Origin of the sequence: Streptomyces sp. 351MFTsu5.1 (assembly GCF_000383655.1) — a bacterium.
Lineage (GTDB): Bacteria > Actinomycetota > Actinomycetes > Streptomycetales > Streptomycetaceae > Streptomyces > Streptomyces griseorubiginosus.
Map to the genome: position 1 here is coordinate 1 of NZ_KB911806.1, position 57,244 is coordinate 57,244.

General features: G+C 67.2%; 51 protein-coding genes, 1 tRNA gene and 2 pseudogenes (1 of these 54 cut by a window edge). 33 read left to right on the forward strand and 21 right to left on the reverse strand.

Features of this window, described 5'->3' with window-relative positions; genetic code table 11:
• The first annotated feature begins 14 nt into the window (after positions 1 to 14).
• The 3 genes and pseudogenes from H295_RS46370 to H295_RS48305 all read left to right on the forward strand — a co-directional run.
• Positions 15 to 950, forward strand: a complete 936-nt coding sequence (locus tag H295_RS46370) for a type II secretion system F family protein (protein WP_078616911.1) — start codon at positions 15 to 17, stop codon at positions 948 to 950.
• Positions 947 to 1,726 (forward strand): type II secretion system F family protein, encoded by a 780-nt coding sequence (locus tag H295_RS0141480; RefSeq protein WP_028810225.1) that lies wholly within the window; start codon positions 947 to 949, stop codon positions 1,724 to 1,726. Before H295_RS46370 ends, H295_RS0141480 begins: the two co-directional genes overlap by 4 nt.
• Positions 1,727 to 1,801: 75 nt before the next feature.
• Positions 1,802 to 1,909: pseudogene (locus H295_RS48305) on the forward strand (DUF4244 domain-containing protein); the annotation flags it as partial.
• Between the two features lie 224 nt (positions 1,910 to 2,133).
• Here the strand turns inward: H295_RS48305 and H295_RS0141485 are convergent.
• The 5 genes from H295_RS0141485 to H295_RS0141505 all read right to left on the reverse strand — a co-directional run bounded on the left by H295_RS0141485 (position 2,134) and on the right by H295_RS0141505 (position 6,319).
• Positions 2,134 to 2,895 carry a hypothetical protein gene (locus tag H295_RS0141485; RefSeq protein WP_020141267.1) on the reverse strand — a complete coding sequence of 254 codons (762 nt, stop codon included), beginning with the start codon at positions 2,893 to 2,895 and terminating at the stop codon, positions 2,134 to 2,136.
• A gap of 1 nt (position 2,896) precedes the next feature.
• The gene (locus tag H295_RS0141490; RefSeq protein ID WP_020141268.1) at positions 2,897 to 3,985 is read right to left on the reverse strand and encodes a ComEC/Rec2 family competence protein; all 1,089 of its coding nucleotides are present in this window, start codon (positions 3,983 to 3,985) and stop codon (positions 2,897 to 2,899) included.
• Between the two features lie 189 nt (positions 3,986 to 4,174).
• Positions 4,175 to 4,384 carry a hypothetical protein gene (locus tag H295_RS0141495; RefSeq protein WP_020141269.1) on the reverse strand — a complete coding sequence of 70 codons (210 nt, stop codon included), beginning with the start codon at positions 4,382 to 4,384 and terminating at the stop codon, positions 4,175 to 4,177.
• 52 nt (positions 4,385 to 4,436) lie between these two features.
• Positions 4,437 to 5,150 carry a 5-formyltetrahydrofolate cyclo-ligase gene (locus tag H295_RS0141500; protein ID WP_020141270.1) on the reverse strand — a complete coding sequence of 238 codons (714 nt, stop codon included), beginning with the start codon at positions 5,148 to 5,150 and terminating at the stop codon, positions 4,437 to 4,439.
• An 11-nt stretch (positions 5,151 to 5,161) separates the two neighbouring features.
• Entirely contained in the window at positions 5,162 to 6,319 is a 1,158-nt protein-coding gene (locus H295_RS0141505) for a helix-turn-helix transcriptional regulator (RefSeq protein ID WP_028810226.1), read from the reverse strand.
• Between the two features lie 240 nt (positions 6,320 to 6,559).
• Here H295_RS0141505 and H295_RS0141510 point away from each other — a divergent pair, with 240 nt between their 5' ends.
• The 5 genes from H295_RS0141510 (at position 6,560) to H295_RS0141530 (ending at position 12,509) form a co-directional block, all read left to right on the forward strand.
• Entirely contained in the window at positions 6,560 to 6,883 is a 324-nt protein-coding gene (locus tag H295_RS0141510) for a hypothetical protein (protein WP_234021789.1), read from the forward strand.
• The gene (locus H295_RS44480) at positions 6,880 to 7,473 is read left to right on the forward strand and encodes an ATP-binding protein (protein WP_051135706.1); all 594 of its coding nucleotides are present in this window, start codon (positions 6,880 to 6,882) and stop codon (positions 7,471 to 7,473) included. Before H295_RS0141510 ends, H295_RS44480 begins: the two co-directional genes overlap by 4 nt.
• A 245-nt stretch (positions 7,474 to 7,718) precedes the next feature.
• Entirely contained in the window at positions 7,719 to 9,680 is a 1,962-nt protein-coding gene (locus tag H295_RS46375; RefSeq protein WP_199788688.1) for an ATP-dependent nuclease, read from the forward strand.
• A complete protein-coding gene (locus H295_RS46380) occupies positions 9,677 to 11,443 on the forward strand; it encodes a UvrD-helicase domain-containing protein (protein ID WP_078616904.1) in 1,767 nt (588 codons plus the stop codon). Before H295_RS46375 ends, H295_RS46380 begins: the two co-directional genes overlap by 4 nt.
• A 55-nt stretch (positions 11,444 to 11,498) precedes the next feature.
• Positions 11,499 to 12,509 (forward strand): hypothetical protein, encoded by a 1,011-nt coding sequence (locus tag H295_RS0141530; protein WP_028810227.1) that lies wholly within the window; start codon positions 11,499 to 11,501, stop codon positions 12,507 to 12,509.
• Between the two features lie 79 nt (positions 12,510 to 12,588).
• Here H295_RS0141530 and H295_RS47410 read toward each other — a convergent pair whose 3' ends face one another.
• Both H295_RS47410 and H295_RS47415 read right to left on the reverse strand, forming a co-directional pair.
• Complete coding sequence (locus H295_RS47410) at positions 12,589 to 13,566, reverse strand: hypothetical protein (protein WP_158691133.1); 978 nt, start codon at positions 13,564 to 13,566, stop codon at positions 12,589 to 12,591.
• A gap of 95 nt (positions 13,567 to 13,661) precedes the next feature.
• A complete protein-coding gene (locus H295_RS47415) occupies positions 13,662 to 13,928 on the reverse strand; it encodes a hypothetical protein (RefSeq protein WP_158691134.1) in 267 nt (88 codons plus the stop codon).
• Positions 13,929 to 14,202: 274 nt separating this feature from the next.
• Between H295_RS47415 and H295_RS47420 the strand changes: the two genes are divergently transcribed.
• The 7 genes from H295_RS47420 to H295_RS46395 all read left to right on the forward strand — a co-directional run bounded on the left by H295_RS47420 (position 14,203) and on the right by H295_RS46395 (position 20,192).
• On the forward strand, positions 14,203 to 14,565 hold the full coding sequence (locus H295_RS47420; protein ID WP_158691135.1) for a hypothetical protein: 363 nt from the start codon (positions 14,203 to 14,205) through the stop codon (positions 14,563 to 14,565).
• A 131-nt stretch (positions 14,566 to 14,696) separates the two neighbouring features.
• The gene (locus H295_RS47425) at positions 14,697 to 14,861 is read left to right on the forward strand and encodes a hypothetical protein (RefSeq protein ID WP_020141278.1); all 165 of its coding nucleotides are present in this window, start codon (positions 14,697 to 14,699) and stop codon (positions 14,859 to 14,861) included.
• 39 nt (positions 14,862 to 14,900) lie between these two features.
• On the forward strand, positions 14,901 to 17,156 hold the full coding sequence (locus H295_RS0141545; protein ID WP_106961077.1) for a type IV secretion system DNA-binding domain-containing protein: 2,256 nt from the start codon (positions 14,901 to 14,903) through the stop codon (positions 17,154 to 17,156).
• Positions 17,153 to 17,422 carry a hypothetical protein gene (locus tag H295_RS0141550; protein ID WP_020141280.1) on the forward strand — a complete coding sequence of 90 codons (270 nt, stop codon included), beginning with the start codon at positions 17,153 to 17,155 and terminating at the stop codon, positions 17,420 to 17,422. Before H295_RS0141545 ends, H295_RS0141550 begins: the two co-directional genes overlap by 4 nt.
• Positions 17,423 to 17,670: 248 nt before the next feature.
• Positions 17,671 to 18,135: a DUF2690 domain-containing protein gene (locus H295_RS46385; RefSeq protein ID WP_158691136.1), complete on the forward strand. Its 465-nt coding sequence runs from the start codon at positions 17,671 to 17,673 to the stop codon at positions 18,133 to 18,135.
• A gap of 441 nt (positions 18,136 to 18,576) precedes the next feature.
• Positions 18,577 to 18,738, forward strand: a complete 162-nt coding sequence (locus tag H295_RS48310; protein WP_267974107.1) for a helix-turn-helix domain-containing protein — start codon at positions 18,577 to 18,579, stop codon at positions 18,736 to 18,738.
• Complete coding sequence (locus H295_RS46395; RefSeq protein ID WP_078616907.1) at positions 18,738 to 20,192, forward strand: tyrosine-type recombinase/integrase; 1,455 nt, start codon at positions 18,738 to 18,740, stop codon at positions 20,190 to 20,192. Before H295_RS48310 ends, H295_RS46395 begins: the two co-directional genes overlap by 1 nt.
• On the opposite strand, the gene H295_RS46400 is transcribed toward H295_RS46395, so the two are convergent.
• The 5 genes from H295_RS46400 to H295_RS0141565 all read right to left on the reverse strand — a co-directional run bounded on the left by H295_RS46400 (position 20,143) and on the right by H295_RS0141565 (position 24,373).
• Positions 20,143 to 20,868 (reverse strand): TIGR02391 family protein, encoded by a 726-nt coding sequence (locus H295_RS46400; protein WP_234021791.1) that lies wholly within the window; start codon positions 20,866 to 20,868, stop codon positions 20,143 to 20,145. The two genes, H295_RS46395 and H295_RS46400, sit on opposite strands and share 50 nt — an antisense overlap.
• A gap of 42 nt (positions 20,869 to 20,910) precedes the next feature.
• On the reverse strand, positions 20,911 to 21,258 hold the full coding sequence (locus tag H295_RS47430) for a hypothetical protein (RefSeq protein ID WP_158691137.1): 348 nt from the start codon (positions 21,256 to 21,258) through the stop codon (positions 20,911 to 20,913).
• 70 nt (positions 21,259 to 21,328) lie between these two features.
• A complete protein-coding gene (locus H295_RS46405; RefSeq protein ID WP_078616909.1) occupies positions 21,329 to 22,012 on the reverse strand; it encodes a replication-relaxation family protein in 684 nt (227 codons plus the stop codon).
• A gap of 195 nt (positions 22,013 to 22,207) precedes the next feature.
• A complete protein-coding gene (locus tag H295_RS0141560) occupies positions 22,208 to 22,540 on the reverse strand; it encodes a hypothetical protein (protein ID WP_020141282.1) in 333 nt (110 codons plus the stop codon).
• 180 nt (positions 22,541 to 22,720) lie between these two features.
• Positions 22,721 to 24,373, reverse strand: a complete 1,653-nt coding sequence (locus tag H295_RS0141565) for a recombinase family protein (RefSeq protein ID WP_020141283.1) — start codon at positions 24,371 to 24,373, stop codon at positions 22,721 to 22,723.
• A gap of 30 nt (positions 24,374 to 24,403) precedes the next feature.
• On the opposite strand from H295_RS0141565, the gene H295_RS46410 reads away from it, so the two are divergent.
• From H295_RS46410 to H295_RS0141580, 3 genes are all read left to right on the forward strand, one after another.
• On the forward strand, positions 24,404 to 24,550 hold the full coding sequence (locus H295_RS46410) for a DUF4244 domain-containing protein (RefSeq protein ID WP_020141284.1): 147 nt from the start codon (positions 24,404 to 24,406) through the stop codon (positions 24,548 to 24,550).
• Positions 24,537 to 24,908: a TadE family type IV pilus minor pilin gene (locus H295_RS0141575; protein WP_020141285.1), complete on the forward strand. Its 372-nt coding sequence runs from the start codon at positions 24,537 to 24,539 to the stop codon at positions 24,906 to 24,908. Before H295_RS46410 ends, H295_RS0141575 begins: the two co-directional genes overlap by 14 nt.
• A 107-nt stretch (positions 24,909 to 25,015) precedes the next feature.
• A complete protein-coding gene (locus H295_RS0141580; RefSeq protein ID WP_234021794.1) occupies positions 25,016 to 25,450 on the forward strand; it encodes an Rv3654c family TadE-like protein in 435 nt (144 codons plus the stop codon).
• Here the strand turns inward: H295_RS0141580 and H295_RS0141585 are convergent.
• A complete protein-coding gene (locus H295_RS0141585; protein WP_078616910.1) occupies positions 25,338 to 27,869 on the reverse strand; it encodes a DEAD/DEAH box helicase in 2,532 nt (843 codons plus the stop codon). The genes H295_RS0141580 and H295_RS0141585 overlap by 113 nt on opposite strands.
• 80 nt (positions 27,870 to 27,949) lie before the next feature.
• On the opposite strand from H295_RS0141585, the gene bldG reads away from it, so the two are divergent.
• From bldG to H295_RS0141640, 11 genes are all read left to right on the forward strand, one after another.
• A complete protein-coding gene (bldG, locus tag H295_RS0141590) occupies positions 27,950 to 28,291 on the forward strand; it encodes an anti-sigma factor antagonist BldG (RefSeq protein WP_006132569.1) in 342 nt (113 codons plus the stop codon).
• Positions 28,292 to 28,411: 120 nt separating this feature from the next.
• The gene (locus H295_RS0141595) at positions 28,412 to 28,849 is read left to right on the forward strand and encodes an ATP-binding protein (RefSeq protein WP_020141287.1); all 438 of its coding nucleotides are present in this window, start codon (positions 28,412 to 28,414) and stop codon (positions 28,847 to 28,849) included.
• Positions 28,850 to 29,115: 266 nt separating this feature from the next.
• Positions 29,116 to 31,524 (forward strand): sodium-translocating pyrophosphatase, encoded by a 2,409-nt coding sequence (locus H295_RS0141600; protein WP_028810232.1) that lies wholly within the window; start codon positions 29,116 to 29,118, stop codon positions 31,522 to 31,524.
• A gap of 197 nt (positions 31,525 to 31,721) precedes the next feature.
• Entirely contained in the window at positions 31,722 to 32,342 is a 621-nt protein-coding gene (locus H295_RS0141605; protein ID WP_020141289.1) for a hypothetical protein, read from the forward strand.
• A gap of 79 nt (positions 32,343 to 32,421) precedes the next feature.
• Entirely contained in the window at positions 32,422 to 33,960 is a 1,539-nt protein-coding gene (locus tag H295_RS0141610) for a DUF7059 domain-containing protein (protein ID WP_020141290.1), read from the forward strand.
• Positions 33,961 to 34,291: 331 nt separating this feature from the next.
• On the forward strand, positions 34,292 to 34,489 hold the full coding sequence (locus H295_RS0141615; protein WP_020141291.1) for a hypothetical protein: 198 nt from the start codon (positions 34,292 to 34,294) through the stop codon (positions 34,487 to 34,489).
• Positions 34,490 to 34,736: 247 nt separating this feature from the next.
• On the forward strand, positions 34,737 to 37,556 hold the full coding sequence (gene topA, locus H295_RS0141620) for a type I DNA topoisomerase (protein WP_020141292.1): 2,820 nt from the start codon (positions 34,737 to 34,739) through the stop codon (positions 37,554 to 37,556).
• Between the two features lie 186 nt (positions 37,557 to 37,742).
• The gene (gene tmk, locus H295_RS0141625) at positions 37,743 to 40,934 is read left to right on the forward strand and encodes a dTMP kinase (protein WP_020141293.1); all 3,192 of its coding nucleotides are present in this window, start codon (positions 37,743 to 37,745) and stop codon (positions 40,932 to 40,934) included.
• 194 nt (positions 40,935 to 41,128) lie between these two features.
• Positions 41,129 to 42,334 (forward strand): DNA polymerase III subunit delta', encoded by a 1,206-nt coding sequence (locus tag H295_RS0141630; protein ID WP_020141294.1) that lies wholly within the window; start codon positions 41,129 to 41,131, stop codon positions 42,332 to 42,334.
• A gap of 106 nt (positions 42,335 to 42,440) precedes the next feature.
• Positions 42,441 to 44,024: an alpha/beta hydrolase gene (locus H295_RS0141635; RefSeq protein WP_020141295.1), complete on the forward strand. Its 1,584-nt coding sequence runs from the start codon at positions 42,441 to 42,443 to the stop codon at positions 44,022 to 44,024.
• Between the two features lie 106 nt (positions 44,025 to 44,130).
• Positions 44,131 to 44,204: transfer RNA gene (locus H295_RS0141640), tRNA-Thr, on the forward strand.
• Between the two features lie 413 nt (positions 44,205 to 44,617).
• On the opposite strand, the gene H295_RS46415 is transcribed toward H295_RS0141640, so the two are convergent.
• The 5 genes and pseudogenes from H295_RS46415 to H295_RS0141660 form a co-directional block, all read right to left on the reverse strand.
• Positions 44,618 to 44,962 carry an alpha/beta fold hydrolase gene (locus tag H295_RS46415; protein WP_158691138.1) on the reverse strand — a complete coding sequence of 115 codons (345 nt, stop codon included), beginning with the start codon at positions 44,960 to 44,962 and terminating at the stop codon, positions 44,618 to 44,620.
• Positions 44,895 to 45,413 carry an alpha/beta fold hydrolase gene (locus tag H295_RS44490; RefSeq protein WP_051135707.1) on the reverse strand — a complete coding sequence of 173 codons (519 nt, stop codon included), beginning with the start codon at positions 45,411 to 45,413 and terminating at the stop codon, positions 44,895 to 44,897. Before H295_RS44490 ends, H295_RS46415 begins: the two co-directional genes overlap by 68 nt.
• Positions 45,414 to 45,461: 48 nt before the next feature.
• A pseudogene (locus H295_RS44495) lies at positions 45,462 to 45,716 on the reverse strand (MerR family transcriptional regulator); the annotation flags it as partial.
• Between the two features lie 129 nt (positions 45,717 to 45,845).
• Positions 45,846 to 47,090, reverse strand: coding sequence for an MFS transporter (locus tag H295_RS0141655; RefSeq protein ID WP_020141298.1), 1,245 nt, complete (start codon positions 47,088 to 47,090; stop codon positions 45,846 to 45,848).
• A 71-nt stretch (positions 47,091 to 47,161) separates the two neighbouring features.
• Positions 47,162 to 47,704, reverse strand: coding sequence for an SDR family oxidoreductase (locus H295_RS0141660; protein ID WP_028810233.1), 543 nt, complete (start codon positions 47,702 to 47,704; stop codon positions 47,162 to 47,164).
• A 190-nt stretch (positions 47,705 to 47,894) separates the two neighbouring features.
• On the opposite strand from H295_RS0141660, the gene H295_RS0141665 reads away from it, so the two are divergent.
• Entirely contained in the window at positions 47,895 to 51,149 is a 3,255-nt protein-coding gene (locus H295_RS0141665; RefSeq protein ID WP_028810234.1) for a BTAD domain-containing putative transcriptional regulator, read from the forward strand.
• A gap of 30 nt (positions 51,150 to 51,179) precedes the next feature.
• Here H295_RS0141665 and H295_RS48315 read toward each other — a convergent pair whose 3' ends face one another.
• From H295_RS48315 to H295_RS0141680, 3 genes are all read right to left on the reverse strand, one after another.
• Positions 51,180 to 51,506 (reverse strand): hypothetical protein, encoded by a 327-nt coding sequence (locus H295_RS48315; protein ID WP_020141301.1) that lies wholly within the window; start codon positions 51,504 to 51,506, stop codon positions 51,180 to 51,182.
• Between the two features lie 295 nt (positions 51,507 to 51,801).
• On the reverse strand, positions 51,802 to 52,896 hold the full coding sequence (locus H295_RS0141675; protein ID WP_043218876.1) for a Gfo/Idh/MocA family protein: 1,095 nt from the start codon (positions 52,894 to 52,896) through the stop codon (positions 51,802 to 51,804).
• Between the two features lie 70 nt (positions 52,897 to 52,966).
• Positions 52,967 to 54,454: an MFS transporter gene (locus tag H295_RS0141680; protein WP_020141303.1), complete on the reverse strand. Its 1,488-nt coding sequence runs from the start codon at positions 54,452 to 54,454 to the stop codon at positions 52,967 to 52,969.
• Positions 54,455 to 54,826: 372 nt separating this feature from the next.
• Between H295_RS0141680 and H295_RS0141685 the strand changes: the two genes are divergently transcribed.
• The 3 genes from H295_RS0141685 to H295_RS0141700 all read left to right on the forward strand — a co-directional run.
• The gene (locus tag H295_RS0141685) at positions 54,827 to 55,471 is read left to right on the forward strand and encodes a ScbR family autoregulator-binding transcription factor (protein ID WP_020141304.1); all 645 of its coding nucleotides are present in this window, start codon (positions 54,827 to 54,829) and stop codon (positions 55,469 to 55,471) included.
• A gap of 583 nt (positions 55,472 to 56,054) precedes the next feature.
• Positions 56,055 to 56,525 (forward strand): hypothetical protein, encoded by a 471-nt coding sequence (locus H295_RS44505; RefSeq protein WP_051135708.1) that lies wholly within the window; start codon positions 56,055 to 56,057, stop codon positions 56,523 to 56,525.
• Positions 56,526 to 56,629: 104 nt separating this feature from the next.
• Positions 56,630 to 57,244, forward strand: partial view of a glycosyltransferase family 2 protein gene (locus tag H295_RS0141700; RefSeq protein ID WP_020141307.1) — the 5' portion only. The gene runs 279 nt beyond the window's last position; 615 of the gene's 894 nt are visible here — the first part of the coding sequence; it begins with the start codon at positions 56,630 to 56,632; the stop codon falls past the right edge of the window.

Genomic DNA, 57,244 nt, shown 5'->3' on the forward strand with positions numbered 1-57,244 from the left:
GGCGGGCTCAGGCGTTGTTCGCGGGCGGCGGGGTGGTGGGGGTGGGGCCGCCGGTCTGGGGACAACACCTGGCCGGGGAGCTGCGGCGGGTTCGCGAGCGGCTGGGGTTCGAGTGGTTGTCGGCGGTCGTGGGGCTGGTGCTGGCGGTGCTGGGTGCTTCGGTGCTGCCGGTGATCGCCGGGGCGGTCGGGGTGCCGTTGCTGCGGCGGGTGCGGCTGGCTCGGGAGGCGCGTCGGGTGCGGGAGCGGCGGGCGGACGCGGTGATCGCGCTGTGCGGGGCGGTCGCGGGGGAGGTACGGGCGGGACGGCAGCCGGGGGAGGCGTTGGTGCTGGCGGTGCGGGACTTCGAGGGGGCCGGGGGTGAAGGGACCCGCGCCGGGACGGCCTGGGGTGGGGTGACGACCGGCTCGGGTGGGCTAGGAGCCGGGAGAGCCGGGGGAGTGGGGCTCGGTGGGCCGGGGGTCGGCGGGCTCGGGTTCGGGTTCGGGGGTGTGGGGTCCGGAGCGCCCGGTGGCGGTGGGCTCGGGGAGGCGCAGGCTGTGGTGTTGGCGGCGGCTCGGTTCGGTGGGGATGTGCCGGGGGCGCTGGCCGCGGCGGCTCGGCGGCCGGGGGCCGAAGGGCTGCTGGGGCTCGCCGCCTGCTGGCGGGTGGCCGTCGACCAGGGGGCGGGGCTGGCCGCCGGGCTCGATCGGCTGGAGGGGGCGCTGCGGGCCGAGCGGGATCAACGCGCCGATCTGCGTGCCCAGTTGGCGGGGGCGCGGTCCACCGCGTGGATGCTCGCCGCGCTGCCGGTCCTGGGCCTCGGCCTCGGGGCCGCCCTCGGTGCCGATCCCCTGCGGGTGCTGCTGCACTCGGGGGCCGGGCTGGGCTGTCTGGTGGTCGGTGGAGTGCTGGAGGGGGTCGGGACGTGGTGGGCGATGCGGATCGTGCGGGGAGCTGAGGCGGCGTGAGTGCGGAAGTTGTCCACAGGCTGGGGGTGGTCCTGGGCGTGGCGGTGGTCGGTGCCTGGCTCGTCCGGTGGGGTGCCGCGGCCCGGCAGGAGCGGAGACTGCGGCGACGGTTGGGCGAGTTGCTGGCCGCCGAGGCCACAGCGGACCGTTCCCGGTTCCGGGGGCGGGAGTTCGGGCGGCGGTGGCTTCCAGTGGCCGGCGCCGGGTGCGTCGGGTGGGTGCTGGTCGGTGGGGTCCCCGGTGTGGCCGTCGGGCTGGCCGTCGCGGTGGGGCTGTGGCGGTGGCGGCTCCGGGAGGCGTCCGGTGCCGGGGAGGCGGACGCCCACGAGGCGGCGCGGCAACTCCCGCTCGCCGCCGATCTGCTGGCCGCCTGTATCGCGGCCGGCGCCGGTCCGGTGATCGCGGCACAGGCCGTCGGTGAGGCTCTGGGCGGGCCCGTCGGGGAGGGCCTGGCGCGCGGGGCGGCGGAGGTGCGGCTCGGCGGTGCTCCGGGCGAGGCGTGGCGGAGGCTCGCCTCGACGCCGGGGGCCGGACCGCTGGCGCGGCTGCTGGAACGCGCCGATGTGACCGGGTTGCCCGCCGCCGCCCCGGTCGCCGGGCTCGCGGCGGACGCCCGCGCCGACTGGGGGCGTGCCGCGACGGCACGGGCGCGAAGAGCCGCCGTGCTGGTCACCGCGCCGGTGGGGCTGTGCTTCCTGCCCGCGTTCATCGCGGTCGGTGTCCTGCCGATCGTGATCGGGCTCGCGGGCGGAGTGCTGGGAGGAGGTGGGCGATGACGGACGACAGCCGGTGATCCGGCGGACGAGCAGCAGACGGACAGACGAACAGGACCGAACCTCACGGGGGTCGAGATGTACAAGGCGGTACGGGCACGGATGCGTGCTCTGATGTGCGGTGTGGTGTGCCGGGCGCGGTCGATGGGATCGGCGCGTCGGGACGCGGGGATGGTCACGTCCGAGTAGTCAAATGTCTGGCTATGCACCCATCCTGGCAGAGGCCAGTCTACCGGCTGAGTGGCCCCTGAGCGAGCCTCCGAGCCGGGCAAAAGTGCAGGTCAGATGCCCTGTAGCGCCCTCGGTCGGGCGTCGGTGTCGGTCGTCCAGGGCGCACCGGAGCTGATCGCCAGACGGCAGCAAAAAACGCCCGACCTACGGCGAGTGGTCGGGCGTTTTAAAGGTCGAGCCTAGGCCTGCTGTTGATCCGCTCCAGCGGCAGCAGTCTTCTCGGCAGCAAGAACGACGGCCGCTTGCAGCAGCTCGTACGCGTACCTTTCGGCCGCGCTCTTCATACGCACCTGCGACGGAAGGACGCACCAGATAGCGAGGCAGGCCACGGTCGCGGTGAGAGCGAGGACGTTGACGAGGGTGAGCGCGTGCTGGTGCTCGACGTTCGCGAGCCACAGCATGTACGTGATGACACCAAGCACCACCAGGAGCGCGGTAGTTCGGCCGGTCCAGCGGATGCCGTAGAGGTTCCGATGAAACCCGTACCCTCGGTTCTCGGCACGGACGAGGGGGAACTTCGTCTCGTCTCGCGTGAGGTTCCGGACCTGCCCCACGGCAACCTCGATCGCCTCGTCAGCCTTGATCGGGTTCGCCCGCTCACTGCGGGCCGAAGCCAGCTCGGTCCCGGTTACTGAGGAGACGGCCTTCCGCCAGGTCTCCCGTTGCAGCGAGTTCTGCCCCTCCTGCCGGAGTCGGAGCTTCTGGATGGTCGGCGAGCCGCCCCATGAAGCCCAGAGCACCTCTTGAACCTTCCGACCTTGGTGACGCACGAGTTCCGCGAGAACGACGGGGCCACCGGCTAGAGACAGCGCGGTGAGAACCGATACGACCACGGGTGCCTTGCTGAGGCCGAGAACCGCCAGCGCAACGCTGACGGGCAGCAGCGCGAGGAGGCCGGGCGCAAGTCGCGCCCGGCGCTCGTAGTCGTCCAGCCAGAGCACCCTACGAGCCCCCGTTGTCTTCGACTGAAGTGTGAAGCGGCTCGGGGGTCGAGGTGATGTAACCGTCCCGATCAGGAGCGTCGTGACAGTGACACCTGGTTACTCCTTGTGTCAGGTGAACGGGGTACCCCCGCCGACGGAAGGCGTTCGTCGTCTTCTTCGCGGGGTGCTTGTTCTCCGGATTCTTCTTGGGAACGGATGCGAAGGCCGTCCCGATGACGGTCGTCTGACCCTTGGGTCCGAGCAGCCGGTTGAGGAGGGACGGACTCACATTCCGACGGCTGCCATGGTGCGGCACCTGAACAAACCGCAGCTCGCCAGGCTGGAAGCCGTCGGCTTCAAGCACGTCAAGCGCCTGGCTGAGGGCAGGAATCCCAGCATCACCTGTGAACAGGAGCTTCCGGCCCTCGATCTCCAACAAGCAGATGGCGCTGGTGTTGTTCTTGGCGGAGGTTTCCCCGTTCTCCTTCAGCGTCTCGACGTCGAGATCTTCATAGACCGTCCCCGCAAGGAGCTTGTGCACGAGCTCTTCCCAGCTCGCCTTGGAGGCAAGTTCGGCGGCGGGCTCGACAATCTCCGCCAGCAACTCCCGGTAGTAGTCCTCGGTTGGCCCAAGCACCCGGAGGACGCCGTCGTCGCTCGTCCAGTCGAGGAACGGTTCCTCAATGGGGACGCCCTGCGCCTTGGCGACCTCTTCCAGGTCGGTCGCTCCCTGAAGGGAATCCCTCAGTTCTGTACGCAGTGCGCGCGCGTTGAGAGCGAGGACCATCTTGGCTCGCGCCATGCCAGTCGAATGGCTCCAGGGCTTGTGCATGAGGAGCTTCTTGACGGTCAGCTCTTCCAGAACCACGCGCAAACCACTGATGTGGTCCTGGTCCGGATGCGTTGAGACGGCAAGATCCACAATGCCGGTGTCGTAGTGCTCCCGGATGTGCTCGACGAGCGCTTCACCAGCGGCGCGATAGCCGCCGTCAATAACGATCACGGTCTGCTCGCTGCGCGGACCGTAGAGGTTGCCGTAACGAAGAGCGATGGCATCGCCACCGCTCGACTCGTCCCCAACCGGGAGGAAATCTATCTCGTAGCCCACAGAGGACCTACCTGTCACACGTCGTTGTGTTCCGCCAGATATTAGCACTCTCTGTGACTACGGTATGAACGGATAACTTTCGTCCGCCTGGCCCCGGTTGTCGCTTCTGTTGCGGTAAAGATCATCTGTTGCGGGGCAGTTGGATCGAGAGGGAGCTACAGCAGCCGGGGGCCGATCACTTCAGTAGCGTCAGTCCTCTACGACGAACGTGAACAACACGCCGTAGCCATAGTGGAGGACGTTGTGAGACACGATGCGGCCGCGTCCGAGCGCTTCGGCAAGTTTGGGCTGTTCATGCACCAATGACGCATAGTCAAGGCTCATCGATACCGCCTCTCCATGCGTTTCGGGCATGAAGCGGCTGCCGAGCTCATTCCAGGCCACCAACCGTTGTGCCATGTCCTACCCCTTCCATGCGGCGCCCTAGCGCCGCGCTGAACCGACTACCGAACTACGACGGCCGACGCTCCGTCAGCACCGGGATAGCCGCGATCTTCTCGGGTGTGAGGTCTTCCCAGACCAACCCGCGCGGGCGACGACGGCCACTGCACGGGATCACCTCGTCGGGCGTGACGATGTAGTCCACAGAGAAGTCGTGCTCCGTCTCGGGGATGTCTTCCTCGATGACCTGGAGTTGGTGCACCGGCGCGACGATGACCGTCTTCTCGGTGACGTGGCCGGCCTCGATGAGAAGGGCAACTTCAAGGTCGGAGTACCCGGCACCCTTGCCGATCCGAGCACCGGAGCGGTTCACGGCCACGCTGCCGCAGACCACGATGTCGATAGGTCGCACCTCATCCACACCGACCTGGATGGCCACCTGAGCCGCGCCCTTCTTCTCGGCGGCCTCCTCAGCGGAGACGGTGAGCGTCTTGGGGTCGAGCAAGTAGAAGGGCTTGGGGTTCGCCATCTTCGGCACGGCCATGTAGACGCGCTTGCCATCCTTCAAGGCGCGGACGCGCACGGGCAGCTGCGCCCAGTCGGGGTTGGCCTTGATCGTTGACGCCTCGCGCCACTCGTCCAGACCGGCAAGTCGTTCCGCCGTCGCCTCCGCCCCGTAGAACCCGGGGATCTTGCCGTACGAGTCGGCCGGTGCGCCACCACCGTCAATCAGTCGTCGCCACACTCGCTCGCGTACGGCCTGCTTGGCCTCGTCGATGTTCACGCCCCGCCCTTCTACATCAGGGCGAGCAGACGGTCGTTAATCTCCTGCGCCCATGGTTCGGCCCTCCACCGCCGCAGCTCCCGGCCAGCAGAGAAGGCCAGGTTAAGACCACCGCCACCGCGAGTCAGCTCGACGGCATCAATCGTCCGGTGCATGGTTGCGGCGGCCTCGTCGAGCTTCCGCTGACGAATGAGCGCCAAGGTCAGGTTGCCGAGCGCGATGGCCTGACTCTTCTTCTTGGCGGCGAGCGCCCGTGAAGTCATCCGCAAGATGGGCTCGGCCCGCTCGGGAAGTCCGAGGAACAAGTAGCACGAGCCGGCGAGCCGGTTGAACTCGTTCACGGTGTAATACGGAGCGGCCACATCATCCGGGTGCGCCCGGTCGAACTGAGCCTCGGCCTTTTTCAGGGCGTCCTCGCACTCGGTGAGCGCGCCAGTCATGGCGTGCCCCTCGGCGACGTGCAGAAGACTTAAGCCCGTGAGCGACGGACTGACCAGCTTGGCCACCTCGGCGGCCTGCTCGGCGAGCGTCACTCCGTGGGCCGCGTTCTTCTCCCCGTACAGCGCGACGAAGCTCATCCGGAGTGTGGCGTACGACTCGGTGGACGGATCATGGGCATGTCTTGCTGCCGATACCGCCTCCTCGAAGTACCCAAGGGGCGCCACGTGGTCCCGGCGTTGGCTGACGTCCCAGACCAACTGGCCCATGAAGGTCGCAGAATCGGCCTCGACTTCATACAGCGCGCGGCGGACACGAGGACTCCCAGCGTTCTCCCGGAGAAAGCGCACCTGCCCGTGTAGCTGACCAGCTCGACCAAGGAGGCTCGTCGAAGACTGTTGGTCGTACGACTCATCCAGTTGTCGCAGCCGCTCGTGGAGGTAAGCGACTACCACTAGGTCCGCGGACGCTGGGTTCTCCAGCACATAAGTCATGCGGTCGCGCGAGCTGGTGTCCGTGACCACGATGTCGTCGAGGAGCGCCTGAAGTTCGTCCCGACTCACCTTGAGCGCACGCGCCAGTTTTGGCCGTATATACGCTTGAGGCTCTGTGTCGGCACTCTCCCAGCGACCTACCGTGGACCGCTCGACGCCTAGAAACTCGGCAAGACTCTCTTGTGTCCAGCCTGCCGATTTGCGACGTTGAGCGAAACGTATGCGCTTCGCTGCCATCGCCCATCCCTCCGGTTACGGGGCGAGCTACCACCGTAGCGGTACGTAGGTCATCTGTGCAGGCCAGACCACCCAATGCCGCACCGATGCGTCATTCGTGCGGCACCTTTGCTGTGGTCTTTGCGCAGGTCAAACCGCTTCTCTGGCAAGCAGGTTGGCGAGTGGAGAGCTTCCCCCGCCTCTGCTCGCCAACCGTTCCCACCCCCGGAGGAACGGATGCCCCCCGCGATGTTCGGTTACATGCGCCAGCTCGCGCGCGATGACGACAAGGACGAAAACGAGGCAATCCAAAGAGAGTTGGCAGCGCACGCCAGCCGCGAGGGCTTCACCTTGGAGCGGCTGTTCATCGAACGGCTGCGGGCCGACGAGGAATCGGCGTTCTTCGGCTTGGTTGACGCCCTCAAGACCACCGACGTCCGCCATGTGATCGTGCCGTCTCTATGGCACTTCGCCCGCCTGCCTGGTCTGCAAGCAGCCATGCGCGACCACATCGAGCGCGAGATTGGCGCTCGGCTTTGGGTGGTTCAGGGCTCCTCGGTAGAACAGAGGAGCGTCGCCTCTTGAACGCCAACACAGTCGAGCCGGTTCCACTGCTCGCCGCCTCGCTTCGGTTGACCGCTGTACCTACGGCCGTGGCCTCATCCCGGATGTTCGTCCGCTTCACCTTGAAGCGCTGGCAGCTCTTGGAGCACGAGGAGAGCGCCACGCTCATGATGTCCGAGCTGGTGACGAACGCGATCAAAGCCAGCGGCATCACCGACCCCGACCCGAAGCCGTGGCAGATCAAGGCCGAGCACGTCATCGGGATGCAGCTTCGAGTCTTCGACGGCAGCTTGTACGCCGAAGTCTGGGATCGGACACCGGAGACGCCCGTACGGCAGAACCCCGACTTCAACGCCACCAGCGGCCGAGGGTTGTTGCTTGTCGAGTTGCTCGCCAAGCAGTGGGGCGTCTACCGACCAAACGTCGGCGGCAAGATCGTCTGGGCTGAGTTGCCCTTGGAGACGTCGACAGAACTGCCGTCTGATGACCCGCCGCACCGCCCCCTCTTGTTGCCAGCGGGCATCCGGGCGCCGTGGGGCCCAGTTGAACTTCAGGCGCGTCAAGCACTGCTCGACCGCCTGATGGTGACAACCCTCGACCGAAGGAGGTGACTCTATGAACGGCGGAGCCCCGTAAGCGTGGCCGGCTGAAGGTTGGTCGGCTCGATCAAAGACAGCCCAGAACGAGCAATCGCACCCCCGTTCGAAAGAGCGGGGGTGTAGTCGTATTACCCGTCAGTTCACCTGCGCAGCGCGGGAGTTGTGTGGCAAGGTGCACGGGGGTTCTTTGTGTGACACATGGTGCGAAGGTCGACTTTCGTTTAAAATAGACGGCAAAGATAAACGGGGAAATATTTGTGAGTGCTCAAGTCTCTAATGCGGGGATGTATCTCCGGCGTCTACAGGTCAAGAACTTCCGTTCTTGCTACGACATTGGGATTGATTTTCAGCCCGACATCACACTCCTAGTCGGAGAGAACAATTCCGGCAAGTCGAACGTGATCGAGGCATTGAGACTTGCCACGGCACCCCTGAACCGTCGAGCTACTCGCTGGTTTGAAAAGACCGACCTGTCGCATGGCAGGAAAGATGAGGAAGCAGAGTTCCAAGCCGTCTACGACGGACTGACAGAGTCGCAGCGAGCACATTACATCACGGCGCTGAATATCGACTCCAATCAGGCAATCTACACCACTACCTACAAGGAAGATCCCGCTCGAAATCAAATGCGACCCAGCGTGACAGCTGGACCTGTGGGTGGCCCTGAAGCCGAATCTAATAAGCGCGATCAGATCGCACATGTATACCTCGCGCCTTTGCGAGATGCGCAGAGAGAGTTGGACTCGTCAGATAGCCAGCGTCTTCTCAGGATTATTCAGCACCTCACCACTGGTGAACAACAGGAAGACTTCGTTAAAAGCGCCAACAAGTCATTTAAGGATCTCAAGAACCATGGCGTTCTCACCACCGCCAAGGATGAGATCCAAGACCATCTAGGAAAGCTCACCGACTCCGTGCGCAGCCAGACTGTGGAGGTGACCTTTGCTGACTATGAGCTGGGGCGACTGACTCGTAGCTTGCGGGTAAAGATGGCGGAGAAAGGTATCGACCCTGCTGATCTCATCGAGTCTGGCCTTGGGTATGCGAACCTGCTGTTTATCGCGACGGTCATCCTGGAGCTGCGTAAGGCTCGGGAGTTCGAGCTGACTCTGTTTCTTGTCGAAGAGCCGGAAGCGCACCTACACCCACAGTTGCAGGCCGTTCTCCTCGAATACCTGCGTGAGCAGTCCAAGGCATCGACCAAAGACGACTTGGAGGGACCTGCGGGGCGAATTCAGGTCGTTGCTACGACGCACTCACCCAACCTGGCGAGCAGCGTCGGGATTGAAAATGTCGTAGCTCTGCGGACCAAGGTCGAAACCGAGCAAGAAGAGGACGACGAAGGTAAAGAGCAGAACATTGACCGCAGGAAGACTCAAGCGCTACCTCTTGCGCAACTGAACTTGGCCTCCAACGAGCGACGCAAGATTAATCAATACCTAGATGCGACGCGGGCCGGCCTACTGTTTGCCCGGCGTGTCATCTTGGTTGAGGGCATCGCAGAGGCCGTGCTTCTTCCTGTGATCGCACGTCACTGCGTGTTTGGCGACGACCAAAACTCTGAGCATGTTAGACAACGTCGGGCCTTTCACGGTGTCACCATAGTTAACGTCGGCAGTGTCGACTTTGCGCCCTACATCACGCTACTTCTTTCGTCTGTCAACGGCTGCCGCCTTCTGGATCGACTTACAGTCGTCACTGATCGAGATCCAGATCCGGAGCTCCCTAAGAAAAAGAAGAAGGAAGAAAGTGCGGGAGAACAACCTGAGAGTGGAGCGGAACAGTCTCCCGCGGAGGATGAAACGCAAAACGACGAGCGTGCCGAGAACCGGACCAGAGTAAGCAACCGGAAGGATTTGCTTGTCAGGCACGCCGAGTCCATTGGCGCGGCTGATTACCTTTTCGTCGCGGAGGCACCTCACACTCTGGAAGCAGATCTGCTTGGTCCGGACAAGAACGAGCCGGTCCTAAAGAGTGCATATCTTGAGCAGCACCCCCAGTCCGAACACCACTGGAAAGACATCTTGCAGCACAGCAAAGGCAGGTCTTTCGGGTTCTACCAGAAGCTCTGCAAGTACGACAAGTTCATAAGCAAGGGTGAATTTGCGCATGACGTCGCCTTGGCTATCGAGGATGGAAAATCTTTTGAATCTCCCGAATACCTAGCCGAAGCCATCCGTGGCGCGCTAGAGAGTGGAACGGATGGGACGAAGGTTTGACCACGATCGACCTATCAGAGGACCAGAAGGCCCTCGTGAACGCCACGGACAGCCTTTTCGCTGTTGCTTGTCCCGGTGCAGGGAAGACACGAGCCATGGTGACTCGCTTCCTGAAGCGTACCGCCGAAGAGCCGCGTAAGGGAATTGGGCTAATCTCCTTCACCAATGCAGCAGTCGATGAGGTACGCCGCCGATGCGGAAGCGACAATGAAGCATTGAGGGCACCAAACTTCGTAGGCACCTTCGATTCCTTCCTCCATCGCTTCATCGTCACGCCCCTCTACACCAAGCATTATAAGAAGCCGCCGCGATACGTTCAGTCTTGGAAGGACGCGCCAACCGGCAGCTTTCGCTTGCTTGGCCCAAATCAGCGAGACCTCATCCCCGGATCTGAACCAATCCAAATGGGTTGGTTTGATTTCGACCTGAATGGGCGCGCGCGTCTCGCGAAAATCCCTCAGCGCTTTGGAAAAGTCCAAACTGAGACACTGATGTCCTTGAAGGTGCAAGCCGAGGATGAGGCTTCCGACCGCTTCGGACACCTTATCAGGGCGGGAACTGTCACTTGCGAGGCAGGTAGAATTCTCGCGGGTGTATGGGTTAGGGATCCCAAAGCACGGCAGGCTATTGGTCCACTCCTAGCGGCACGCTTCTCCGAAGTCATCGTTGACGAAGCCCAAGACTGCGGAGAAGAAGAGCTTCTCGTGCTTGGCTTTCTTCGATCATGCGGCGTTCGTGTCGTTATGGTTGGCGATATTGACCAATCCATCTACGAGTTTCGCAGCGCGACGCCCCAAGCAGTCAGCGAGTTCGCGAAAGCCCTCCCAGTTCAGCTTGAGCTGCGAGATAACTTCCGTAGCTCTCCGGCCATCTCTGCCTTCAATAACGGACTGCGCTCAGGCCCCCTTGTTGAGGCATCAAGCGGCAAGAATGCGACGCTTTCGACACCAGTGCATGTACTGGAGTTCTCGAAGCTTGATGAGATAGCACCTGCGGTGCTACGCATCGCTGAGAAGTACAAGCTCGCCGCTACTGATTTGATAGTTCTTTCGCATGCCGAGGCCCACAGCATGAAAGCCGCAGGAGTCGTTGATGTTGAGAGCGGCACTAGTAAGGTTCTCGAAATCGCAGATGCCGGTTTCAAGCTCAGGTCAACAGATTTTGATGCCCGCGCACGGCTCAAGGCTCTTGAGAAAGTTGAGCGCTCCACCTTGAGGTTGCTTACAGCCGACACAAAGACGGGGCATAAGGGATTCGACCTCATCCGTGAGGAACTCGGCATTGAGGCACGATGGCTGCGCGAGTTCGCAGTTCGCATATCGATCTCATTGGATGCCGCGGACAAAACGCGAGATGCTTTCGCCGAGGAAGTGCGCAACGTCCTAAAAGCCGTCGACTGGCATCATCTCGATCCACCCACGGCGCGGGCTATCGGCTCCATGTACAAGGCTCCTTCAGAGAAGGCTTGGGGAGGCATTGTGCATCTCCGACAGAGTCCGCTGATTCCCTATTCGACTGTCCACGGCGTCAAGGGCCTGGAGTTCCCCGGAGTGGTGCTCATCATCCCCGAAGCGCCGAAGAGTAAAGCCACCGAAGAGGTGCTAGATGCTTGGGAGAGTGATCTCGACACTGAGGCCCGACGAGTTCTGTACGTCGCTGGCTCCCGGGCAGAGGAACTCTTGATGCTCGCAGTGCACACTAGTTACAGCGACAGAGTTGCCGCTCTACTCCACGCAAAGGGCGTCCCCTACGAACGAACGTAGCCGCCATTAGGAAAAGCCTTGCGAGCCTCAGACGGTTCTCATCTACCATCTCTGCATGACGGACAGTCAGCCCGAACTTCCCGCTAGACGTACGCCACTTGATCCCTTCAGTTCAGGTGCACCGCACCTGGTCGGCGTCGTAGACACCAACGCCCTGATGAGCAGCATCGAGAACGACTGCCGTCACGGGCACCGGTCGCGGCTGTTGAGGATGAGCGATACAGGCTCAGCTGTCTTGTTCGCTGCGGACCACGTCTATCGCGAGATGTACGAGCGGCTTCCCCGCTTCGCCGAGCGCTGCAAGGTGCCTCTCGCTCCGCTGTTTGAGCGCTTCGAGGAGGACTACCTTCCGGCGCTTCGGTTCGTCACCGTGTCTGGCATAGACGCCCCCGACCCACAAGTCCTCGCCATCACGGACCCCGACGACGTACCAACCGGCTTGCTCGCCAAGCTCATCGCACCGTGCGTTGTGTTCTCAGAAGACAGGCACCTCAAGAAGCCGGGCCTAGCTCCGAAGGAGTGGCGTAAGGCTGCCGCCTTCGCTGTGGACATCGCTGAAGGTGTCGAAGGGCAGACCGCCACCATGACGGTGGCCGCCCTACCCTTCCGACTTGCAGCAGAACTGTTCACTGCCACCGGCCGCAGGATGGGTGTGCCTCCGTGGCTTCTTGCTGGCATCGCACTGGGCGGGTGTGCCCTTCTTCTCCAGAAGCCAGACCGCCGCAAGGTGACCGCTGAGATCACGTGGCAGATCATCGAAGGCATCGCCAACCAACTGGCGGTCGACCAGGCACAAGAACAACAGGGCATTGCGGGCCTGCGTGACGTGATCCTCGCCGCCCCTTCTAGGCCGACGCTCCGCCAGCAGGTTGCCATTGCCTTGGCTCGGCAGACTCAGCCGGTACTGGCCGCCGAAGTACGCGAGCTGATCTACAACCACTTTCCCGACGAGCCGGCCGTCAGCGTTCAAGAGGTACGGGCGGTGCTCGAAGGAGGTTCCGAGTTCGTGCGGGTGCAGCGCTACCGATGGCAGCTCGGGCGTGAGGCTGGTCCGTGGCGCGCATGAACGCTCCGACCAACCACGCGCCGGCCACAGAGGGCGGGTCACGGGCAATAGGGATGGTGCCCGCCTGCGCGAGGAGCGATCAGCTGCCGTCTGACCGGTCCTCGCGCAGGTTCACCAGCTCATCCCGTGTCACGATTCGAGGTGTAGCCCTTCCCCTTTGACTCGCAGACGGGCGTGGCTTGGCGTTGACAGTCACCAGGTACACGGTGACGCCTTCAACGTGGAGACGTGGGGGCCATGGCTTCGACCCTTCATCTGTGGGCATCTGGAGCCCCTGGCCGCTCAGGTTGAATGTCACCAGGTGAGCAACGCTCTTGCCGTAGTCGTGCGCGTAGTCGAGCGCTTGCCTGAAGCCTTTGGCTACATACGGAACCCCGTAGCCGCTTCTTGAGGGGTCATACAGCTTGACCTCACAGACCAACGGGTCGTCACCATCCAACCCAGCCACGACGTCCACTTGTCCCGAAGCGGACTTCGGCTGCGAGAACGGATAGTCGATGCCCTGATCAAAGAGGAACTTGCGGAGGTGGGTGTCGTAGCCGTCTTCGCCGTGCTTGGTGTCAGCCTCGTACTTCGCGTACAGCTCGGCCTGGTCAAACCACTCAACACGACGCTTGAAGCGTTCCAGCATGTAGAGGACTTGGCTCGCGGAACCAAGTTGTTCCACGAGGTACTCCACAAACAGGCGGATTGTCTGGTCCGTCATGTCCCGTAGGACGTAGTTCAAGTTGTTGTCAGAAGAAAAAGAGTCTCCCAGAGCATAGGGGTCCTCTCCGTCTGCCCACCGATTTACGAGTCGCCATACAATCTTCGCCTGCCCCGACTCCGTTTCGGGCCAAGAATAAGTACGCATACTGAACTTCTCGCCGACCCACACGTCGGGATCGACGTCAATATTGGTATTCTCCAGATTTTCGGTAATAGCCCTTAGCGCAGGAGTCCCTTGAATGAAGTCTCGAAAATACTGAACCGCATTCCGAAACGCGTTATAGTCCGCCCCGTAGATACGGCTATACCTCTGCTCAAGCTTGCTCTGTAGATCACGCTCGTATCGCATTAGGGTCGCCCTCCGTGGAGTTGGACTGGATCGGAGCCAACCATACCAGCTTTAAAAAGAAATCCCCGCAACTATGAGCGCGGGGATATTTGTTGTTATGAGCGGCCTACCGCTTCACGGTAGCGCGCATCTGTGCGCTCGGCATACCGACGGACTGCCGCCTCCATGAGTCCTTCGACCTCCGGCATACCACGTCCAGCGATATTCGATTCCAACTTGCGTGCAGTGGCGAAGAGATCCGCCTTGCACGTTTCATGGACCACGGCGAGATTCAGAAGGCTCTCGGCCCGGGGACCAGCGATGGCCGGGTTGAAGTCCTCTCGGCGGTACGGGCTGCTCGGGTCATCGAAGAGTGCGGTCATAGGTGACTCCAAACGTCTTGATCCAAAGAGACTGCTCTTTTATATAAAGATCATTTTGTCTGAGTGTCAATGACAGATGGAGGGTCTGACCAGCCAAAACCCCTGGCGCGGGCAATACGTGCGGTCATACCTCCATCCGAAGAAGCTGATATGACTTCCTATGGACGTACCTCATTTGGACGCATGAGACCTTGCACCGGGTGGCAGGCGGTTATTTGCTGCGGCCAGCGCTCGACCACGAGCGCTCTTGCAGCCACGTCTTTAGGGATTTGTCATGCCAGAAATCCGTCGCATCCATGAAGGCCGGGAGTTCCCGCGCAGCTCCGTAGATGCGGGCAGTCCTGAAGCTGTCGTGCCGTCCTCGGAACTGACTTTCGCAACACGGCGTCTACTCCGTGCTGAAGCCAACCGAGATGCAGTTATCGCCGCACGTACGGCAGGACAGCGTGCGCTCTTGGATCAGTCGCTACATCTGTTCAACGCCCTCGTTGATACAGCACTGGAGCTTTCCGGCGGCGAACCTTTCCGTGCACAGGTCATGGGTCAGGCTTGTGTCAGCTTCTTTGAACAGGCAACTCAGCGTGCAGCCGCAGCAGCTACACCAGTAATGAACTCGAAGCGCGAATGGCTTAATTGAAGAGTGGACGCCTTCAAGCGGCTCGCTTGCGAGTCCATATTGGAGTGGCGACTTTGGCGAGCCTCCCGAGCAATCTGGAGGCTCTACAGGAGGTCGCTCCGCCAGCTACACAAGCTCACGGAGGTAGCGACATGAACAAAGCTCGCCGCTACCTCGCATTAGTCATTGGGTTCGCGTTCGGTGTTCGCGTCCTGTGGTGGTCAATCGAACCTGTTATCCCGTACGTCATCAGCGCCGCAGCAACCCTGCTCGTGCTGGTGACCATCTTCGGCGTGCTGGTCTACCGACGCCGGTAAGCAGCAAATTTTCAGGGGCCTCTACCACAATCTTCAGGTATGGGCCCCTTCTTCGTAGTCGCCTTCGCGACGCCCCTACTGGTTTTATCTGGACTGTGGTTCATGCGAGTAGCCAAGCAATCTGAACGAGACAACAGCCGCCGTGCCTACACACTCCTTTTTCCGCCCGACCTTAGCGCCGAGCAAGTGACGTCGTGGCTTCAAGGGATCAGCGGCTCACTGCGGACGGGACCGTTCGGCATTTTCGGGGTGAACACCCTGGCCTTCGAGATGCTCGCCACCGAGCGCGGCATCACCTACCGCCTGAAGGCTCCAGCCGCGCACGCCGACCTGATCGCGAGTGAACTGCGCACCTTGTTGCCGGGCACGGTGGTCACTCCCGAGGAAGCTCCACCTACACACGAGTGGAGCTGGGTGGTCGAGTTGGGGCAGACCTCGCCCGACCGACTCCTGAACATCCCGAAGCCAGCCGCACTTGCCGCCACATTGCTGGCGAGCGTCCAGCAGCTCGGCCCCGGCGAGGCAGTGCTCGCGCAATTGGTCGTCACCGCGGCCGTCCCGAAGAGGCCACCAACCAAGAGTCAGCCGGCCACAAGAGCCAAGACGGCGCGACTTCTGGGTGAGGTGGCCGTGGGCCTGGCCGCCGAGGACATCGAAGAGCAGCGCAAGAAGCTCAGTGAGGCCAACTTCCTTGCAGCCCTGCGCGTCGCGTCCAAGGCCAAGACCGATGCACGCGCCGAGCATCTGGTAGGCCGGATCACTACTGCGCTCGGCAGCACCAGGAGCGCGACGACTCGGTTTCGCCAGCGTCGCCGGTTAAGTGGACGGCTTCGGGATGACGTGGCAGGCGCTCGCGCTCCCCTCGCCTTTCCAGCGCAGCTCGCGGCAACGGAACTGGCCGGACTTCTTGCCTGGCCCCTCGGTGCTCCGCATGTCGCCGGACTACCAGCCGGACGCACCCGGCAGCTTCCCCCGAGCGGTTCCGTACCGCGCATCGGTCGGGTGGTCGCGTTCTCCAACTTCCCAGGCTCCGAAAGGCCGTTGGCTACCAGCGCAACGGATGGTCTGAAGCATCTTCACGTCATCGGGCCGACGGGTGTAGGCAAGACGACCTTGCTAACCAATCTGGCTGCACATGACATCGCGGCTGGGCACGGCGTGGTGGTCATCGAGAGCAAGGGCGACCTGTTCCACGGCGTCCTCGACACGGTTCCGAGGCACAGGTTCGACGACCTGGTGGTGCTTGATGTCACCGACACTTCACGGCCGGTGGGCTTCAACGTGCTTGACCAAACCAACCCGCGGGCTGTCGTCGAGGAGATCGGGGCGCTCTTCGAGCACCTCTACCGAGAGACGAGAGGCGTCTACACAAGGGAGGTCTTGTACTTCGGTTTGTCCACGCTGACCAGCCGAGCCGGCCGCGCCTTCGTAGACCTGACGGCACTCCTCGCTCCGCGGAGTCCCGGTGAACAGCGCTGGCGCGACAACTTGATCCGTAGCGTCCAAGAGCCGGAGCTGCGCCACTTCTGGGACCGCTTCAATGCCTTCCCGCAGCCCCAGCAGGAGCGAGTCGTTCAACCGGTGCTGGATCGCATCTGGCAGCTCAACGCCCGGCCGGAGATCCGGAACATCATTGGTCAGACGCGTTCAAGCTTCCAGATGCGGGATGTGATCGGGCAGAACAAGATTCTGCTGGTCAACCTCGCCGGCCTCGGGCAAGAGACCGCCAGTCTTACCGGGACGTTGCTCATTAACGCGTTGTGGCAAGCCGTGCGCCGAGGTCGCGGCCGTCAACCGACCTTCCTGTACGTCGATGAGTTCCAGGACTTCTTGCAGCTCCCCATCAGCCCTGAGTCGATGCTCGCCCAGGCTCGGGGGTTCGGGCTCGGGATGGTGCTGGCACACCAACACCTCGACCAACTGCCGCGTGAGATGAAGGCGGCCGTCATGGCCAACGCCCGGAGCAAGGTGGTCTTCCAGACCACCCGCGATGACGCGTACGCCTTCGCCCGCGAGTTTGGCAAGGCCGTGACCGAAGACGACTTCATGAACCTGGCGGCGTACGAGGTGATGACCCGACTGGTCACCGGTGACGGAGTCAGTCCACCAATGACCGGCCGGACAGCCCAGCCCTTCTCGGGCTTTGGTTTGGCCGACCAAGCATGGGAACGGGCAACCAACCGCTACGGCCGACCACGTGACGAGGTGTTGGCCGAGATTGCCAGCCGGACCATCGCGCCCGAACCAACACCACCAAAGCGGCCTCGTGTCGGTGCGCAGGAATGGACACCGTGATGACAGCCGACCTACCAGAACTCCAGCGATTCATTCTGGAATCCGAGGCCGAAGTACACGCGGCCTTCGGTGAACTGACGCATCTAGCCAACCAGGCCGAGCGGCTGGAACCAATGACCAGTGACTCGATGAGTGCCGACACGATTGCTCGGACGGTCGAGCAGATTCGAGAACACCTCAAAGAATCGCTCAGAGAGCTTGGGGTGGGCGTTACGGCCATGACGAACCTGTATCACGAGTTAGATGCTGGTGTGCAGGGGTGGTGAATGGAAAAAGCCCAGTGCGTTAAACACTGGGCATAAGGTGGTTTGAGTCTTGGGGCGGAGCGGCTGAAGACCGCTCCGCCTTTTTGCACCAACCTTGCAAGGTTTAGCCGCAACCACTACGGCTATTTCTTAGGTTTGCACGAATTTAAAACCTTGACCCCAAGATCACGTTGTGTTTTATTCAATTAGGATCGCTCAACCACAATTGCGATTCACGCACCAAAACCACACATGAAGGAGTGCACTTCGTGGCAATCAAGAAGGGGCTTCGCCGAGGAATTGGCGTCGCTCTAGCCACCGGGATGATGACGGCAGCGTCCGTTGTTCTTCCCGCTCAAGCAACAGGGGCGCAGACGGTAAGTTGCTATGGCGACTACTGCTCAGGACAGGACCCGGCAGATTCGGGTTGTGCAGCAGATGCAGTTACCGTATCCGAGGTCGCCGATGAGGTAGCGAGCCTTCAGCTCCGCTGGTCCCCGACTTGCAAGACCAACTGGGCGCGTTTGATCGTCTACAAAACCGGCAAGAAATTGAGCCCGCAAGGCGGCCTCTACGCTCACCAGGAAACTGGCTACGAGCAGTCCCGGTATGTGCCCATCGGGACCGGAGGAACCTACTGGACCCCCATGATCTACTCGCCCCATAAGAAGGTTCGAGCAACCTTCTATGACGGCGGTTGGGTCTGGAACGACACAAACACGGATTACGTGTAGTTCCTCCACCGGTAGCAGATTACTTATCTGCTACCGGCTTTCACCTTGAAGTAATTAATCACAGGAGGACGCAAATGAAACTTGGTTCAGACGCTCCAACTACTAGCACGTTTTTAACCGTAGCCTTTGACTTATTGCCCTTAGTGGGGATCGTCGTGGGACTCTACGGAGCTTGGCTCATCTTCCACAGCCATCGCCGACACGAGCCGCAATCAAATAAGGCAGTCATTCTGGCCGCGGTAGGCTTTGGCTTCGCTCTAGCCTTTTTCCTTGCCGAAAAAACTCTGTTCAGTTCGCCCTTCTAAGTTACTCACTCAACTACACGCAAGCCCAAACTCAGCATGGGGTGTAAGCATAGAAACAGGGCGTACGCCCTAGATCGGAGGAAATATAGAAACTCATACACAGAACCACCACTCCGATGAACCTGCGCTCCTGACAATCAAGGAGGCATCGGAGAAACTGCGGATCAGCAAGTGGAAGCTCTACGACTTGATCCGCTCGCGCCGGCTGGCCACGGTTCAGATCGGTAGAAGGCGGCTCATCACCGCCGAGGCTCTTGCGGCTCTTGTTCAGCAACTTCAGCAGGAGTCCATGGCCTGATGGCTCGCCGTCACTCCAACGGCGAGGGCACGCTGTACCAGCGCAAGGATGGACGCTGGGAAGGTGCCGTTTACGTCCTCACCACGAGCGGCGTACGCAAGCGGGTCCGCGTCTACGGCGCGACCCGCGCCGAGGCACACAAGAAGCTCACCGGAGCCAAGGCTAAGAACGACCAGGGCATCCCGGCAGCAGACAAGTCCTGGAAGCTCAGTAGCTACCTGGACTACTGGTTGGCCGAGGTCGTCAAGCCCAACCGTCGCCCAGCGACATACGCCCAGTGCGAGACCATCGTCCGGCTGTACTTGAAACCGGGTCTCGGCAACCAGCCGATCAATAAGCTGTCCGTCCCCGTCCTACAGCGCTTCGTTAACCAGCTGCTCGCCGAGGGCCACTCGATCTCGAAGGTCCACGTTGTTCGCAAGGTACTTAGCGCTGCGCTGACCCGTGCTGAACGCGAAGAGATCACCACTCGGAACCCAGCCCGACTGATCGAGCTACCAACGCTTAATTCTCGGGAGGTTGAACCCTGGAGTATCACCGAGGCCACTCAGTTTCTTGCTGTGGCCCGCTCACACCGCCTCTACGCCGCGTTCTTGCTGCTCATGCTCTACGGCCTGCGCCGCGGCGAGGTGCTCGGTCTGCGCTGGCAGGACATCGACACTGCGAAGAACGTACTGCACATACGACAGCAGTTGCAGCGCGTAGGCAGAGAGCTTCTACAAGGTCCAGTGAAGACACAGGCCGGAAGACGTGACCTTCCACTGGTCGGCTTGGCTCAAGCAGCGATACGCGAGTACGAGGGAGCACAGCCGAAGTCGCCGGACCACGACCTAGTGTTCACGACCAACATTGGCACGCCGATTGAACCAAGGAACTTTGTTCTCAGCTTCCAACGGCTTTGTAAGCGCAATGGGATACGGATAATCAAGCTTCATGCTCTTCGACACACCGCCGCTACACTGCTCAAGGACCTTGGAGTGCCTGCCCGTGAGGCTCAGCTCATCCTCGGCCACTCACACGTTTCTGTGACTCAGCAGGTGTACCAACACGGAAGCATGGACTCACGCCGGAAGGCCGTAGGCGCCCTAGAAGCTGCTTTCGCACGGCTCATGCCCAAAACAAAAACTCCCCAGGAGAGTCCTGGAGAGTCTGCGAGCGGGACTGACGGCAACAGTAGCCGTCAATTTAGCCGTCAGATCAACAAAGTCGTAGATCAAGCTACATCGTTTCTATCTGGAGCCACGATCGGGATTCGAACCCGAGACCTCTTCCTTACCATCAATACTCAAGGAACTGCCGCTGAGCGGATATCAGAGATGGATGGGAAGTTGCAGGACTGCCGACGACGCAGGATGCTTGGCATCGTTGCCGTCGATTTGGCCGTCAGGCTGCAAGCTCAGAGGTCTAACCCTCGATGTTCAGATCCTCACCGTGCTGATAACGAAGCTGCGTAAGGACCAAGCTACCGAGACCCAATACACCAAAAGCGTACCGTTTTGCGTCGGTACGCTTTTGAATGTTGTGGCGATCGACATTGCCAAGCGCCTGCGTGAATCCCATGCCAAGCCCTCGCCATCCTTCCCACTCTCCGGCTTCCTTGCCGAGCCGGAACTGTCCGTCGTTAGCAAAGACCTTAGCGAATAGCCCTTTACCAACGAGCGTTTGCCCGTCCTTACCTTTTGGGTCGCCGCACCATTGACGTACGCGGTCTTCCACGAAGATGGCCGTTTGGCTTGCCACAGCCGACCAGTCTTCGTTCTGCACATGTGTCTGCACATGTGCCCAGAGGTCAGGGTCAAATGCCGTCTCGTCCACTGCGTCATCGCTGGTGCCAGCTTGTTGAAGTTCGAAGATCGCCGCATCGATAATTCCCGTAGCGCGATTTACTCCACTAAGGAAAGCATTGTCCCAGTGACTCTGTGGCGTGTCAGACGAGGCAACAGATAGAGAATAGCGATTCTTTGCAAACCCGTGAGTCAAGTGATGATCCGCACCAAGTGACTTCGTGAGAACTGACTGCACCTTTCCCTTCCATGAGGCGAACTTACTTGGTTGCTTTAGATTCAATCCCTCTGTTTCGGCTTCCTGCTTGAGGTCTTGAAGGTTCTGAATGGCCTGGCGCGTCTGCATGGCCATATCTTATATCAGCTAACCGCTCCGATGGCTAGCCCACTAGTTCAAACCCAACCTACGAGCGACCTTCTGAAGCATTGTTTCGTGCCGGTCAACCTGCGAGGTAACAGCAGCGCGCTCAGCCTCATCGTGACCGAGCCGGTTCATAATGGCATCAAGGGACGCGTAGACACGCTCTTTGTCTGCTTTAGTGTCGAGCTTCTCTTCAAGGCCGTCTATCCGTGCGTTCAAGTGCGTGGATATTTCTGCGAAATCTTCATCCTGTCGATCTAGCCGCTTGTCAACGTCATCAAATCGCTTGTCGATTTGCTTCGACTGCTCCGCCAACCGTTCGGCTATGCGTTTATCGATTTTCTCTAATAGTTGGTTCTGCTGCTCTTCGTTCATTGCGTCCTATTATGAACCCCCCTTATATGCAGGTCAATGCTATCTGGAAAGACTGAGGCAAGCCTGAGCATCAGGTAGTAGCCGTGAATCTGGCAGATAGCTCAGCGAACAGTCCCATGCTGAAAACCTCCCGTCCTTCGGTCAGCCGGCCAAGCACCCGAGATACCTCGGACTTCCGCCACTCATCCGGCACCAGTAAGAGCACATAAGGGAACGGGTCACGCAGGCCACGACGGAACGCCTCAATGTACGCCGCGCACTTGGCCGCGATGATTCGGGGCTTCTCGGAGCCGAGGTCCACCTCGATGGCATAGCTCGTCCTCTGGCGCTGCTGTACGAGTCCGAGTTCCACGGTCAGGTCTGGCCGGGCGTTGCCAATAGGTTGTTCCAGCTCGGCGTGCAGAATCTTGATCCCTCCTTGCCGTTCAGCGACAACAAGGTCGACGTACACGTCTGCCACCTTCAGCATGTGAGGTTTGATTGCGCGATACGGCCGGTACCGGCCCTCACGCTGAAGAAGCCACCAACCACGTGGGCCGAGTTGGTAGACGTAAGCCCCAGCACCACCCTGTGGCCCGGCTGCCCGTCGTCCGATGCGACTTAGCGCTTCGGCGCGGACAAGTCGTGCCAGCGTTCTATCGACTGGCGTCGCTGTGGTCTCCGGGAAAACCAGCGTTGCAATGTGGTTGGCAGTAAGTTGGTAGAACCGACCAACAAACCGCACCACCTCCATGTCTCTTGCGGATAGTTCCATCAGAAGAACCTCCCTTCTGCGGGTAGTTGTGCCCGCGTTCAGACGTCCGTTCTCAGAGGTCAACGACGGTTCAGGCGTAGGAGTCACCACACACCAGCCACACGGGGTTCGCACACACCCCGAGGGCTGAAGACTGCCCGTGCTTCCCACTACCGCAGTGGTAGCGAGAAGCACGGGCTTTTTGGTGACTACGCCTCAGCCGCCGTTGCCGTTGACCCTGGTTCCAGGCCGACGGCCACGAGTGCCGCGAGCCTGCCCGAGCAGTTCGGCCATATTGTCTTTAGGTGCAAGCGCGTCGAAGTCGTCGCGTAGCATGTAGACGAGTTCGGATTCATTGCTGCCGGGTCGCTTGACTTCGACGGTTACGATTTCCTCGTTGTCTTTGAGCTCCTTGATCTCGTCCGGCGTCACGTCCAGTTGAACGGGCTTTTCAAGGCCCGGGTACCGGCGAACGGTGAGGGCTGCAAAATCAGATTCCGCGCCCTCCGTGCCAGACAGGTCACTGACGCGCCTTGTCACGTATGCCATGCCGACAACTCCTTTCAGTCTTCAAAGTGTCGAACAGGACTGATACAATTAAATGGTAATTAATTGAGTTTTCGCTGATGACTAGCCAAGATTTAGACCGGCTCAAGCGGTCGACACAAAAAAGCGGGGTCCCGCTAAAGGTGCAGGACCCCGGCACTATTGCCCGACTTCAGGTGTTGGTCAGTGGAGCCAGACAATCTCAATCAGGTCAGGGTCAAACACCCAGCCGTCCTTATCCGGCCAACGTTGCCCGCCAGGCTTCCCCGGATGGATCACAACCTTCTCGACCACAAGCCTGACGACGCTTGAGCGCCATTCAATGCTTGCGCTGTCCCAGACCTCACGGAGGCCGCCGTCAGTCGGTACGGCCAAGCTCTTCGCTTTGGCACTCATGAGCTGTTTCTTCTCGGTGTCGAGCGCCGCCATCTTGTCGGTGACCGTCTTCCGCATCACCTGGTAGTCCGCTTTTTCGTGCTCGCCTTGGGCGTACTCAGTAGCCAGCAGTTCACGGCGGGTCTGTAGCTCGCTGAGTTCTTGGACCACTTCGGCCATGCGTAGCTCGTTGTCCGCCGGAACCAGAGCGCCCAGGATGTCGGGTGAGTCGAAGCGGTACAGCACCTGCTGCGTGACGAACGCTTCCACGGCATCAGCGATGCGGAAGACCGAGCAGCATCCCGCGCGGCTGCCATCCTTGGCCCATTTCTTGCAGGCGTAGCGCCGTTGGTACTTTGTGGTTCCGTCCGCGAGCGGATAGGTCTTGCCCTGGCCGTACATCGGTCCGCCGCAGTATTGGCCCTGCTTCTCGGTGTCACGCCACGTGCCGCCACACTCAGTGAAGCCACTCAAGAGGTAGGTGCGCCCTCGGACGCTGCCCTTGTTCACCCAGAACTTTTCGCGGCCGTCGAACATGGCCTTCATGGCGTCGTGCTCGGCGCGGGTGAAGACGTACGGCCACTTAGCGCGGTGCCGCTCATCCTTGTGAACCCGTGTACCACCGGTCTCCGGGTTCTTGAGGCAGGGGCAGTCTGTTGGATGACCGGTCGGATCAAACTGCACGTAACTCTCTTTGAGTAGCGTGCGCTTGAACTTGCCGACGTCCCAACGGCCGTCGCAGATCGAGACCTTGCCCTTGTAGGTGGTCTTCTGGCCCGCCCGCGTGGTCAAGATACCTTGAGCGTTCCAACTCTGAACGCAGACGAACTGATTGTCACCGGCCAGCGTGCGGCGCTTGCCCTCGTGGAGTGCGGCGATCTCGTGGGCCCGCACCGCGTACGGGTCGATGATCTCTTTCTGTTTCACCGGGTCGTACCCGATGGCTTCGCCGTACCCGAAGGTGCGTACACCGCCGTCCCACTTACCCTCGCGGGCGTTCTGGAGCTTCTTGCGGAGGGCGAGTTCTTGGATGTCTTCAGCTACGCCTGCATCTAGTGCGTTCTGGATGCGGTCCATCTTGCGGTTCGCCGACACTGAGAGGTCGAGCGCCTGACCGCGCACATAGATGTACTGGGCCCCGCAGGTTCGAGCGAGCTTGATCTGCCGCTCGTTCTCTTCCGGCTTACGAGTCAAACGAGCCTTGGTGTAGGCGAGGACGATCCGAACCGGGCCAACGGCAAGTTGACCCATCATGTCTTCGTAGTCCGGCCGGTGGTCGTTGGTGTTGGTGCTGGCAGACCTATCGTTGTCGCAGTAGATGCGCACCAACGTCACGCCGAGTTGCGCGGCGAGTTTCCTGATGTCTTCTTCCTGGCGCTGGACGCCAAGCTCCTGGCCTTCTTTATCGTCGCTGATGCGCAGATAGGCGAAGGCGAGTTGCCCCTCCAAAGTGTCGTACATTCGTTCGATTCCCTTACATGATCCATTTTAATGGATGCACAGGAATTTGACGAGTACGCGATGGGGATCGTCGCAGCGGTGGCCTTCGCGGTGGTGCTCTACAAGGTGGTGACGAGCGGGGCCGTCAGCGCGGAGCTCCAGGCCATCGTGAAGCAGGCGCTCGATGGGAAGGCGTGAACGGGCGGCGGACCAGGGGTTCGTGACGGCGGAGTCGGCCATGGTGCTGCCCGTCCTGGTGATGTTCGCGACGGCGCTGGTGTGGGGGCTGCTCGTGGTGGCCGCGCAGATCCAGTGCGTGGACGCGGCCAGGAGCGGTGCCAGGGCGGCGGCCCGCCAGGACCCCGCCGACGCGGTCGTCCGGGTGGCCCGGGACACGGCACCGCGTGACGCGGAGGTGACGGTCGCCCGGGAGGGGGACCGGGTCCGCGTGGTGGTCGTGGCGAAGCCGCCGGCGCTCGGTGGTCTGCCGTTCGAGGTACGGGAGGAGGCCGTGGCCCTGGCGGAGGAGACGGTCGGGGAAGGGGGCCGGGGATGAGGAGGGGATCGGCGCCGACCCGCTCGGCGCCGGCCGCCCAGTGCGCCCAGCGAGTCGCTCCCTTCGCCCGGTGGGTCGCTCGTGTCCGGCGCGGTGCCGCCCGGTTCCTGGGTGTCCATCTCGTCGCCGCTCGGTCGGACCGTGGTTCGGCGACCGTCTGGAGTGTCGGGGCCGTCGCGGTGCTGTGCGTGGTGTTCGGGGGCGTGCTGGCCTTCGGGCAGGCCGTCGTCGTACGGCATCGGGCGGCCGGGGCCGCGGATCTCGCGGCGCTCGCGGCGGCGGACCACTGGGCCGACGGGCCCGGGGTGGCGTGTGCGCGGGCGGAGGAGGTGGCCCGGGCCCAGGGGACGCGGCTGGTGCGGTGCGGGATGGTCGGCGAGATCTCGGACGTGACGGCGGCGTCGGGACGGGGCCCGTTCACGGCGGAGATCAGGGCACGGGCGGGGCCTGCGGCGCCGGTGCCGGTTCCTCCGGGCTTCGGGGGAGCTCCAGGGCTGGGGCCGGGGCGCCGGCCTCCGGTGCCCCCCTCAGCAGCACCGTGAGCAGCCGCACCGCTCCCCTCTTGTGCAGCGGATCGTTGCCGTTGCCGCACTTGGGGGACTGGATGCAGGACGGGCAGCCGGCGTCGCACTCGCAGGAGGCGATGGCCTCGCGGGTGGCCGTGAGCCAGGCGCGGGCCGTGTGGAAGGCGCGCTCCGCGAAGCCCGCTCCGCCCGGGTGGCCGTCGTAGACGAAGACCGTGGGGAGCAGCGTGTCGGGGTGGAGGGGGATCGACACGCCGCCGATGTCCCAGCGGTCGCAGGTTGCGAAGAGGGGGAGGAGGCCGATGGAGGCGTGTTCGGCGGCGTGCAGGGCGCCGCCGAGGATCTCCGGGGTGATGCGGGCCTCGTCGAGCTGGTCCTCGGTGACGGTCCACCACACCGCACGGGTGCGGAGCGTACGCGGAGGGAGGTCGAGTTTGGTCTCGCCGAGCACCTCACCGGTGATGAGGCGTCTGCGCAGGAAGGAGACCACTTGGTTGGTGACCTCGACGGAGCCGTAGCAGAGGCGGCCGTCGCCCCACGGGATCTCGACGTCGGTCTCCAGGACGGAGATGGCCGTCGTGTCGCGGGCCACGGTCGAGTAAGGCGGGTTCGCCTCCGTGACCAGGGCGACCGAGTCCTCCAGGTCCAGGGAGCGGACCAGGTACGTGCGGCCCTGGTGGAGGTGGACCGCGCCCTCGTGGACGGAGGTGTGGGCGGCGCCCGCGTCGACCGTGCCCAGCAGGCGGCCCGTGCCGGACTCGACGATCTGGATCGGGCTGCCGCCCTGGCCGCGGATGTCGGCGAGGTCGGCGGCCGATTCCCGGCGGGTCCAGTGCCAGGCCCTGGTGCGGCGGCGCAGCAGCTTCGCGGCCTCCAGTTGCGGCAGGAGGTCGGTGCAGGCGGGGCCGAACAGCTCCATGTCCTCGTCGGTCAAGGGCAGTTCGGCCGCGGCGGCGCACAGGTGCGGGGCGAGGACGTACGGGTTGTCGGGGTCGAGGACCGTGGACTCCACCGGCTGGTCGAAGAGGGCCTCGGGGTGGTGGACGAGGAAGGTGTCCAGGGGGTCGTCGCGGGCGACCAGGACGGCCAGGGCGCCCTGCCCTGCCCGGCCGGCGCGGCCCGCCTGCTGCCACAGGGACGCGCGGGTGCCGGGGTAGCCGGAGATCAGTACGGCGTCCAGGCCGGAGACGTCGATGCCGAGTTCGAGGGCGGTGGTGGCGGCCAGGCCCAGCAACTCCCCGGAGTGCAAGGCCTGTTCCAGGGCGCGGCGCTCCTCGGGGAGGTAGCCGCCGCGGTAGGCGGCCACCCGGCGGGCCAGCGAGCGGTCGACCTCGGCGAGCCGTTCCTGGGCGATCACCGAGATGAGCTCGGCGCCGCGCCGGGAGCGGACGAAGGCGACCGAGCGGACGCCCTGGACGGCGAGGTCGGTGAGGAGGTCGGCAGTCTCGGCGGTGGCCGTACGGCGGACCGGGGCGCCCTTCTCGCCCTGCATCTCGGTGAGGGGAGGCTCCCAGAGGGCAAACACCAGTTCGCCGCGGGGTGAGGCGTCGTCGGCGACCTCGACCACCGGGAGGCCGGTCAGGCGGCCGGCGGCGACGGACGGGTCGGCGGCGGTCGCGGAAGCGAGGAGGAAGACGGGAGAGGAGCCGTAGCGGGCGCACAGGCGGCGCAGACGCCGTAGGACCTGGGCCACGTGGGAGCCGAAGACGCCCCGGTAGGTGTGGCACTCGTCGATGACGACGTACTTGAGGGCCTTCAGGAAGGAGGACCAGCGGGGGTGGGAGGGGAGTATCCCGCGGTGCAGCATGTCCGGATTGGTCAGGACGTAGTTGGCGTACTGGCGGATCCACTCGCGTTCCTCGAACGGCGTGTCGCCGTCGTAGACCGCGGCGCGCACGGAATTGCCGAGCGGTTGTGAAAGTTCCTTCACCGAGCGGCACTGGTCCGCTGCCAGGGCCTTCGTGGGGGCCAGGTAGAGCGTGGTGGCGCCGCGGCCGTTCGGGGCCTCGGAGCCGTCCAGGAGGGTCGAGAGGACCGGCACGAGGTACGCCAGGGACTTGCCGGAGGCGGTTCCGGTCGCGACGACCACCGAATCGCCGTCCAGGGCGTGCTCGGCGGCCTGTGCCTGGTGGGCCCAGGGATGTTCGATGCCGCACGCCTGGACCGCCGCGACGACCTCCGAACGAATCCGGTCAGGCCAGACGGCATGGCGGCCCGCCCTCGGGGGCAAGTGCTCCGTATGAGTGATGCGCGCAGCCCGGCTCGGGCCGGCGGCGAGCCGGTCCAGGACCGTGCTCGGCGCGGGGCGGGAGCCGGAGTCCGTCTGGGGTCGATCGGATCGGAGATTCTTGGCCATCGGCACCGAGTGTGTCACTGGCGTGACGGACAATGGGACCAAGGCGTCGTGCACGCCTGCCGGTAAGTGATTGAATGCCATCGCGGCTGGCGAACCGTCCCGGGGGCTCTGCCGAGGTGTCCCGAGGGGCGACCGCTCGATAGCAAGGTGCTGGAGGATCCGTGGACCTGTCCCTGTCGACCGAGACCGTCGGCGATCGCACGATCGTCAGGGTCGGTGGCGAAATCGACGTATATACCGCGCCCAAGCTGCGCGAGCAGCTGGTCGAGCTGGTGAACGACGGCAGTTTCCACCTTGTCGTCGACATGGAGGGCGTGGACTTCCTCGACTCCACCGGACTCGGCGTGCTGGTCGGCGGCCTGAAGCGTGTGCGTGCCCATGAGGGCTCGTTGCGCCTGGTCTGCAACCAGGAGCGCATTCTCAAGATCTTCCGTATCACCGGCCTGACCAAGGTGTTCCCGATCCACACCTCGGTCGAGGAAGCGGTGGCGGCGACCGACTGACCCGTTCCCGGGCCCGTGCTCGGGGCGGCGAAGGACGCCGACAGAAGCAAGAAGAAGGGGGGCTGGGCCTTCGGCGGCCCGGTCCCCCCGACAGCACGCCCGTAGTTCCGAGGGGGACGCATGGCCACCGTTGAACTCCGCTTCAGCGCGCTGCCCGAGCACGTCAGGACCGCCCGACTGGTGGCGGCAGCGGTGGCGCGCAGGGCCGGAGTGGACGAGGCCGTCCTCGACGAGGTCAGGCTCGCCGTCGGCGAGGCCTGCACCCGTGCCGTGGGACTGCACCAGAGCGGCGGCATCACCTCGCCGGTCCAGGTGCTGCTGATCGAGGAGGAGAAGCAGTTCTCCATCGAGGTCGGCGACGAGGCGCCGCGTACGGCCCCGGGCGACCGGGCTCCAGGCGCTCAGGGTGACGACCTCGACGTGGAGACCGAGGAGGACGAGATGGGCCTCGCGGTCATCAGCGGCCTCGTCGACGACGTCGAGGTCACCGCAGGGGAGCATGGCGGACAGATCCGTATGACCTGGCCGACCACGCCGCCGGCCGCGACGCTTCCCTGACCCGTACATCGTTTTCTGCACCGAAGGGCCCTACCCGTTAGGGCCCTTCGGCATGTCAGGGGGCCATTTCTGTGCCTACAGTGGTCTGTGCATCGGATTTCGTGAAGCAATTCACGATCAACCAAATGGATCACAATGCCTTCGGGGCATTACTGCTTTCAGGTTCCGTAAAGGCGAATTCCGTTTACCGCGCCCTGTTTTGATCAGGACGGGGTACCTACAATCCGTCCACATCTTGAGCTCAGCCCAAGCGTCAAGGAGGACGAATGGCGGGGCTTTCTACCCCTGATCAGTTGGACCAGCCCACGACACATCTCGCGGCCGCGGTGCTCACCGACGACAACCGGGTGCTGATCGCGGTCATCGCGGTCGTCGCCCTGGCGGCGCTCGTGGTGGCGGGCGTCCTGGTGCGCCAGGTGCTCGCGGCCGGCGAGGGCACCGACAGCATGAAAAAGATCGCGGCGGCGGTCCAGGAAGGCGCGAACGCCTACCTGGCACGTCAGCTGCGCACGCTCGGCGTATTCGCGGTCGTCGTGTTCTTCCTGCTCATGCTGCTGCCCGCGGACGACTGGAATCAGCGCGCAGGCCGATCCGTGTTCTTCTTGATCGGCGCCGCGTTCTCGGCGGCCACCGGCTATATCGGTATGTGGCTCGCCGTGCGCAGCAATGTGCGGGTGGCCGCGGCGGCCCGAGAAGCCACTCCGGCGGAAGGCGAGCCGGAAAAGGATCTCACCGCCGTCTCCCACAAAGCCATGAAGATCGCATTCCGTACGGGCGGCGTCGTCGGCATGTTCACGGTGGGGCTCGGTCTGCTGGGCGCCTCCTGCGTGGTGCTGGTGTACGCGGCCGACGCGCCGAAGGTCCTGGAGGGCTTCGGTCTCGGCGCGGCGCTCATCGCGATGTTCATGAGGGTCGGCGGCGGCATCTTCACCAAGGCCGCCGACGTCGGCGCCGACCTGGTCGGCAAGGTCGAACAGGGCATTCCGGAGGACGATCCGCGCAATGCCGCGACCATCGCCGACAACGTGGGCGACAACGTCGGCGACTGCGCGGGCATGGCGGCCGACCTCTTCGAGTCGTACGCCGTGACCCTGGTCGCCGCGCTGATCCTCGGCAAGGCGGCCTTCGGCGACTCCGGACTCGCCTTCCCGCTGCTCGTCCCGGCGATCGGCGTGATCACCGCGATGATCGGAATCTTCGCGGTCGCCCCGCGCAGGTCCGACCGCAGCGGCATGAGCGCCATCAACCGCGGGTTCTTCATCTCCGCGGTGATCTCGCTCGTGCTGGTGGCGGTCGCCGTCTTCGTCTATCTGCCGGGGAAGTACTCCGACCTCGACGGCATCACGGACACGGCGATCTCCGGCAAGGACGGCGATCCGAGGATCCTCGCCCTCGTCGCCGTGGCCATCGGCATCCTGCTCGCCGCCGTCATCCAGCAGCTGACCGGCTACTTCACCGAGACCAACCGCCGTCCGGTCCAGGACATCGGCAAGACCTCTCTCACGGGGCCCGCCACCGTCGTCCTCGCCGGCATCTCGATCGGTCTCGAGTCGGCCGTCTACACCGCCCTGCTGATCGGCCTCGGCGTCTACGGGGCGTTCCTGCTCGGCGGCACCTCGATCATGCTGGCGCTGTTCGCGGTGGCGCTGGCCGGTACCGGTCTGCTCACCACGGTCGGTGTGATCGTCGCCATGGACACCTTCGGGCCGGTCTCCGACAACGCGCAGGGCATCGCCGAGATGTCCGGTGACGTCGAGGGCGCGGGCGCGCAGGTGCTCACCAACCTGGACGCCGTCGGCAACACCACCAAGGCCATCACCAAGGGCATCGCCATCGCCACCGCGGTCCTCGCGGCCTCGGCGCTCTTCGGGTCCTACCGGGACGCGATCACGACCGGCGCGCAGGACGTCGGCGAGAAGCTCAGCGGGGCCGGTGCGCCGATGAGCCTGATGATGGACATCTCGCAGCCCAACAACCTCGTCGGCCTGATCGCGGGCGCGGCGGTCGTCTTCCTCTTCTCGGGGCTGGCGATCAACGCGGTGTCGCGGTCGGCGGGCTCGGTGGTCTACGAGGTGCGGCGGCAGTTCCGCGAGCACCCCGGGATCATGGACTACAGCGAGGAGCCGGAGTACGGCAAGGTCGTCGACATCTGCACCCGGGACGCCCTGCGCGAGCTCGCCACGCCCGGACTGCTCGCCGTGACCGCGCCGATCTTCATCGGGTTCACCCTCGGGGTCGGCGCCCTCGGCGCGTTCCTCGCGGGCGCGATCGGGGCGGGCACGCTCATGGCGGTCTTCCTGGCGAACTCCGGCGGTGCCTGGGACAACGCCAAGAAGCTCGTCGAGGACGGTCACCATGGCGGCAAGGGCAGCGAGGCCCATGCCGCGACGGTGATCGGCGACACCGTCGGCGACCCCTTCAAGGACACCGCGGGCCCCGCGATCAACCCGCTGCTGAAGGTCATGAACCTGGTGGCACTGCTGATCGCGCCCGCAGTGATCAAGTTCAGTTACGGCGACGACAAGAGCATCGGCGTACGAATCCTCATCGCCGTGCTCGCGTTCCTCGTGATCGCCGGCGCGGTCTACGTCTCCAAGCGGCGCGGGATCGCCGTGGGTGACGAAGACAACGAGAAGAAGGCGGCCAAGTCGGCGGATCCCGCGGTGGTTTCGTAGGTCCCTCGACGAGTCCCAGCTCAAGGGGCGGGCGGGCGGCGCGTGTTCATGCGCCGCCCGCCCGCCCCGTCGCGTGTGGGCTCCTCGGCCGTGAGGCTTCTCTCGCATGGGGCAAACAGCCGCAAAGGCGCCTATTTACGGCATTCGGCGTGTGGATTCGGTGCCCGTGGCGTGTAACGTCCGGTGGCCGAGAGGCCATGGAAGGGACCGATCCGGTGAACAAGAAGCTCGCGGCCGCACTGTCCGGCGGTGCGGTACTGGTACTGGCGCTGTCGGGATGCGGCGGCGGCGAAAAGGACAACAAGGAACTCGACGGCTGGGCCAAGAAGGTCTGCGACCTGGTGCCGGCCCAGAACAAGAAGATCACGGCGGCCTACGACGCGATCACCAAGGCGGCCGAGGACACCGAGAGCACCCCGGCGGAGCTCCAGAAGGCCGACTCCCAGGCGTTCCAGGACCTGTCAGACGGCTACAAGGCGCGGGCCACGGTCATCCAGAGCGCCGGCGCGCCTCCCGGTGCCGAGGACGGCGCCAAGAAGCTCCAGAACGCCGTCAACCAGCTCTCGGCCCTCTCCGCGGCCTACGGCGACATGAAGACGCAGGTGGACAAGCTCGACACCAAGGACCAGGCGAAGTTCGCCACGGGTCTCAAGGACGTCTCGGCGGAGATGCAGAAGGTGGAGACGCAGCGTCAGACCGCGCTCAACGCGCTGAAGGAACTGGAGTCCGGCGACACCAAGCAGGCACTGGCCGACCAGCCGGGCTGCAAGCAGTCCTCGGGATCCCCGGCGGCGTCGGCATCGGCCACGGACAGCTGAGCGCTCCTGGCGGGACGTGGGCGGCTTCCGGGGGTGAGGCAGGCCTGTGCGGCCGGGCCGTGCGGGCCACAATGGGGGCGTGAGTACCTCCAGCCTGCCCACGCTGCCCGCCGCTCCCCACCCCGCCTCCGCCTCCGGAGGCACCGACGTCGCCGCCCGGCTGCGGGACGCCCTGCTCGGGGCGTCCTTCACCGCCGACGGGCTGCTCGAACTGCTCGGTGCGCCCGCCTACGCGGCGCTCGCCCGCAGTGAGACCGTGCCCGCGCTCCGGGCGACCCGCGGGGACACCCCGCTGGAAGTGCTCGTACGCCTGTTCCTCCTTCAGCAACCGGTGTCCCACGCGCGCGTGGCGGACGTTCTGCCCGTCGACGCCTGTCTGGAGAGCGGCTGGCTGGTGCGTGCCGGCGGCGACGAGGTGGCCGCGACGGTGGACGTACGGCCGTACGGCGGGCCCGGCGGCGAGGACTGGTTCATCGTGTCGGACCTGGGCTGTGCCGTCGGCGGCGCCGGTGGCATCGGCAGCCGGGACGAGGGTGTCGTCCTCGGGGTCGGCGGCGCCTCCACCACGCTCGCCGGCATCACCGTCCGCACGCCCGTCGGCTCCGCCCTCGACATCGGCACCGGCTCCGGGATCCAGGCCCTGCACGCCGCCCAGCACGCCACGCGCGTGACGGCGACCGACCTCAACCCGCGCGCGCTGCACATCACGGCGCTCACGCTGGCGCTCTCCGGCGTCCCGGCGGCCGATCTGCGGGAGGGCTCGCTGTTCGAGCCGCTCCGGCAGGGGGAGACGTACGACCTCATCGTCTCGAACCCGCCCTTCGTGATCTCGCCGGGTGCCCGGCTGACGTACCGGGACGGCGGGATGGGCGGGGACGATCTGTGCCGCTCGGTCGTTCAGGGTGCGGGGGAGCTGCTGAACGAGGGCGGGTTCGCGCAGTTCCTCGCCAACTGGCAGCACGTGGCGGGGGAGGAGTGGCAGGACCGGCTCAGGTCGTGGGTGCCGCGCGGGTGCGACGCGTGGATCGTGCAGCGCGAGGTGCAGGACGTCACGCAGTACGCCGAGCTGTGGCTCAGGGACGCCGGTGACCACCGCGGCGACCCGGCCGCGTACCAGGCGCTGTACGACGCCTGGCTGGACGAGTTCGAGGCGCGCAAGGTGAGGGCCGTGGGCTTCGGCTGGATCACCCTGCGCAGGACCGGGTCGGCGGAGCCCTCGATCACCGTCGAGGAGTGGCCGCACCCGGTCGAGCAGCCGCTCGGCGACACCGTCCGCGCGCACTTCGAACGCCTCGACTACCTGCGCGCCCACGACGACGCGGCCCTGCTGGAGGCGCACTTCAAGCTCGTGCCCGAGATCGTCCAGGAGCAGGTCGGGCTGCCCGGCGCGGAGGACCCCGAGCACGTGGTGCTGCGCCAGCACCGCGGGATGCGCCGGGCCACCAAGGTGGACACCGTCGGCGCGGGCTTCGCCGGCGTGTGCGATGGCTCGCTGAGCGCGGGCCGCATCCTCGACGCGATCGCCCAGCTCATGGGTGAGGACCCGGTCGTCCTGCGCGATCGTACGCCCGCGCAGATCCGGGTGCTGGTGGAGCAGGGGTTCCTGGAGCCGGCGTGACTCCGGCGGGGCGGTCGCGCCGTACGGTCCGAATCCGGTCGGTTTTCGGCTCGGCACGGACCGAATCCTGATCCTCCCGGGCACGGACCCCTGCGTATCCCGTGCGTATCCGGTCACACGCGAGCGGGATCAGGGTGAGAACCGGACGAGAACCTGACAGGGCGGGTGGGCGACCGGGACCCGGGTCGCGCAGCCGACCCGGCCGCCTCGGGGAAGCCCGCGGCCCCGTCGACGCCGGCGTTCACCCGGGGTTCGCCTGCCCGCCGTCCGCCCGTGCCAGTCTCCGTCGGAACCGCACACGCGGACGGGAGAAGAGGGGGCACGGGCAGCCATGGAGAGCGAAACGGCGATCTTCGCGGGAGTGGTGTTCGCCCTGTTCGGAGGCGCGCTGCTGGTGTGGACCGCGGCCCGGGTACGCCATCGCCGGCCCGTCGCCCTCGGTGTGAGTCCCGTCGCATCGGCGACCGTCGCGACCCTCGCCGCGCTGCTCGCGCTGGCCGTCGGCGCATGGTGCCTCACCCGCGTCTGAGGGCGTCCCGGGGAGCCGCCCGATCGGTCATGGGGAGATCGCCCTCCGGTTGAGCCGGAAAAGGCAGGTGCGGACTCCGGGCGGCAGGAATGGCGGTAGTCGGGTTACCGTTCGAGTGGCCGTTGCGGGCTTTTCCCGTTTGACACGGGGGCGGGATGTACCGTCACACTCCGCAGCGTCAGCACGACCCGACCCCGGGAACCAAGGCCTGGGGATACCCCAGCGTCGACCGGAGAGAAGAGCGAAGTTGTCCCCGACCAGCGAGACCGCACCGGGCGGCCGCCGACTCGTCATCGTCGAGTCGCCTGCCAAGGCGAAGACGATCAAGGGCTATCTCGGCCCCGGATACGTCGTCGAGGCGAGCGTCGGGCACATCCGCGACCTCCCCAACGGCGCCGCCGAGGTGCCCGAGAAGTACACCGGCGAGGTGCGCCGCCTCGGTGTGGATGTCGAGCACGACTTCGCGCCGATCTATGTCGTCAACGCCGACAAGCGGGCCCAGGTCAAGAAGCTCAAGGACCTGCTCAAGGACTCCGACGAGCTCTTCCTCGCCACCGATGAGGACCGCGAGGGCGAGGCCATCGCGTGGCACCTCCAGGAGGTCCTCAAGCCCAAGGTCCCGGTCAAGCGGATGGTCTTCCACGAGATCACCAAGGCCGCGATCCAGGCCGCCGTCGCCAACCCGCGCGAGCTGAACAAGAAGCTGGTCGACGCCCAGGAGACCCGCCGCATCCTCGACCGCCTCTACGGCTACGAGGTCTCGCCGGTCCTGTGGAAGAAGGTCATGCCGCGCCTGTCGGCCGGCCGTGTCCAGTCCGTCGCCACCCGGCTCGTCGTCGAGCGGGAGCGCGAGCGCATCGCGTTCCGTTCCGCCGAGTACTGGGACCTGACCGGCACCTTCGCGACCGGCCGCGCGGGAGACCCCTCGGACCCGTCGTCGCTGGTCGCGCGCCTCCAGACCGTCGACGGCCGGCGTGTCGCGCAGGGCCGTGACTTCGACTCCCTGGGGCAGCTCAAGAGCGCGAACACCCTCCACCTCGACGAGGCGAACGCCCGCGCGCTGGCCGCCGCCCTGGAGCAGACGCAGTTCGCCGTCCGCTCGGTCGAGTCCAAGCCGTACCGCCGCTCGCCGTACGCCCCGTTCCGTACGACGACCCTCCAGCAGGAGGCGAGCCGCAAGCTGGGCTTCGGCGCGAAGGCGACCATGCAGGTGGCGCAGAAGCTGTACGAGAACGGCTTCATCACCTATATGCGTACGGACTCCACGACCCTCAGCGACACGGCCGTCTCCGCCGCCCGCGCCCAGGTCACCCAGCTCTACGGCGCCGACTACCTGCCGTCGAGCCCGCGGACCTACGCCGCGAAGGTCAAGAACGCCCAGGAGGCGCACGAGGCGATCCGCCCCTCGGGTGATCGTTTCCGCACCCCGGCCGAGACCGGTCTGACCGGCGACCAGTTCAAGCTCTACGAGCTGATCTGGAAGCGGACCGTCGCCTCGCAGATGAAGGACGCGACCGGCAACAGCGTCACCGTGAAGATCGGCGGCACCGCCGCCGACGGCCGGGACGTCGAGTTCAGCGCCTCCGGCAAGACGATCACCTTCCACGGCTTCCTGAAGGCCTACGTCGAGGGCGCCGACGACCCGAACGCCGAGCTGGACGACCGCGAGCGCCGGCTGCCCCAGGTCAGCGAGGGCGACCGGCTGTCCGCCGAGGAGATCACGGTCGACGGGCACGCCACCAAGCCCCCGGCCCGCTACACCGAGGCCAGCCTGGTCAAGGAGCTCGAAGAGCGCGAGATCGGCCGCCCGTCGACGTACGCGTCGATCATCGGCACCATCCTCGACCGCGGCTATGTCTTCAAGAAGGGCACGGCACTCGTCCCCTCCTTCCTGTCCTTCGCCGTGGTCAACCTCCTGGAGAAGCACTTCGGGCGGCTCGTCGACTACGACTTCACCGCCCGCATGGAGGACGACCTCGACCGGATCGCGGCCGGCCAGGCGCAGTCCGTGCCGTGGCTCAAGCGCTTCTACTTCGGCGAGGGCGGCGGAGAGGGCGGCGCGGCCGACGCCGGCAACGGCGACGGGGACCACCTCGGCGGCCTCAAGGAGCTGGTGACCGACCTGGGCGCGATCGACGCGCGCGAGGTGTCGTCGTTCCCGGTGGGCAACGACATCGTGCTCAGGGTCGGCCGCTACGGCCCGTACATCGAGCGCGGCGAGAAGGACTCCGAGAACCACCAGCGGGCCGACGTGCCCGAGGACCTGGCCCCCGACGAGCTCTCCGTCGAACTCGCCGAGGAACTGCTCGCCAAGCCGAGCGGCGACTTCGAGCTGGGCGCCGACCCGGTGACGGGCCATCAGATCATCGCCCGCGACGGCCGCTACGGCCCGTACGTCACCGAGGTGCTCCCCGAGGGCACCCCGAAGACCGGCAAGAACGCCGTGAAGCCGCGGACGGCCTCGCTGTTCAAGTCGATGTCCCTGGACACGGTGACCCTCGAGGACGCGCTCAGGCTGATGTCGCTGCCGCGCGTCGTCGGCGCCGACGCGGAGGGCCAGGAGATCACCGCGCAGAACGGCCGCTACGGGCCGTACCTGAAGAAGGGCACCGACTCGCGGTCGCTCCAGGCCGAGGAGCAGCTCTTCACGATCACCCTCGAAGAGGCCCTCCAGATCTACTCGCAGCCCAAGCAGCGCGGCCGGGCCGCCGCCAAGCCGCCGCTGAAGGAGCTGGGCACCGACCCGGTCAGCGAGAAGCCGGTCGTGGTCAAGGACGGCCGCTTCGGGCCGTATGTCACCGACGGGGAGACCAACGCGACCCTGCGCTCCGGCGACAGCGTCGAGGAGATCACCCCCGAGCGCGGCTTCGAACTGCTCGCCGAGAAGCGGGCGAAGGGCCCCGCCAAGAAGACGGCGAAGAAGGCGCCCGCGAAGAAGGCCCCGGCCAAGAAGGCGACGGCCGCCAAGAAGACCGCGGCGAAGAAGACGACTGCGGCGGCGAAGAAGACGACGGCGAAGAAGACCACCGCGAAGGCGACGGCTTCCAAGACGTCCACCGAGGACTGAGCCGGCCTTCTCACGGTTCCGTGCTTCTCGCGGTCCCGGCCTTCTGACGGTTCCAGCCTTCTGACGGTCCCGAATCCTCCACCGAGGCTTCGCGAAGCGAACGTCCCGGCATCACTTTGGTGTCGGGACGTGCGCACGTCAGGACGGGCACCCCGGGCTGTCGGTGGCTCCCGATAGGCTGAATGCATGACCCGTGCCGAGCAGCCCACGGCCCCTCACCCGGCCCCCGACGACGCCCTGGTCGCGGACTCCCGCGAGCGCGCCGTCCGCGCCCTGCTGCGCAGGCCCCAGCTCAAACGCCTGTGGAGCGCCCAACTCGTCGGCGGTATCGGCGACACCCTCGCGCTCCTGGTGCTGGTCCTGCTGGCCCTTCAGGCGGCGATCGGCGAGGGCGCGTTCGGCGGCGGCTACCGGGGCGTGGCGTTCGCAGTGGCGACCGTCTTCGGTACGCGCATCCTGGCGACGCTGCTCTTCGGTGCCGTCCTGCTCGGCCCGTTGACCTCGCTCACCTCGCAGGAAGGACCGCTCGACCGCCGCTGGACGATGGTCGGCGCGGACGGCGTCAGGGTCGCGCTGCTGATCGTCGCGCCCCTGTGGATCGACTGGACGCCGGAGAACGCCCTCGCGTTGCTGCTGGTGACCGCCTTCGTGACCGGTGTCGCCGAGCGCTTCTGGACCGTGTGCCGCGAGAGCGCGGCGCCCGCCCTGCTGCCGGCTCCGCCGCCGGAGGGGGCCACGGTACGACCGCTGCCGGACCACCTGGACGCACTGCGCCGCCTCTCGCTGCGCACGACCTTCGTGGTGATCCCGCTCGCCGCCGTCGTCCTCGTCGTCGCGGGCCTGCTCAACAACCTGCTGGGCTCCGGCATCGCCTGGTTCGGCCAGCACCAGGCGGCCCTCGCCTCGTACGTCGCGGCCGGCCTGTTCGCCGCCTCGCTGTCGGTGCTGACCTTCCTGGAACTGCCCGACACCCGCACCCCGCGCGCGCGTTCGCCGCTGGAGGGGCTGCGCCGGCCCAAGGCGGGCGCCGGTGTCGACAAGGGCCGCACCGGCGCGATCCCGCTGCTGGTGCCGGCCTGCGCGGCCGTCGCCGGGGCGATCGCGGCGGCCGTGGCCGTCGCTGTGCTGCACGCCAAGGACCTGGGCGGCGGCCCGGTGACGTACGGCCTGATGGTGGCGGCGCTGACCGGCGGAGTCGTCGTCGGTGTCCGTACGGCGCCCAAGGTGCTGGTCACGCTGTCGCGGCGCCGGCTGCTCGCGCTGGCGATCGCCTTCACCGGCATCGCCCTGCTGGCCGCCGGGCTCGTCCCGGACCTCACCACCGTCCTGCTGATCGAGGTGCTGGCCGGAATCGGCGCCGGGGTGGCCGCCAACACCGGGCACACCCTGCTCGACCAGGAGACCGAGGAATCCCGGCGGGCCCGGACCACCGAGCATCTGCACGCGGTCGTCCGCGTGAGCGTGGCGCTCGGCGCGCTGCTCGCGCCCGTGGTGGCCGCGGCGATCGGACCGCACCGGCTGCAGAACGGCAAGTTCGTCTTCGCGCACGGCGGTGCCGCGTTCACGCTGATGCTGGTCGGCGCGCTGCTGCTGCCGGTGGCCGCGCTGGTCCTCGCCAAGGTCGACGACCGCTCCGGCGTCCCCCTCAGGCACGACCTGCGGGACGCGCTGCTCGGCGGCGACGACCCGGAGACGGTGCCCGCCGCCACGGGCTTCTTCATCGCGCTGGAAGGCGGCGACGGGGCCGGGAAGTCCACCCAGGCCGAGGCGCTCGCCGAGTGGATCAGGGCCAAGGGCCATGAGGTCGTGGTCACGCGCGAGCCGGGGGCGACCCCGGTGGGCAAGCGGCTGCGGTCGATCCTGCTGGACGTGTCGAGCGCCGGGCTCTCGCACCGCGCGGAGGCCCTGCTGTACGCGGCGGACCGCGCGGAGCACGTCGACACCGTGGTCCGGCCCGCGCTGGAGCGCGGCGCGGTCGTGATCTCCGACCGGTACATCGACTCCTCGGTGGCGTACCAGGGCGCTGGGCGCGACCTGTCCCCGACGGAGATCGCCCGCATCAACCGCTGGGCGACCAACGGTCTCGTGCCGCATCTGACCGTCCTCCTGGACGTCTCTCCCGAGATCGCCCGCGAGCGGTTCACCGAGGCTCCGGACCGTCTCGAGTCGGAGCCGGCGGAGTTCCACGCGCGCGTGCGGTCCGGATTCCTCACACTGGCCGCGGCCGACCCCGGGCGGTACCTGGTCGTCGACGCCGGTCAGGAGCCCGAGGCCGTCACCACCGTCGTACGGCACCGCCTCGACCAGCTGCTGCCGCTCTCCGAGCAGGAGATCCGCGAGCAGGAGGAGGCCCGCCGCAAGGCCGAGGAGGAGGCGCGGCGCAAGGCCGAGGAAGAGGCCGCGCGCAAGGCCGAGGAGGAGCGCCTGGAGCGGGAGCGCCAGGAGCAGCTCGCCCGGCTGAAGGCCGAGGAGGAGGAGCGCAAGCGGCGCGAGCTCGAGGAGGCCCAGCGGCGCGAGGCCGAGCGGCAGGCGGAGGAGGCCCGGCTGCGGGCCGAGGAAGCGCGCCGGCGTGCCGAGGAGGAGCGGGTCCGGCTGCTCGCCGAGGAGAAGGCCCGCGCCGAGGAGGAGGCCCGGCGCAAGGCCCGCGAGGAAGCCGCCCGCAAGCAGGCCGAGGAGGAGGCACGCGTGCGTGCCGAGGCCGAGGAGCGGCGCCTGGAGAAGCAGCGCAAGGCCGAGGAGGCGCTGCTGCGGGCCGAGGAGGCGCGGCGGCTCGCCGAGTCCGCGACCGCGGCGGCGGAGGCGGGACCGAAGAAGGCCGCGAGTCCGTCGGCCGGGCTGGACGCGGCGACCGTGCCCACGCCCGTGGTGACACCGACGAACGCGTCGGGCGGCCCGGTGGACGAGACGGCGGTGCTGCCCCGGGTCTCCATGAAGAAGGACGACGAGAACGACGAGACTTCGGACGGGGACTCCGGCGAGGTCTCCGACTCGGAGGTGACGGCACAGCTTCCGCAGCCGCCGGTGCCGTCGGGGGCGGCGGACGATACGGCGGTGCTGCCGCCGGTTCCGTCGGGGGCTGCTGATGAGACGGCCGTGCTGCCTTCGGTTCCGCCGGGTGCGGCCGACGAGACGGCGGTGCTGCCTCCGGTGTCGGGGGACGGGCCCGGCGACCGGGTGCCGCCGGGGTACTTCCGGGACGAGGAGCGCACGCGGGAGCTGCCGCAGGTCGACGAGCAGGGGGCACCTCGGCGCAGGCCCCGGTCGGACTGGGCCGAGGAGACGCCGCTGGACGATCTGCCGTCGCTGGCGGACGAGTTGCTCGGGCCGCATGACGACGAGTACGGGGATGATCGGGGACGGCGGCGTCGGGGGCGGTAGCGGTCGGCTGCGTGGTGCGGGTGCGTTGTGGCTGGTCGCGCAGTTCCCCGCGCCCCTAGGTGGGTACAGCGAGGTCTGACCCCATCGGCCCGCGGCCGACAACCGTCCGTCGGTCCGTTGTCAGTGCTCGCCCGCACAATGGACCCGACGCACAAAGCGTGACGAAAGAGCATGACGAAAGGGCGGCGTACCCCATGACCGTATGGGACGACCTGGTCGGCCAGGAGAGGGTGAGCGAGCAGCTCGGCGCTGCCGCTCGGGACGCCGACGCCCTGGTCACCGCCGCCACCACCGGCGCCCCGCCCCCCGAGGCGTCGAAGATGACCCATGCCTGGCTGTTCACCGGCCCGCCCGGCGCGGGCCGCAACCAGGCGGCACGGGCCTTCGCGGCCGCGTTGCAGTGCGTCAGCCCCGACCGGGCGCTCGGCGGGGTACCGGGCTGCGGCTTCTGCGACGGCTGTCATACGGCACTCATCGGCACCCACGCCGACGTCACCTCCGTGGCCGCCGTCGGCACCCAGATCCTCGCGGACGACATGCGGGACACCGTGCGCAAGTCGTTCACCTCGCCGGCGAACGGCCGCTGGCAGATCATCCTCGTCGAGGACGCCGAGCGGCTGAACGAGAAGTCGGCCAACGCGGTCCTGAAGGCCGTGGAGGAACCCGCCCCGCGCACGGTGTGGCTGCTGTGCGCCCCCTCCATCGAGGACGTCCTGCCGACGATCCGCTCCCGTTGCCGGCACCTGAACCTGTCCACCCCCTCGGTCGACGCCGTCGCCGACATGCTGGTGCGCAGGGAGGGCATCGAGCCGGCCGCCGCGATGGCCGCCGCCCGTGCCACCCAGGGCCATGTCGACCGGGCCCGCCGCCTCGCCACCGACCCGGCCGCGCGCGAGCGCCGCGCCGCCGTACTGAAGCTCCCCCTGCGCATCGACGACATCGGCGGCTGCCTCCGGGCGGCCCAGGAGCTGGTCGACGCGGCGGCCGACGACGCCAAGCAGCTGGCCGAGGAGATGGACGGCAAGGAGACCGAGGAGCTGAAGGCGGCGATGGGGGCCGTGCAGGGCGGCCGGATGCCGCGCGGTACGGCCGGGGTGATGAAGGACCTGGAGGACAAGCAGAAGCGCCGCAGGACCCGCACCCAGCGCGACAGCCTCGACCTCGCACTGACCGACCTCACCGCCTTCTACCGGGACATCCTCGCCCTCCAGCTCGGGTCCAGGGTGGCGATCGCCAACGCGGACGCCGAGGACGCTCTGGAGCGGCTCGCCCGCGGCAGCTCACCGGAGAGCACACTCCGCCGCATCGAGGCGATCGGCGCGTGCCGCGAGGCCCTCGACCGCAATGTGGCCCCGCTGCTCGCGGTGGAGGCGATGGCGATGGCACTGAGAGCGGGCTGACGCGGCTCCGCCTCAGGGAATGAGGGATCGGTTGACCGCGTCACTCGTACGAGGCTTTGTCCACACGGATCGCGATCAGCAAACTGCACAGAGTTACGCTCGCCTGATGCACACCAGGCGCAGCTCCCGCTCCCTCCGCACCGGCGGCATCCTTCTGGCCGCGGCACTCCTCGTCTCGGCCTGCTCCGCCAGCGCCTCGACGGGTCCGTCGACCTCGGCCACCGCGGCCGCCGAGGTGACGCTGGCCGCACTGCCGGAGGCGACACCGGCCGCGCTCGCGCCGTACTACGGACAGAAGGCGCGCTGGCGCAGCTGCGGGGTCCCCGGCTTCCAGTGCGCCACGCTGAAGGCACCGCTCGACTACGCCAAGCCGGGGGCGGGGGACGTCCGGCTCGCGGTCTCCCGCAAGAAGGCCACCGGGCCGGGCAAACGCCTCGGGTCGCTGTTCGTGAACCCGGGCGGACCGGGCGGCTCGGCGATCGGCTACCTCCAGGCGTACGCCGGGATCGGCTACCCCGCGGCGGTCCGGGCCCGGTACGACATGGTCGCCGTCGACCCGCGCGGCGTCGCCCGCAGCGAGCCCGTCGAATGTCTCGACGGGCGGGAGATGGACACGTACACCCAGACGGACACCACCCCCGACGACGCGCGCGAGACCACCGAACTCGTCGACTCCTACAAGGAGTTCGCGGAGGCGTGTGGTGCGCACTCGCCGGGTCTGCTGCGGCATGTGTCGACGGTGGAGACGGCCCGGGACATGGACATCGTGCGGGCGGTGCTGGGCGACCGGAGGCTGAACTACGTGGGGGCGTCGTACGGGACGTTCCTCGGGGCGACGTACGCGGGGCTGTTCCCGGGGCGGGCGGGGCGGCTCGTCCTGGACGGCGCGATGGACCCCTCGCTGCCCGCGCGCCGGATGAACCTCGACCAGACGGCGGGGTTCGAGACGGCGTTCCAGTCGTTCGCGAAGGACTGTGTGCAGCAGCCGGACTGCCCGCTCGGTGGGAAGGGCACGCCGGCCGCGGAGGTCGGCCGTCACCTCAAGGCCTTCTTCAGGAAGCTCGACGCGCACCCGATCCCGACCGGCGACGCGGACGGCCGCAGGCTCGGGGAGGCACTCGCCACGACCGGGGTGATCGCGGCGATGTACGACGAGAGCTCGTGGGCGCAGCTGCGGGAGGCGCTGACGTCGGCGATGAAGGACAAGGACGGCGCCGGCCTGCTGATGCTGTCCGACAGCTACTACGAGCGGGACGCCGGGGGCCGCTACAGCAACCTGATGTCCGCCAACGCGGCCGTGAACTGCCTCGACCTGCCGCCCGCCTACGGGAGCCCCGAGGAGGTCGAAGGGGCGCTGCCGTCCTTCGAGAAGGCGTCGCCGGTGTTCGGGGAGGGCCTCGCCTGGGCGTCCCTGAGTTGTGCGTACTGGCCGGTCAGGGCCACGGGTGAGCCCCATCGCATCGAGGCGCGGGGTGCGGCCCCGATCGTCGTGGTCGGCACCACTCGCGACCCGGCCACCCCGTACCGCTGGGCTCGCGCGCTGGCCGCCCAGCTCGCCTCGGCCCGCCTGCTCACCTACGAGGGCGACGGCCACACCGCGTACGGCCGCGGCAGCACCTGCATCGACTCCGCGATCGACACGTACCTGCTCCGCGGCACCCCGCCGGCGGACGGAAAACGCTGCTCGTAGCCGCCTCGTCGGTGGTCCGGGGGTGCACCGAGGGCTGGTGCGGAGCACCCCCGGAAACTGTGTAGACTTACCGACGTTGCTGATCGCACCATGGTGCGGACGGCGCGCCGCCTTAGCTCAGATGGCCAGAGCAACGCACTCGTAATGCGTAGGTCTCGGGTTCGAATCCCGAAGGCGGCTCTGTGGAAGCCTCAGGACTCACTCGCCGTGACCTGGGGCTTTTGCTTTTAACGGATGCGGCGGCGCCGGGCGCGGGCCGCGCGGCTGTCCCCAGTTTCAGTTCTATCCCGTCGTAGAGGCGACGGTCTGTGATGCCGGCCTCTATGAGCAGCTCCTTGAACTCTTACCAGTCGGCGCGGGGATCGATAGGGCGGCCATCGGGTCGGGTGAAGGCGACTTCGCGACTTCGTACGCTGACCAGCGGGAAGAGCGGTCCGAGCGATGTGGCGCGGAGCGGGACCTGGAGCGCGGTGAGAGGGCCCGTCCGTGACGTCAACAGTTGGTGAACGGAACGGCGGTGGCCGCCGAAGGCCGGGGGATGTACCTTCGGCGGCCGGTCAGGGGCCCGTCGACGCGGGGCGTCGAGGGGCGGATCAGCGGCTCGCGTCGGCCGCCAGGGTGTCCAGCCAGTCGCCCAACAGGCTCCGGACCACGAACGGCCGGTCGAGATGGACGTTGTGGCCGGCGCCGTCCACCGCCGCGTACGTCATGCGCGGGTAGTGCTCCAGCAGTTCCCACTGGTCCCGCCAGCCCACCAGATGGTCCTGCCGCCCCGTCACCAGCAGATGCGCCCCGGCATGCGTGCCGAACCGCGCCTCCGGAGTCTCGGCCGGCATGTACGCCTTCAGCAGCGCGGCCGCGTCCTCGCGGTCATGGGCACGGATGCCGGGCAGCGCGTGGTCGCGGAACGCGTTCCAGCCGCTCGCGTCCTGGTGCACGGCGATCGAGGCGAACACCTCGCGTTTCCGCCGGATCGAGGGACGCCAGCAGCGCCTCGTCACGGGTGAGCACCTCGCGCCCCGGCAGCACCCGCTCGCCGCTCGGCTTGACCAGCGGAGCGAGGAGGGCCGTGCCGAGGACCTGCGCGCCGCGCTCGGCGACGAGATGCCGGGCGAGCTGACCGCCGTAGGAGATCCCCACGACGGCGAACGGCTCGTCGCCGACGACCTTGTCGACGAAGCGCAGCACCGCCTCGCCCATGGCCTCGGCGGACAGCCGCGGCGAGCGCCCGCAGCCCGGCAGGTCGACGTACAGCCGGCGCCAGCCGTCCCGCTCGGCGAAGACGGGTTCGAGCGGCAGCAGAAGCCGGTGATCGATGGTGTACCCGTGCAGCAGCAGCACGGGGGTGCCGGCGCCGAACTCGACATGGTGGAGCAGTTGTTCAGTCATGGGTCCACGCTCCAACGGTGACACTGGTGTCAGGGTCAAGCTCACAGATCAGGCGGCGGTCGGCCGGTGCGCACGCACGGCGTCGATGTACTCGGCCATCGCGTCGCGGTCGCGGATCAGGGAACTGATGCGTTCCGTCATCCGGTCACGCTGACGCTCCAGGGTGGCGATGATCTCCGGTGACGCGTCGGGCAAATGGATCACACGAGGCTGGTGCAGACACGGCAGGATCCGCCGGATGATGCGGGTGGGCAGACCGGCGTCCAGCAGACCGCGGATCTGCAGCACCCGGTCCACATACCTCCGACAGTTCACCGATGCGCATGGGAGTTCCTTTCTGACCGGGGCGGCTCCCGGACCTTGACGGGACGGCACCCGCACGGCCCCCGAACTCCCCCCTGACGGGAGGACGTCCGGGGGCCGCGCGCCGGGCTAGGCGCCGGGCCGCTTCGCGGGGAAGCCGTGGCTGCGGGCGAGGACGACCACCCCGAGCACCGGCAGCAGGAGCAGCAGCATGGTCCAGGGGAAGGAGTCGCTGCCGATCGCGTCGAGCAGGACGCCGCCGAGGATGCCGCCGCCCGCCATGGCGACGTTCCAGAGCGTGACGAGCATCGCCTGGGCCGCATCGGCCGAGTCCCCGCCGGCGTCGCCCGCGGCGGTCTGGAGCAGCGTGGGCACTCCGCCCCAGCCAAGGCCCCACAGCAGGGCGGCGACGTACACCAGGGCGGTGGTGTCGGAGAGCACCGCCAGCAGCGCGGCGGCACCGGCGACCAACAAGGTGCTCGCGATGGTCAGCGCGCGCAGCCGGCGGTGGATCTGGGCGCCCACGACCCAGATGCTGACCAGCGAGGCGGCACCGAACACCAGCAGCACCAGGTCGGTGCTGCCGCCCATGCCCAGGTCCTCCAGGAAGGTGGCGACGTACGCGTACAGGATGGTGTGCGCCAGGACGAAGACCAGCGTGACGAACAGGACCGGCGCCACACCCGGGACCCGCAGCGCGCCCAGCATCTTCGGCCGCTCACCGCGCTCCTGCCCCGGATAGTCCGGCACGGCGGCGACGATCCACAGCAGCAGCAGGACGGTGAGCCCCGTCATCGCCAGGAAGGCCGTGCGCCAGCCGAGCGTCTCGCCGAGGAACGTGCCGGCCGGTACGCCGAGCGAGAGCGCCACCGGGATGCCCGCCATGGCGACGGCGATCGCCTTGCCCTGCAACGGGGCGGGGGCCATGCGCCGCGCGTACCCGGCGAGCAGCGCCCAGGCCAGACCGGCGGCGACACCCGCGACGAAGCGCGCCACCATCGTCAGACCGTAGACCGACGACACGGCCGTGACGGTGTTGGCCACGGCGAAGCCCGCCATGGCGGTCAGCAGCAGTACCTTGCGCCGCCACGCCGAGGTGGCCGCGGTCAGCGGGATCGCGGTGAGGGCGGTGCCGATCGCGTAGATCGTCACCGTCTGGCCGGTCGCCGACTCGCTCACGTGCAGGTCGTCGCTCATCGCGGGGAGCAGGCCCGCCGGGAGCGTCTCGGTGAGGCTGGTGATGAAGACCGCCGTGGCGAGGGCCAGCAGGGCGAACAGCGGAAGCTTCTGCCGCTCCTCGCTCCCGGCCCTGGCATCGGGTGCGGCCCGGCTGTCCTTTCCTGAGGAGGTCGTGGTGTCTGGTGAGGTGCTCATGCGGTGATCTCCGGATCTTTCGGGGACGAGGTGGGACGGGCCGGGCGCCGAGGGGCGTTCGGGAGAGCCGACTACGGGTGGCCGAGGCCGCCGTCGACCGGGAGCCGGGCGCCCGTCGTGAACGTGGCGTCGGTGGCGAGGAAGAGCGCGGCACGTGCCACTTCCTCGGCGGACCCGAGCCGGCCCAGCGGAGGCAGCGAGCCCGCGCCACCAGTCGGCGCCTCGATGCAACTCGGGGCCACCGCGTTCACGCGGATGCCGCGGGCGACGAGTTCGGCGGCGAGCGCCCGCACGGAGGACGGGGCCCGAGCGGGAGCGGTGAGCACGACCGCGCCGTGGTCCATGAGATACGGCAGCAGCGGCCGCGCCGTCGGTACGGCATCGGCGAACACGAGGTCGACGGCACCGGCCGGACCGAGAACGGCCTCGACCGCGTCGGGGGCGACCACGCGGGCCGCGGAGCCCAGCTCGACGGCCGCGAGGCTGCGCTCCTGCGCGGTACCCGCGGTCAGCAGCACGTGCGCGCCGCCCTCCACGAGCCGCTTGGCGATGGCCAGCCCGATCCCGGTGGCCTGCCCGACGACCACGGCCCTCCTGTCCGCATACCTGGCCATGCCTGCGCTCCCTCCTCATGGCGCCGCTGCCGGACGCGCCGCGGCACCCGACGGCAACGACTGTGCGCGCCGGCGCTTCGGAGGGACTTCGGGGCCGCTGACGGTTCGCTGACGGTCGGCCGCCCAGAGCCGCTCCGACGGATCGCACCAGGGCCCGGCAGGCCGCCCCGGGGCCTGTACGGTTGCTCGCATGCGGTTTGGGGTGCTCGGGCCACTTGTGGTGTGGGACGACGAGGGGGAGACGGTCACGGTCCCCGAACTCAAGGTCCGGGCTCTGCTCGCGGATCTGCTCGCGCACGACGGGAAGCCGGTCTCCGCCGACCGCCTCGTCCACGACCTGTGGGGCGACGCACCGCCTGGCAAGCCCCACGGCGCCCTCCAGGCCAAGGTCTCCCAACTGCGCCGGGCGCTCGGCCGGGACCGGGTCGTACGGCAGGCACCGGGCTACCGCCTGCGCCTCGACCTCCCGACCGACGAGGTGGACGCCGACCGCTTTCACGCCCTCGTCGCCCAGGCCCGCCCCGTCCAAGACCCGGGCGCCAGGGCCGCCCTGCTCACCGAGGCCCTCGACCTGTGGCGGGGACCGGCCTACGCCGACTTCGCGGACGAGGAGTTCGTACGGGGGGCCGCTCGGCGCCTCGCCGAGCAGCGGCTGTCGGTGCTGGAGGAGCAGGCCGAGGCCCGGCTGGAGGCGGGGGACCACGTCCTGCTCGCCGGTGAACTGGCCGACCTGGTGGCCCAGCACCCCCTGCGGGAACGCCTGCGTGCCGTGCAGATTCGGGCGCTCTACCTGGCCGGCCGCCAGAGCGAGGCCCTGGCCTCGTACGAGGCCCTGCGTACCCACCTCGCCGAAGAACTCGGAGTGGATCCCGGCCCCGCCCTCGGCGCGCTCCACCAGGCGGTGCTGCGCCAGGACCCGGAGCTGGGACACACGGTCACCACCACACCACCGACGCCGACCGCTCCGGCGACCCCCGGTTCCGCCCCCAGGGCTCCCCACTCGAACCTCCCGGTCCCCCTCACCCCCCTCATCGGACGCGCTGACGCCCTGGCCCGTCTCTCCCGGCTCCTCGGCACCGCCCGTCTGACGACCCTCACCGGGCCCGGCGGCGTCGGCAAGACGCGCCTCGCCGTGGCCGCGGCCGCCTCGTTGACGGCGGAGGAACTGCCCGACGGCGTCTGGCTCGTGGAGTTCTCCGGCGTGCGGGCGGCCACCGTCGCCGACCTCGCCCAGGTCGTCGCCGGCGTGCTCGGCGTCCGCGACGACGCCCCGTCCGCCCTGCCGGGCACCGGAGCACCGTCCCCGTCCCCGGCGCACCGCCTCGCAGCCGTCCTGCGGGACCGCCGCACCCTGCTCGTCCTGGACAACTGCGAGCACGTCGTCGACGCCGCCGCCGAACTCGCCGAGCTGCTGATGCGCACGGCCCCCGGGCTGCGGGCCCTGGTGACCAGCCAGGAACTGCTCGGTCTGGCGGGCGAGACCCTGTTCCTTGTGGAGCCGCTCCACAACGACGACGCCGTACGGCTGTTCACCGAGCGAGCCGCCGCCTCAGCCCCCGGCTTCTTGCGCGACCCGGGCGCCGCCGACCCGGCCGACCGTGCCGCCGTCGCCGAGATCTGCCGCCGGCTGGACGGCATCCCGCTCGCCCTGGAACTGGCCGCGACCCGGGTACGTGCCCTCGGAGTACGGGAACTGGCGGCCCGGCTCGCCGACCGGTTCCGGATCCTGACCGCCGGTCAGCGGGGTGCGCCCGCCCGGCAGCAGACCCTGCGGGCGATGATCGACTGGAGCTGGGAGCTGCTCAGCGCGCCCGAGCGCATCGTGCTGCGCCGTCTCGCCGTGCACAGCGACGGCTGCGACCTGGCTGCCGCCGAAGCGGTGTGCGCCGGCGACGGAGTGGCCCGCGAGGAGGTGCTCGACCTCGTGACACGGCTCGTCGACCGGTCCTTCGTGGTCGTCGTCGAGGGCCCGGCCGGACCCCGCTACCGACTCCTGGAGTCCGTCGCCGCGTACGCCATGGAGCGGCTGGACGAGATGCAGGATCTCACCGCCGTACGCGATCGCCATCTGCGCCACTATCTCGCGCTCGCCGAGCGCGCAGAGCCCCGGCTGCGCTGTGCGGACCAGCGCTCCTGGCTCGCCGGCCTGGACGCGGAGGCCGGCAATCTGCGCGCCGCGCTCGACGAGGCGGTGCGCCGCGCCGCCACCGGGCAGGCCGACGAGGCCGTACGACTGGTCACCGCCCTGTCCTGGTGGTGGCTGCTGCGCGGCCGACTCACCGAAGGGCGCCGCAGCCTGTCGGCTGTCCTGGACGTCGCTTCCGGCTCGCCCGAACTCGTGCTGCTGCACGCCGCGTTCGCGCTGCTCACCGGCGAGCACGCCGAGAGGGCGACCACCGTGACGGCCGACGCCGTCCGCGACCCCGTACGCCGGGCGCGAGCCCTCTGGCTGTGCGCGTACGGCCTGTTCAGCGCCGGCGAAGTGACCGCGAGCGCAGAGCTGAACGCGCGGGCACTCGACCTCTTCCACAGCGGGGGCGAACAGTGGGGCACCGCAGCCGCGCTCGGCCTGCGCGCCACGCTCGCCCTGGTCCGCGGCGACCTCGACGCCGTCGGCCGGGACGGACGGCGCAGCGCCGAGCTCTTCGACGAAGTGGGGGACCACTGGGGTGAGTTGCAGACCGTGTCGCCGCTCGCCGCGCTCGCCGAGATCAAGGGCGAGTACGACGAGTCGGCCCGCCTGCAACGAGAGGGCCTGCGGCTGGCACGGGAGCTGGGCCTGGAAGCCGAGGTGTCGGCGCGGCTGTCCGGACTCGGAAGACTTGAGCTGCTCGCCGGCCACTGGGACCAGGCACGCAGCCTGCACGAGCAGGCACGCCGTATCGCCGCCGAGCAGGGATACAAGTACGGCGAGATCCACTCCGAGATGGGCCTGGCACTCGGCGCGCGCCGCTCCGGCGACCTCGACACCGCCGAGGCCCACCTGCTGCACCTGCGCGACGGCTTCGCCGACGTCTCGTCGGAGGCGGGTGACCATCTGCTCCTGGCCGAGCTCGGCTTCATCGCCGAACTCCGCGCTGACGCCGACCAGTGCGTCCGTCATCACCTGCGCGGACTGGACGTCGCACGCTCTCTCGGCGAGCCGCGCGCGCTCGCCCTGTCCCTGGAGGGCCTCGCGGGGGCGGCGGCCCTGCGAGGGTGCGCGCGTGCCGCCGGGTGCGCCGCGCTGCTGCTCGGGGCGGCGGACGCGGCCCGCCGGGGGGTGGGCGCCCCGCTGCCGCCCGCCGAGCGCGGTGACGTCGACCGTGTCACGGCGGCCGCACGGGCGGTTCTGGGCGAGCCGGCCTTCACGGAGGCGTTCGAGCGTGGCCTGGGGCTCGGTGTGGAGGAAGCGGTGCGCCGGGCCCGTACGACACTCGACCGGCCCGAGTGCGGAACCGCTTGAGAACCGGCCCGCGGGTTCGCGGCCTGATCCTCACTTCTGTCGTGACGCGGACGGACATCGCCCCATGGCCTTCGCCGCCGACGGAATGATCGTCCGCACCAGGTCGGTGGTGCGCTCCACCAGGTCGGCCCGGTCGTCGAGCACCCACGAGATGTGCTGGGCGCCGAAGAACGCCGAGACCAGGACGGCAGCGAGCGTCTCGGGCGCCGGCCGGTCGTCCTCCGGGCCCGCTTCGCGATCCTTGGCCAACCAGGAGGTGAGCAACGTGGTGTACGCCTCGTACGGCAACGGGAGCCGGACGTCGATGAGCTGGCGCTCGAGTTGCAGGCCGAGAGGCGGGAGCGCCAGCTCCTCCACGGCCTCCGCGATCTCGCCGATCCGGCCGTCATCCCGGCCGCCTCGGCCACGTCCAGGATGGTGACGGCTGGATGGCCCTTGGCGGCGAACGCCTGGGCGGCCGCCGCGAGTATGCCCTTCCTCGTTCGTACCGCGCGCTCCTGCTTCAGCTCCCTGCTCCGCGGCGGGAGTTGGGCACCGAAGGCTTCACCGGCTATTCCCCTTGTGATCCCTTTGCACTCTTTTGAAGAACCGGCCGACACCGCGCGCCACGGGCGCGTCTCCGTCACCGGAGGGGGCTCTCAGGCGTTCGCGTTCAGGTCAGGCGCACCCGACTGCCCGTCCTCGCCGAGGACTTGACCGCGTCCAGCAAGCGGTGCGTGCGGGCCGCCGTGCCGAAGTCCGGGCCGAAGTCCCCGCCCGTGCGGATCGCCTGGCCCAAGTCCCTGTACACCTGGGCCACGTTGCTGACCGGGGACGGCGTTCCCAGCAGGGGGCCGTAGGCGTCGGGCACGGTCAGGATCTCCGCGGGCCTGCCGTTCGCCGTCTCGTGGGTCAGGGTGAACTGCGGGCCCACCAGCGAGTCGTCGGACGACACCAGGACCAGACGGCCCTTCCGGCCGTGCACCTCGATGCGGAAGCCGTCGCCCCGCGGGCCGCCCGTCATGAAGTGGGCCGAGGCCGCAGCGCCCGACTCCAGGAGGCCGCCGAGCACGATCTGGTCGGGCGAGGTCACCTCGATCCGCCGCCCGGTCTCCTCCGTCGTGATGCGGTCGATCCGCGTCGTGAGGGTCGCCGAGACCTCCGTGAAGTCCCCGACGGCGTACTGGAACATGTCCAGCGAGTGCCCGCCGACCACGGCGACATGGTTGACGCCCTTCGTCTCGTCGAACAGAGCCGCGTACCGCTGCGACCACACCTCGGGCGTGGAGAGGGAGAACAGCAGGGACGCCGAGAGCACCTCGCCGACCAGGCCCTGGCCGAGCAGGTCCCGCAGGAGCCGTACGGCCGGGTGGTGGCGGCTCTGAAGCCCCACCGCGTGCCGTACGCCCGCCGCCCGCGCCGCCGACTCGAAGCGCTCGGCGGTCGCCGCGTCCAGAGCCAGCGGCCACTCGCTGTACACGTGCTTGCCCGCGGCGATCGCCGACTCCACCAGACCTTCCCGGGAGGGGAGTTGCACCACGACGGTGACCAGGTCCACGTCCGGGTCGGCCATCAGCGCCGCCGCGTCGTCGTACGCCCTTCCCGCGCCCCAGACCTCGGCCGCGGCCCGCGCCGACTCCGGGCTGCGGGCGGCCACCGCCGTGACCTCGAAGTCGTCCAGCGCCTTCAGCGCCGGCAGATGGATGTGCCGGCCCCACCCCCGCTCCGCGTGTGCGCCGACGACTCCCACTCGGATCCTGTCCGCCACGTGATCACCTTTCCCGTACGTGAGTTGCTCCGACGGATTGCCGGATGCCGGATGCCGGATCGCCGGACTGTCAGACGTGGCCGACCGTCGGGGCCGCCTCCGGCGTCACCTCGGGGCCCTTCGACTCGGCCTGCCCCTGCCTCGGCTGCTTGGCGTCCCGCAGCACGAAGAACGTGACCAGCCAGGCCACGAACACGAACCCGGCCGCGCACACGAAGGCCAGGCTGTAGCCGTCGCGCAGGGCCTGGACCTCCGGACGGCCCTCACCCAGCAGCGAGTTGCCGTGCGCGGTGGCGACCGTCGCGAGCACCGCCAGGCCCACCGCGGCGCCGGCCTGCTGCGCCGTGTTGTTCAGACCGGAGGCCAGGCCCGCGTCCTGCGGCTTCGCACCCGACATGGCGCGCATGATGACCGACGGCACCGTCAGACCCATGCCGAAGCCCTGGACGACCAGCGTCGGCGCCACGTCCACCCAGTAGGTGCCGTCGACCGGGGCCAGGCTGAGCCACAGCAGACCGGCGCCGAGGAACAGCAGCCCGGTCAGCAGCACCGGGCGGGTGCCGTGGCGGGCGACCAGCTTGGCCGTGAAGAACAGCGACATCGTGCCGATGACGAGGGGTGCCGGCAGGAACGCCAGACCGGTCTGCATCGAGTCGAAGCCCAACACCCGCTGGAGGTAGAGGGCGTTGAGGAACTGGAAGCCGAAACCAGCGGAGAACACCAGCACCACCGCGATGTTGGCGCCGACGGTCTCCTTGCTGCGGAAGATTCGCAACGCCAGCAGCGGACGCTTCGCCGTGGCCTGCCGCCACACGAACGCCCCGAGGAGGGCCACCGAGATCGCGCCGTACAGCGACAGCTCGCCGGCGCCGAACTTGTCCTCGGACACCTGCGAGATGGTGAACACGCCCAGCGACAGACCGGCCGTCACCAGGACCGCGCCGACCGCGTCCGCGCCCGCCTTCAGGCCCAGGCCCGGCTGCTCGCCGAGCAGCTTCAGGGCGGACACCAGGGTGAGCGCGCCGATCGGCAGGTTGATCAGGAACACCCAGTGCCAGCCGAACGTGTCGGTGATGACACCGCCCGCGATCAGACCGAGGGCACCGCCGCCCGCGGACACGAAGCTGTAGATGCCCATGGCCTTGGCCTGCTCGTTCGGCTCCGGGAACAGGCCGACGATCATGCCGAGCACCACCGCGGACGCCAGCGCGGCGCCGACGCCCTGGAGGAAGCGCCCGCCGATCAGCATCTCGGGGCTGTTCGCCACACCGCACACCAGCGAGGCGACGGTGAAGGTGACCAGACCGCTCAGGAACACCTTCTTGGTGCCGATCAGGTCGCCGAGCCGGCCGGACAGCAGAAGCAGCCCGGCGAAGGCGATGAGGTAGGAGTTCACCACCCAGGACAGGCCGCTCTGGGAGAAGCCGAGCCCGTTCTGGATGGTCGGAAGAGCGACCGTGACGATCGTCCCGTCAAGGATGATCATCAACTGCATCGCGCAGAGGATGGTGAGCGCGAGGCCACGTGGGGTGCGGGGCTGTGCTGTCGGACGGGTCACTGTTCACTTCTTCCGTCGGCAGGTCGAAAACCGTTTCGTGGGCCGGGGGTTGAGCAGCGGTGGGGCCGACGCCGGCGACCGCGCCGGGGGCGATGTTCGCCTCGGGTGGCGCGCTGCGTGCTTCCGCCGAGGTGCCTCCACAGTAAAAAACCAATCGACCTGTTTGTCAATCTGTTCGACCTTGAGCGCCGAGAGTTGGGTGTGAGGGTAAAACTGCAGTTCAGGGCACTTTTCTGAGCGGTTCTGCAGCTGTCGACTCCTCGTCCCGGTCGGCGGGCGGTGTGCTCTCAACGCCAGGAAAAGTACCAGTTAGTTGGTTTTTTGTGGGCCGAGAGGCAGACTGGGCCAAGAACCAGTGAAGGGGTTGGATGCATGGCCAGGCAGGAACGCGCGGAGGTCACTCGGGCGGCCATCCTCGACGGGGCGGCGCGCGCCTTCGACGCCGAGGGGTATCACGGGACGACGCTCGGCGACATCGTGAAGGAAGCGGGCGTGACGAAGGGGGCGCTCTACTTCCACTTCTCGTCCAAGGAAGAGTTGGCCCAGGCCCTGATCGACGAGCAGTTCTCGGTGCCCGGCCCCGCGGCAACCCCCGAGAGGGCGGGAGTGCAGGTCGTCATCGACATCCTGCACATGATGGCTCGTCAGCTGGTGGCGGACGTACGGGTGCGGGCCGGTATCCGGCTGGTGATCGACCAGAGCTCCAAGACGGGGATCGTCAGTGAGCCGTACACCCGGTGGATCGAGCTGTTTGAGGGCCACTTGGTTCGGGGGCAGGAGCGAGGGGACGTCAAGCCGGACGTCGATCCGGCCCGAGCGGCGCGGTTGATCGTGGGTTGCTGGACCGGGCTGCAGTTGAGTTCCCAAGTACTCTCCGGGCGGCAGGACTTGAGCGCCGAGACGACGCTGATGTGGGAAATGCTGCTGCCCAGCATCGTGCCGCCGCGGAGGCTGGGGCGGTTTCGGCCGGAGGGGAGTGCCGCGGGCGCGGCGAAGGAGTTCGTTGCCGCGGGGTGACTGGAGCAGGCGACGGACGCCGACTGCGTCGTATCCGCCGAGCTCTCCGGACAGCCGGTCAGCCGGTCAGCTGGCCAGCCGGCCGGCGGTTGAGTGGTCGGCCGTCAGCCGGTCGTCCGCGAGCTGAAGTCGATGTACCGGTATGCGAGGCAAGGGAAGCCCCTCGGTGCCTGCGTCTTACGCGTTACCGCCAATAACCGGCTCCCCGATTTGGCGGTCCGCTGCCCTGTGGCCCCCTTCCGGCGTGGCTAGCGTCGGTGCATGAGGCGACGCAAGCGCATCGGAACGAGCCGCGGCACGTCCTTACGACGCGTGCGGGACAGAGCGATTCAGCGGCGGGAGGAAGTCAGGTCCGGGGCCTGGCGCCGACGGTTCGGCCGACGCGCGGAGCAGGCCCGGCCCTGGCTCCAGTTCATGGCGGACCTGGTCACGCTTCTTGCACGGTTGGTGCGGTAGGGGCGGTGCGGCCGCGGTGCTCCTGTGACTCCCGTGTCCGGAGAGACATCTGTTCCGGAGACCGTCAGGCTGGAGGGCGAGTGCCGGAGCGGTGCGGACGAGCCGGCGCGTGGAGGTGAGGTGTCACATGGCGGGATCGGAGTCGGGAGCGGGGTCTGGCTCAGCCGGGTCTGGAGCGGCCGGGTCTGCGGCGGCGGGGGGTTACTCCGCCACGCCCCTCGCCAAGAAGCTCGGCATCAAGGCGGGGCACCGGGTCCGTCTCCAGGGTGCGCCCGAAGGGTGGGACGTTCCCGGACTGCCCGACGGCTGCGACCTCGCCGCCGGTGGCCCGCGCGGAGCGGATGTCGTGGTCGCCTTCCACCGCGAGTACGCAAGGCTCGCGGCCGAGGCGGCCGGCCTGGTCGAGGACCTGGCGGATCACGCCGCGCTGTGGATCGCCTGGCCACGAAGAGCGGCCGGCCACGTCAGCGACATCACCGAGAACGGCCTGCGGGAGGTCTTCCTTCCGCTCGGCGTCGTGGACGTGAAGGTCGCGGCGCTGGGGGAGGACTGGTCGGGCCTGAAGTTCGTACGCCGGAGGGAGAACCGGCGGAGGTGAGGAGCGGCCCACCCCACCCCCGCATTCTCGTCTCCGAGAAGTCCTTGCCGTGAACGACTAGCATCGCCGCGGTTGATGGCCGTCGCTTCGAGGGGACGTGGGACATGGACGCGCCGAGGGTCGCGGTCGCCGTGGTGACGATGGGCAACCGGCCCGACGAGGTCGACGCCCTGCTGCGGTCCGTGGCCAAGCAGGACCTCGCCCCGGCCCGGATCGTGATCGTGGGCAACGGCTGCCGGCTGCCCGAGTTCGCCGAGCGGCTCTCCCTGCCCGGCGAGGTCACCACCCTCGACGTGGAGGAGAACCTCGGCTGCCCCGGCGGGCGCAATGTCGCACTCGCCCGGCTGCGGGACTTCGGCGACGTCGACGTGGTCGTGGAGCTCGACGACGACGGCCTCCTGGTGGACGCCGATGTGCTGCGCCGCGTACAGGAGTTGTTCGCGGCCGACGACCGCCTCGGCATCGTCGGTTTCCGCATCGCCGACGAGCACGGCGAGACCCAGCAGCGACACGTCCCCCGCGTCGGCGCCTCCGACCCGCTGCGCGGCGGATACGTCACCGGGTTCCTCGGCGGCGGCCACGCCCTCCGCATGGCCATGCTCGCCGAGACCGGCGACTGGCCCGCCGAGTTCTTCTTCGCGCACGAGGAGACCGACCTGGCCTGGCGGGCCGCCGACCGCGGCTGGCGCATCCTGTACGCGCCCGAACTCCTGCTCCAG

What these genes read in the sequence shown, in the direction of transcription:
- H295_RS0141635 (WP_020141295.1), top strand. Translation starts at nt 42,441, where the DNA reads ATGCACACCAGGCGCAGCTCCCGCTCCCTCCGCACCGGCGGCATCCTT.
- H295_RS47410 (WP_158691133.1), bottom strand. Translation starts at nt 13,566, where the DNA reads ATGCGATACGAGCGTGATCTACAGAGCAAGCTTGAGCAGAGGTATAGC.
- H295_RS0141530 (WP_028810227.1), top strand. Translation starts at nt 11,499, where the DNA reads ATGACGGACAGTCAGCCCGAACTTCCCGCTAGACGTACGCCACTTGAT.
- H295_RS0141560 (WP_020141282.1), bottom strand. Translation starts at nt 22,540, where the DNA reads ATGGCATACGTGACAAGGCGCGTCAGTGACCTGTCTGGCACGGAGGGC.
- H295_RS0141495 (WP_020141269.1), bottom strand. Translation starts at nt 4,384, where the DNA reads ATGGCACAACGGTTGGTGGCCTGGAATGAGCTCGGCAGCCGCTTCATG.
- H295_RS0141660 (WP_028810233.1), bottom strand. Translation starts at nt 47,704, where the DNA reads ATGGCCAGGTATGCGGACAGGAGGGCCGTGGTCGTCGGGCAGGCCACC.
- H295_RS0141655 (WP_020141298.1), bottom strand. Translation starts at nt 47,090, where the DNA reads ATGAGCACCTCACCAGACACCACGACCTCCTCAGGAAAGGACAGCCGG.
- H295_RS46395 (WP_078616907.1), top strand. Translation starts at nt 18,738, where the DNA reads ATGGCTCGCCGTCACTCCAACGGCGAGGGCACGCTGTACCAGCGCAAG.
- H295_RS44490 (WP_051135707.1), bottom strand. Translation starts at nt 45,413, where the DNA reads ATGACTGAACAACTGCTCCACCATGTCGAGTTCGGCGCCGGCACCCCC.
- H295_RS0141665 (WP_028810234.1), top strand. Translation starts at nt 47,895, where the DNA reads ATGCGGTTTGGGGTGCTCGGGCCACTTGTGGTGTGGGACGACGAGGGG.
- H295_RS46410 (WP_020141284.1), top strand. Translation starts at nt 24,404, where the DNA reads ATGGATGCACAGGAATTTGACGAGTACGCGATGGGGATCGTCGCAGCG.
- H295_RS46400 (WP_234021791.1), bottom strand. Translation starts at nt 20,868, where the DNA reads ATGCAGACGCGCCAGGCCATTCAGAACCTTCAAGACCTCAAGCAGGAA.
- H295_RS0141505 (WP_028810226.1), bottom strand. Translation starts at nt 6,319, where the DNA reads ATGGCAGCGAAGCGCATACGTTTCGCTCAACGTCGCAAATCGGCAGGC.
- H295_RS0141595 (WP_020141287.1), top strand. Translation starts at nt 28,412, where the DNA reads ATGGCCACCGTTGAACTCCGCTTCAGCGCGCTGCCCGAGCACGTCAGG.
- H295_RS0141600 (WP_028810232.1), top strand. Translation starts at nt 29,116, where the DNA reads ATGGCGGGGCTTTCTACCCCTGATCAGTTGGACCAGCCCACGACACAT.
- H295_RS47425 (WP_020141278.1), top strand. Translation starts at nt 14,697, where the DNA reads ATGAACAAAGCTCGCCGCTACCTCGCATTAGTCATTGGGTTCGCGTTC.
- H295_RS47430 (WP_158691137.1), bottom strand. Translation starts at nt 21,258, where the DNA reads ATGAACGAAGAGCAGCAGAACCAACTATTAGAGAAAATCGATAAACGC.
- tmk (WP_020141293.1), top strand. Translation starts at nt 37,743, where the DNA reads ATGACCCGTGCCGAGCAGCCCACGGCCCCTCACCCGGCCCCCGACGAC.
- H295_RS47420 (WP_158691135.1), top strand. Translation starts at nt 14,203, where the DNA reads ATGCCAGAAATCCGTCGCATCCATGAAGGCCGGGAGTTCCCGCGCAGC.
- H295_RS0141605 (WP_020141289.1), top strand. Translation starts at nt 31,722, where the DNA reads ATGGAAGGGACCGATCCGGTGAACAAGAAGCTCGCGGCCGCACTGTCC.
- H295_RS46405 (WP_078616909.1), bottom strand. Translation starts at nt 22,012, where the DNA reads ATGGAACTATCCGCAAGAGACATGGAGGTGGTGCGGTTTGTTGGTCGG.
- H295_RS0141575 (WP_020141285.1), top strand. Translation starts at nt 24,537, where the DNA reads ATGGGAAGGCGTGAACGGGCGGCGGACCAGGGGTTCGTGACGGCGGAG.
- H295_RS0141545 (WP_106961077.1), top strand. Translation starts at nt 14,901, where the DNA reads ATGGGCCCCTTCTTCGTAGTCGCCTTCGCGACGCCCCTACTGGTTTTA.
- H295_RS0141685 (WP_020141304.1), top strand. Translation starts at nt 54,827, where the DNA reads ATGGCCAGGCAGGAACGCGCGGAGGTCACTCGGGCGGCCATCCTCGAC.
- H295_RS0141510 (WP_234021789.1), top strand. Translation starts at nt 6,560, where the DNA reads ATGCGCCAGCTCGCGCGCGATGACGACAAGGACGAAAACGAGGCAATC.
- H295_RS0141585 (WP_078616910.1), bottom strand. Translation starts at nt 27,869, where the DNA reads ATGGCATTCAATCACTTACCGGCAGGCGTGCACGACGCCTTGGTCCCA.
- H295_RS0141615 (WP_020141291.1), top strand. Translation starts at nt 34,292, where the DNA reads ATGGAGAGCGAAACGGCGATCTTCGCGGGAGTGGTGTTCGCCCTGTTC.
- H295_RS44505 (WP_051135708.1), top strand. Translation starts at nt 56,055, where the DNA reads ATGGCGGGATCGGAGTCGGGAGCGGGGTCTGGCTCAGCCGGGTCTGGA.
- H295_RS0141565 (WP_020141283.1), bottom strand. Translation starts at nt 24,373, where the DNA reads ATGTACGACACTTTGGAGGGGCAACTCGCCTTCGCCTATCTGCGCATC.
- H295_RS47415 (WP_158691134.1), bottom strand. Translation starts at nt 13,928, where the DNA reads ATGACCGCACTCTTCGATGACCCGAGCAGCCCGTACCGCCGAGAGGAC.
- H295_RS0141630 (WP_020141294.1), top strand. Translation starts at nt 41,129, where the DNA reads ATGACCGTATGGGACGACCTGGTCGGCCAGGAGAGGGTGAGCGAGCAG.